At 54.0% G+C, this 56,599-nt stretch carries 57 protein-coding genes and 2 tRNA genes (1 of these 59 only partly in view); 38 read left to right on the top strand and 21 right to left on the bottom strand.

Annotation, left to right across the window (positions count from 1 at the left end; all coding sequences use genetic code 11):
• Window positions 1–45: 45 nt before the first annotated feature.
• The 7 genes from sspA (at window position 46) to nanK (ending at window position 6,244) form a co-directional block, all read left to right on the top strand.
• On the top strand, window positions 46–684 hold the full coding sequence (sspA, locus tag SIK69_RS11895) for a stringent starvation protein SspA (protein ID WP_319627429.1): 639 nt from the start codon (window positions 46–48) through the stop codon (window positions 682–684).
• A gap of 4 nt (window positions 685–688) precedes the next feature.
• Window positions 689–1,183, top strand: coding sequence for a ClpXP protease specificity-enhancing factor (gene sspB, locus SIK69_RS11890; protein WP_319627428.1), 495 nt, complete (start codon window positions 689–691; stop codon window positions 1,181–1,183).
• Window positions 1,184–1,298: 115 nt separating this feature from the next.
• Window positions 1,299–2,087, top strand: coding sequence for a transcriptional regulator NanR (gene nanR / locus SIK69_RS11885; protein WP_319627471.1), 789 nt, complete (start codon window positions 1,299–1,301; stop codon window positions 2,085–2,087).
• A gap of 136 nt (window positions 2,088–2,223) precedes the next feature.
• Complete coding sequence (gene nanA, locus SIK69_RS11880) at window positions 2,224–3,126, top strand: N-acetylneuraminate lyase (RefSeq protein ID WP_319627427.1); 903 nt, start codon at window positions 2,224–2,226, stop codon at window positions 3,124–3,126.
• A 71-nt stretch (window positions 3,127–3,197) separates the two neighbouring features.
• Window positions 3,198–4,682 carry an MFS transporter gene (locus SIK69_RS11875; RefSeq protein ID WP_319627426.1) on the top strand — a complete coding sequence of 495 codons (1,485 nt, stop codon included), beginning with the start codon at window positions 3,198–3,200 and terminating at the stop codon, window positions 4,680–4,682.
• A gap of 9 nt (window positions 4,683–4,691) precedes the next feature.
• A complete protein-coding gene (locus SIK69_RS11870; protein ID WP_319627425.1) occupies window positions 4,692–5,381 on the top strand; it encodes an N-acetylmannosamine-6-phosphate 2-epimerase in 690 nt (229 codons plus the stop codon).
• Window positions 5,378–6,244 (top strand): N-acetylmannosamine kinase, encoded by an 867-nt coding sequence (nanK, locus tag SIK69_RS11865; protein ID WP_319786152.1) that lies wholly within the window; start codon window positions 5,378–5,380, stop codon window positions 6,242–6,244. Before SIK69_RS11870 ends, nanK begins: the two co-directional genes overlap by 4 nt.
• Before the next feature lie 57 nt (window positions 6,245–6,301).
• Here the strand turns inward: nanK and SIK69_RS11860 are convergent, their stop codons facing one another.
• Both SIK69_RS11860 and gltB read right to left on the bottom strand, forming a co-directional pair.
• Entirely contained in the window at window positions 6,302–7,720 is a 1,419-nt protein-coding gene (locus SIK69_RS11860; RefSeq protein ID WP_319627423.1) for a glutamate synthase small subunit, read from the bottom strand.
• A 9-nt stretch (window positions 7,721–7,729) separates the two neighbouring features.
• On the bottom strand, window positions 7,730–12,190 hold the full coding sequence (gltB, locus tag SIK69_RS11855) for a glutamate synthase large subunit (protein WP_319786151.1): 4,461 nt from the start codon (window positions 12,188–12,190) through the stop codon (window positions 7,730–7,732).
• Between the two features lie 671 nt (window positions 12,191–12,861).
• Here gltB and mnmL point away from each other — a divergent pair.
• The 4 genes from mnmL (at window position 12,862) to mtgA (ending at window position 17,827) form a co-directional block, all read left to right on the top strand.
• On the top strand, window positions 12,862–13,791 hold the full coding sequence (gene mnmL, locus SIK69_RS11850; RefSeq protein WP_319786150.1) for a tRNA modification radical SAM protein MnmL/YtqA: 930 nt from the start codon (window positions 12,862–12,864) through the stop codon (window positions 13,789–13,791).
• Window positions 13,792–13,881: 90 nt separating this feature from the next.
• Window positions 13,882–16,212 (top strand): aerobic respiration two-component sensor histidine kinase ArcB, encoded by a 2,331-nt coding sequence (arcB, locus tag SIK69_RS11845; RefSeq protein ID WP_319786149.1) that lies wholly within the window; start codon window positions 13,882–13,884, stop codon window positions 16,210–16,212.
• Between the two features lie 239 nt (window positions 16,213–16,451).
• On the top strand, window positions 16,452–17,105 hold the full coding sequence (gene elbB, locus SIK69_RS11840) for an isoprenoid biosynthesis glyoxalase ElbB (RefSeq protein ID WP_319786148.1): 654 nt from the start codon (window positions 16,452–16,454) through the stop codon (window positions 17,103–17,105).
• Window positions 17,102–17,827, top strand: a complete 726-nt coding sequence (gene mtgA, locus SIK69_RS11835) for a monofunctional biosynthetic peptidoglycan transglycosylase (protein ID WP_319627418.1) — start codon at window positions 17,102–17,104, stop codon at window positions 17,825–17,827. The genes elbB and mtgA overlap by 4 nt, the downstream gene beginning before the upstream one ends.
• Window positions 17,828–17,867: 40 nt before the next feature.
• On the opposite strand, the gene npr is transcribed toward mtgA, so the two are convergent.
• Genes npr through SIK69_RS11780 form a run of 11 tightly spaced genes read right to left on the bottom strand, consistent with a single transcriptional unit; the run spans window position 17,868 to window position 25,767 of the window.
• Window positions 17,868–18,140, bottom strand: coding sequence for a PTS phosphocarrier protein NPr (gene npr, locus SIK69_RS11830; protein ID WP_319627417.1), 273 nt, complete (start codon window positions 18,138–18,140; stop codon window positions 17,868–17,870).
• A complete protein-coding gene (gene rapZ, locus SIK69_RS11825) occupies window positions 18,137–18,991 on the bottom strand; it encodes an RNase adapter RapZ (protein ID WP_312625375.1) in 855 nt (284 codons plus the stop codon). Before rapZ ends, npr begins: the two co-directional genes overlap by 4 nt.
• A 33-nt stretch (window positions 18,992–19,024) precedes the next feature.
• Window positions 19,025–19,516 (bottom strand): PTS IIA-like nitrogen regulatory protein PtsN, encoded by a 492-nt coding sequence (gene ptsN / locus SIK69_RS11820; protein WP_319627416.1) that lies wholly within the window; start codon window positions 19,514–19,516, stop codon window positions 19,025–19,027.
• 57 nt (window positions 19,517–19,573) lie between these two features.
• Window positions 19,574–19,861, bottom strand: coding sequence for a ribosome hibernation promoting factor (gene hpf, locus SIK69_RS11815; RefSeq protein ID WP_319627415.1), 288 nt, complete (start codon window positions 19,859–19,861; stop codon window positions 19,574–19,576).
• Window positions 19,862–19,883: 22 nt separating this feature from the next.
• Window positions 19,884–21,326 carry an RNA polymerase factor sigma-54 gene (rpoN, locus tag SIK69_RS11810; RefSeq protein WP_319627414.1) on the bottom strand — a complete coding sequence of 481 codons (1,443 nt, stop codon included), beginning with the start codon at window positions 21,324–21,326 and terminating at the stop codon, window positions 19,884–19,886.
• A 48-nt stretch (window positions 21,327–21,374) separates the two neighbouring features.
• Complete coding sequence (gene lptB, locus SIK69_RS11805; protein WP_319627413.1) at window positions 21,375–22,100, bottom strand: LPS export ABC transporter ATP-binding protein; 726 nt, start codon at window positions 22,098–22,100, stop codon at window positions 21,375–21,377.
• 6 nt (window positions 22,101–22,106) lie between these two features.
• The gene (gene lptA, locus SIK69_RS11800; protein WP_319627412.1) at window positions 22,107–22,667 is read right to left on the bottom strand and encodes a lipopolysaccharide ABC transporter substrate-binding protein LptA; all 561 of its coding nucleotides are present in this window, start codon (window positions 22,665–22,667) and stop codon (window positions 22,107–22,109) included.
• The gene (gene lptC, locus SIK69_RS11795) at window positions 22,648–23,211 is read right to left on the bottom strand and encodes an LPS export ABC transporter periplasmic protein LptC (RefSeq protein ID WP_319627411.1); all 564 of its coding nucleotides are present in this window, start codon (window positions 23,209–23,211) and stop codon (window positions 22,648–22,650) included. Before lptC ends, lptA begins: the two co-directional genes overlap by 20 nt.
• Window positions 23,208–23,774 carry a 3-deoxy-manno-octulosonate-8-phosphatase KdsC gene (kdsC, locus tag SIK69_RS11790; protein WP_319627410.1) on the bottom strand — a complete coding sequence of 189 codons (567 nt, stop codon included), beginning with the start codon at window positions 23,772–23,774 and terminating at the stop codon, window positions 23,208–23,210. Before kdsC ends, lptC begins: the two co-directional genes overlap by 4 nt.
• A gap of 14 nt (window positions 23,775–23,788) precedes the next feature.
• Window positions 23,789–24,775: an arabinose-5-phosphate isomerase KdsD gene (gene kdsD, locus SIK69_RS11785; RefSeq protein ID WP_319627409.1), complete on the bottom strand. Its 987-nt coding sequence runs from the start codon at window positions 24,773–24,775 to the stop codon at window positions 23,789–23,791.
• 14 nt (window positions 24,776–24,789) lie between these two features.
• Window positions 24,790–25,767, bottom strand: a complete 978-nt coding sequence (locus SIK69_RS11780; protein ID WP_319627408.1) for a calcium/sodium antiporter — start codon at window positions 25,765–25,767, stop codon at window positions 24,790–24,792.
• Between the two features lie 210 nt (window positions 25,768–25,977).
• Here SIK69_RS11780 and mlaF point away from each other — a divergent pair, with 210 nt between their 5' ends.
• The 7 genes from mlaF (at window position 25,978) to murA (ending at window position 30,770) form a co-directional block, all read left to right on the top strand.
• A complete protein-coding gene (gene mlaF / locus SIK69_RS11775) occupies window positions 25,978–26,790 on the top strand; it encodes a phospholipid ABC transporter ATP-binding protein MlaF (RefSeq protein WP_319627407.1) in 813 nt (270 codons plus the stop codon).
• Between the two features lie 7 nt (window positions 26,791–26,797).
• A complete protein-coding gene (mlaE, locus tag SIK69_RS11770) occupies window positions 26,798–27,580 on the top strand; it encodes a lipid asymmetry maintenance ABC transporter permease subunit MlaE (protein ID WP_319627406.1) in 783 nt (260 codons plus the stop codon).
• Between the two features lie 4 nt (window positions 27,581–27,584).
• Window positions 27,585–28,136 carry an outer membrane lipid asymmetry maintenance protein MlaD gene (gene mlaD / locus SIK69_RS11765; RefSeq protein WP_319627405.1) on the top strand — a complete coding sequence of 184 codons (552 nt, stop codon included), beginning with the start codon at window positions 27,585–27,587 and terminating at the stop codon, window positions 28,134–28,136.
• Window positions 28,137–28,154: 18 nt separating this feature from the next.
• Window positions 28,155–28,790 carry a phospholipid-binding protein MlaC gene (gene mlaC, locus SIK69_RS11760; protein WP_319627404.1) on the top strand — a complete coding sequence of 212 codons (636 nt, stop codon included), beginning with the start codon at window positions 28,155–28,157 and terminating at the stop codon, window positions 28,788–28,790.
• Window positions 28,790–29,080 (top strand): lipid asymmetry maintenance protein MlaB, encoded by a 291-nt coding sequence (gene mlaB, locus SIK69_RS11755; RefSeq protein ID WP_319627403.1) that lies wholly within the window; start codon window positions 28,790–28,792, stop codon window positions 29,078–29,080. The genes mlaC and mlaB overlap by 1 nt, the downstream gene beginning before the upstream one ends.
• Before the next feature lie 124 nt (window positions 29,081–29,204).
• Entirely contained in the window at window positions 29,205–29,459 is a 255-nt protein-coding gene (gene ibaG, locus SIK69_RS11750) for a BolA family iron metabolism protein IbaG (RefSeq protein ID WP_319627402.1), read from the top strand.
• 51 nt (window positions 29,460–29,510) lie between these two features.
• Window positions 29,511–30,770 carry a UDP-N-acetylglucosamine 1-carboxyvinyltransferase gene (gene murA, locus SIK69_RS11745; RefSeq protein WP_319627401.1) on the top strand — a complete coding sequence of 420 codons (1,260 nt, stop codon included), beginning with the start codon at window positions 29,511–29,513 and terminating at the stop codon, window positions 30,768–30,770.
• Window positions 30,771–30,827: 57 nt separating this feature from the next.
• On the opposite strand, the gene sfsB is transcribed toward murA, so the two are convergent.
• Entirely contained in the window at window positions 30,828–31,097 is a 270-nt protein-coding gene (gene sfsB, locus SIK69_RS11740; RefSeq protein WP_319627400.1) for a DNA-binding transcriptional regulator SfsB, read from the bottom strand.
• 186 nt (window positions 31,098–31,283) lie between these two features.
• The gene (gene ispB, locus SIK69_RS11735; protein WP_319627399.1) at window positions 31,284–32,255 is read right to left on the bottom strand and encodes an octaprenyl diphosphate synthase; all 972 of its coding nucleotides are present in this window, start codon (window positions 32,253–32,255) and stop codon (window positions 31,284–31,286) included.
• Between the two features lie 257 nt (window positions 32,256–32,512).
• Here ispB and rplU point away from each other — a divergent pair, with 257 nt between their 5' ends.
• The 4 genes from rplU to cgtA all read left to right on the top strand — a co-directional run bounded on the left by rplU (window position 32,513) and on the right by cgtA (window position 35,350).
• Complete coding sequence (gene rplU, locus SIK69_RS11730; RefSeq protein WP_106994824.1) at window positions 32,513–32,824, top strand: 50S ribosomal protein L21; 312 nt, start codon at window positions 32,513–32,515, stop codon at window positions 32,822–32,824.
• 19 nt (window positions 32,825–32,843) lie between these two features.
• A complete protein-coding gene (gene rpmA, locus SIK69_RS11725; RefSeq protein ID WP_007673187.1) occupies window positions 32,844–33,101 on the top strand; it encodes a 50S ribosomal protein L27 in 258 nt (85 codons plus the stop codon).
• Between the two features lie 94 nt (window positions 33,102–33,195).
• Window positions 33,196–34,161: a DMT family transporter gene (locus SIK69_RS11720; RefSeq protein WP_319627398.1), complete on the top strand. Its 966-nt coding sequence runs from the start codon at window positions 33,196–33,198 to the stop codon at window positions 34,159–34,161.
• A 16-nt stretch (window positions 34,162–34,177) separates the two neighbouring features.
• Window positions 34,178–35,350 carry an Obg family GTPase CgtA gene (gene cgtA, locus SIK69_RS11715; protein WP_319627397.1) on the top strand — a complete coding sequence of 391 codons (1,173 nt, stop codon included), beginning with the start codon at window positions 34,178–34,180 and terminating at the stop codon, window positions 35,348–35,350.
• A 49-nt stretch (window positions 35,351–35,399) separates the two neighbouring features.
• Here cgtA and dacB read toward each other — a convergent pair whose 3' ends face one another.
• Window positions 35,400–36,833 (bottom strand): serine-type D-Ala-D-Ala carboxypeptidase, encoded by a 1,434-nt coding sequence (gene dacB / locus SIK69_RS11710; RefSeq protein ID WP_319627396.1) that lies wholly within the window; start codon window positions 36,831–36,833, stop codon window positions 35,400–35,402.
• 248 nt (window positions 36,834–37,081) lie between these two features.
• On the opposite strand from dacB, the gene greA reads away from it, so the two are divergent.
• Window positions 37,082–37,558 (top strand): transcription elongation factor GreA, encoded by a 477-nt coding sequence (gene greA / locus SIK69_RS11705; RefSeq protein ID WP_319627395.1) that lies wholly within the window; start codon window positions 37,082–37,084, stop codon window positions 37,556–37,558.
• Between the two features lie 139 nt (window positions 37,559–37,697).
• On the opposite strand, the gene yhbY is transcribed toward greA, so the two are convergent.
• Complete coding sequence (gene yhbY, locus SIK69_RS11700) at window positions 37,698–37,991, bottom strand: ribosome assembly RNA-binding protein YhbY (protein ID WP_319627470.1); 294 nt, start codon at window positions 37,989–37,991, stop codon at window positions 37,698–37,700.
• Window positions 37,992–38,116: 125 nt separating this feature from the next.
• On the opposite strand from yhbY, the gene rlmE reads away from it, so the two are divergent.
• From rlmE to SIK69_RS11665, 7 genes are all read left to right on the top strand, one after another.
• Window positions 38,117–38,746 (top strand): 23S rRNA (uridine(2552)-2'-O)-methyltransferase RlmE, encoded by a 630-nt coding sequence (rlmE, locus tag SIK69_RS11695; RefSeq protein ID WP_319786147.1) that lies wholly within the window; start codon window positions 38,117–38,119, stop codon window positions 38,744–38,746.
• A gap of 114 nt (window positions 38,747–38,860) precedes the next feature.
• Window positions 38,861–40,795, top strand: a complete 1,935-nt coding sequence (gene ftsH / locus SIK69_RS11690; RefSeq protein ID WP_319627393.1) for an ATP-dependent zinc metalloprotease FtsH — start codon at window positions 38,861–38,863, stop codon at window positions 40,793–40,795.
• 101 nt (window positions 40,796–40,896) lie between these two features.
• A complete protein-coding gene (folP, locus tag SIK69_RS11685) occupies window positions 40,897–41,745 on the top strand; it encodes a dihydropteroate synthase (RefSeq protein ID WP_319627392.1) in 849 nt (282 codons plus the stop codon).
• Window positions 41,738–43,075: a phosphoglucosamine mutase gene (glmM, locus tag SIK69_RS11680; protein WP_319627391.1), complete on the top strand. Its 1,338-nt coding sequence runs from the start codon at window positions 41,738–41,740 to the stop codon at window positions 43,073–43,075. The genes folP and glmM overlap by 8 nt, the downstream gene beginning before the upstream one ends.
• Window positions 43,076–43,303: 228 nt before the next feature.
• Entirely contained in the window at window positions 43,304–43,633 is a 330-nt protein-coding gene (gene secG / locus SIK69_RS11675) for a preprotein translocase subunit SecG (RefSeq protein ID WP_319627390.1), read from the top strand.
• 9 nt (window positions 43,634–43,642) lie between these two features.
• Window positions 43,643–43,729, top strand: a tRNA-Leu gene (locus SIK69_RS11670).
• Window positions 43,730–43,890: 161 nt separating this feature from the next.
• Window positions 43,891–44,289 carry a KPN_03583 family lipoprotein gene (locus SIK69_RS11665; protein WP_319627389.1) on the top strand — a complete coding sequence of 133 codons (399 nt, stop codon included), beginning with the start codon at window positions 43,891–43,893 and terminating at the stop codon, window positions 44,287–44,289.
• A gap of 49 nt (window positions 44,290–44,338) precedes the next feature.
• Here SIK69_RS11665 and SIK69_RS11660 read toward each other — a convergent pair whose 3' ends face one another.
• The 4 genes from SIK69_RS11660 to argG form a co-directional block, all read right to left on the bottom strand.
• The gene (locus SIK69_RS11660) at window positions 44,339–44,890 is read right to left on the bottom strand and encodes a YfaZ family outer membrane protein (protein ID WP_319627388.1); all 552 of its coding nucleotides are present in this window, start codon (window positions 44,888–44,890) and stop codon (window positions 44,339–44,341) included.
• 79 nt (window positions 44,891–44,969) lie between these two features.
• Window positions 44,970–46,007, bottom strand: a complete 1,038-nt coding sequence (ompA, locus tag SIK69_RS11655) for a porin OmpA (RefSeq protein WP_319627387.1) — start codon at window positions 46,005–46,007, stop codon at window positions 44,970–44,972.
• Window positions 46,008–46,225: 218 nt separating this feature from the next.
• Window positions 46,226–46,855 (bottom strand): winged helix-turn-helix transcriptional regulator, encoded by a 630-nt coding sequence (locus SIK69_RS11650; protein WP_319627386.1) that lies wholly within the window; start codon window positions 46,853–46,855, stop codon window positions 46,226–46,228.
• A gap of 191 nt (window positions 46,856–47,046) precedes the next feature.
• Window positions 47,047–48,393 carry an argininosuccinate synthase gene (gene argG, locus SIK69_RS11645; protein WP_319627385.1) on the bottom strand — a complete coding sequence of 449 codons (1,347 nt, stop codon included), beginning with the start codon at window positions 48,391–48,393 and terminating at the stop codon, window positions 47,047–47,049.
• 333 nt (window positions 48,394–48,726) lie between these two features.
• Here argG and SIK69_RS11640 point away from each other — a divergent pair.
• From SIK69_RS11640 to pnp, 8 genes are all read left to right on the top strand, one after another.
• Window positions 48,727–48,803 (top strand) — tRNA-Met (locus SIK69_RS11640).
• Window positions 48,804–49,001: 198 nt separating this feature from the next.
• Window positions 49,002–49,454 (top strand): ribosome maturation factor RimP, encoded by a 453-nt coding sequence (rimP, locus tag SIK69_RS11635; RefSeq protein WP_319627384.1) that lies wholly within the window; start codon window positions 49,002–49,004, stop codon window positions 49,452–49,454.
• A 27-nt stretch (window positions 49,455–49,481) separates the two neighbouring features.
• Window positions 49,482–50,969 carry a transcription termination factor NusA gene (gene nusA / locus SIK69_RS11630; protein WP_319627383.1) on the top strand — a complete coding sequence of 496 codons (1,488 nt, stop codon included), beginning with the start codon at window positions 49,482–49,484 and terminating at the stop codon, window positions 50,967–50,969.
• 24 nt (window positions 50,970–50,993) lie between these two features.
• On the top strand, window positions 50,994–53,681 hold the full coding sequence (gene infB, locus SIK69_RS11625) for a translation initiation factor IF-2 (protein WP_319627382.1): 2,688 nt from the start codon (window positions 50,994–50,996) through the stop codon (window positions 53,679–53,681).
• A 150-nt stretch (window positions 53,682–53,831) separates the two neighbouring features.
• On the top strand, window positions 53,832–54,233 hold the full coding sequence (gene rbfA / locus SIK69_RS11620) for a 30S ribosome-binding factor RbfA (protein ID WP_319627381.1): 402 nt from the start codon (window positions 53,832–53,834) through the stop codon (window positions 54,231–54,233).
• A complete protein-coding gene (gene truB, locus SIK69_RS11615) occupies window positions 54,233–55,177 on the top strand; it encodes a tRNA pseudouridine(55) synthase TruB (RefSeq protein ID WP_319786146.1) in 945 nt (314 codons plus the stop codon). The genes rbfA and truB overlap by 1 nt, the downstream gene beginning before the upstream one ends.
• 146 nt (window positions 55,178–55,323) lie before the next feature.
• Window positions 55,324–55,593 (top strand): 30S ribosomal protein S15, encoded by a 270-nt coding sequence (gene rpsO / locus SIK69_RS11610; RefSeq protein ID WP_312625433.1) that lies wholly within the window; start codon window positions 55,324–55,326, stop codon window positions 55,591–55,593.
• Window positions 55,594–55,840: 247 nt separating this feature from the next.
• Window positions 55,841–56,599 carry the 5' portion of a polyribonucleotide nucleotidyltransferase gene (gene pnp / locus SIK69_RS11605; protein ID WP_319627379.1) on the top strand. The gene runs 1,377 nt beyond the window's last position, so only the first 759 of its 2,136 coding nucleotides appear in the window; its start codon is at window positions 55,841–55,843; the stop codon falls past the right edge of the window.

Genomic DNA, 56,599 nt, shown 5'->3' with positions numbered 1-56,599 from the left:
TGGCAGGTAGCAGTAAAAAAATTCTGAATATACCTGGAGGTTTTCATGGCTGTCGCTGCCAACAAACGTTCGGTAATGACGCTGTTTTCTGGTCCTACTGACATCTATAGCCATCAGGTCCGCATTGTGCTGGCCGAAAAAGGTGTCAGCTTTGAGATTGAGCACGTGGAAAAGGACAATCCACCTCAGGATCTGATTGACCTCAACCCGAATCAAAGCGTCCCGACACTGGTGGATCGCGAGCTGACCTTATGGGAATCTCGCATCATTATGGAATACCTGGATGAGCGTTTCCCTCATCCGCCGCTGATGCCGGTTTATCCGGTGGCTCGCGGTGAAAGCCGTCTGTACATGCAGCGTATCGAGAAAGACTGGTATACGCTGATGCATACCGTCCAGACCGGTTCTGCGGCGCAGGCTGATGCAGCCCGCAAACAGCTGCGTGAAGAACTGTTGGCCATTGCGCCAGTCTTCACTCAGAAGCCGTACTTCCTGAGCGATGAGTTCAGCCTGGTCGATTGCTATCTGGCACCGCTGCTGTGGCGTCTGCCGGTGATGGGCATCGAACTGGTCGGTGCTGGTTCCAAAGAGATGAAAGCGTATATGACTCGCGTCTTCGAACGTGATTCATTCCTCGCTTCCTTAACTGAACCCGAGCGTGAAATGCGCCTCGGTCGGGGCTAATTGAATGGATGTGTCTCAGCTGACACCTCGTCGTCCTTATCTGCTGCGGGCATTTTATGAATGGCTGCTGGATAACCAGCTGACTCCGCATTTGGTCGTGGACGTAACCTTGCCTGGCGTCCGTGTTCCGATGGAATACGCGCGTGACGGGCAAATCGTTCTGAACATTGCGCCGCGTGCGGTAGGCAATCTGGAGCTGTCGAACGACGACGTGCGTTTTAATGCGCGCTTCGGCGGGGTGCCGCGTCAGGTTGAAGTCCCTTTGGCTGCGGTGCTGGCTATCTACGCGCGTGAAAATGGCGCAGGTACCATGTTCGAACCTGAAGCGGCGTACGATGAAGACGTGACAAACGTCAACGACGACGCCGGTATCGGGGCTGAAAACGAAACCGTGATGTCGGTCATCGATGGCGATAAGCCTGACAGCGATGACGACAACAGTCCAGACGATACGCCGCCACCGCGCGGTGGCCGTCCGGCACTTCGCGTAGTGAAGTAATCCGTTATTCAACAGGCCCTTTCGGGCCTGTTTTGTTATCTGCCCTCGCTTTCGCCAGCCCCAAAATCCTGTGTTACTCTATGGATCCGTTGTCACTTACTGTCACCTGGCCCGAATAACCGCTATGAACGCATTTGAACCTCAGGAAGAAGAGACTTCAGAAACGATTGGCCGCAGCCTGGGCCGCCGTCCGCTGGCGCGCAAAAAGTTGTCGGAGATGGTGGAAGAAGAGCTGGAGCAGATGATCCGCCGCCGCGAATTTGCGGAAGGGGAACAGTTACCGTCCGAGCGTGAGCTGATGACGTTCTTTAACGTTGGTCGCCCCTCAGTGCGTGAAGCCCTGGCGGCGCTCAAGCGTAAAGGTCTGGTACAAATTAACAACGGCGAGCGCGCCCGCGTCTCACGTCCTTCTGCCGATACCATCATCAGCGAACTGTCCGGCATGGCGAAAGATTTCCTCGCTCATCCTGACGGCATCGCCCATTTCGAACAGCTGCGCCTGTTTTTTGAATCAAGCCTGGTGCGCTACGCCGCAGAAAATGCCAGTGATGAGCAAATCGAACGGCTAACCACAGCACTGGAAATCAACAGCCAGTCGCTGGATGATAACGCCTTGTTCATCCGTTCTGACGTGGATTTTCATCGCGTGTTAGCGGAGATCCCCGGCAATCCCATCTTCATGGCAATTCACGTCGCACTGCTGGACTGGCTGATTGCTGCCCGCCCTAAAGTGGCCGATAAAGAACTGTATCAGCACAACAGCGTCAGCTATCAGCAGCACATCGCTATCGTGGAGGCGATTCGTCGTCGTGAGCCTGAAGAAGCCGATCGTGCTCTGCAGACACACCTCAACAGCGTTTCCGCGACCTGGCACGCTTTCGGGCAAATCCAAAAGAAGAAATAACCGTTCGATCATAACGATCGTTTAGTGAAGCAGATCGCAAGATAAGCTTTCCGTATTTGGCTGATGCATAAATGAGCTGGTATAACAGGTATAAAGGTATATCGATAATGTTACATCACGCATCTGAGAGGTTTGTATGTCAGCCAATTTACGTGGGGTTATGGCCGCGCTGTTAACCCCGTTTACTCGTCAGCAGCAGCTGGATGAGCACAGCCTGCGCCGTCTGGTGCGCTTTAATATTGCGCAGGGGATAGACGGGCTTTATGTCGGGGGCTCTACCGGGGAGGCATTTGTCCAGTCCTCAGCAGAGCGCCAACGGGTGCTGGAGATCGTGGCAGAAGAGGCAAAAGGGCAGATAACGCTGATTGCCCACGTCGGCTGCGTCAGCACCGTCGAAAGTCAGGCCTTAGCGCAGGCGGCAAAAGGTTATGGTTATGATGCGGTATCGGCGGTGACGCCGTTCTACTACCCGTTCAGCTTCGATGAACATTGTGATCACTACCGGGCCATTATTGACGCTTCTGAAGGGTTGCCGATGGTGGTCTACAACATTCCGGCACTCAGCGGGGTGAAATTAAGTCTGGATCAGATCAACACCCTGGTGACGTTGCCGGGTGTCGGCGCGTTGAAACAGACCTCGGGCGATCTGTATCAAATGGAGCAGATCCGCCGGGCGCATCCGGATCTGGTGCTCTATAACGGTTACGACGAAATTTTTGCCTCCGGTCTGATGTCAGGTGCCGACGGTGGGATCGGCAGCACGTATAACATCATGGGCTGGCGCTATCAGAACATCGTCAGTGCGCTGAAGGCGGGCGATCTCCAACAGGCGCAGCGCCTGCAGAGCGAATGTAACAAGGTTATCGACCTGCTTATCCAGACTGGTGTTTTCCGTGGACTGAAAACGGTTCTGCACTATATGGACGTCGTGGATGTGCCACTGTGCCGGAAGCCTTTCGCCCCGGTCGATGAGAAATTCCTGCCCGCGCTGAAGGCGTTGGCCAGTGAGCTGCAGCAGGAGATGGCTCAGCAACGCTGATCTGTTGCCCGGTGATTCCGGGCAAAACCTAACGAAAACAGCGTGGGCATAGCCCAGCGCGGGAGAGTGACATGAGTATGACTACCCAAAGCATCCCGTGGTATCGCCATCTCGACCGGGCGCAGTGGCGGGCGTTTTCCGCCGCCTGGCTCGGTTATTTGCTGGATGGCTTCGATTTTGTGCTGATGGCGCTGGTACTCACCGAAGTGCAAAGCGAATTTGGCCTGACGACCGTTCAGGCTGCAAGCCTGATCTCTGCAGCCTTCATCTCCCGCTGGTTTGGCGGCCTGATGCTGGGCGCGATGGGCGATCGCTATGGGCGACGGTTGGCGATGGTCACCAGCATTGTATTGTTCTCGGTTGGCACGCTGGCCTGCGGTTTAGCGCCAGGGTTTACCACGCTGTTTATTGCCCGTCTGGTGATTGGGATGGGTATGGCGGGCGAATACGGCTCCAGCGCAACTTACGTGATTGAGAGCTGGCCGAAGCACATGCGCAACAAGGCCAGTGGCTTCTTGATCTCCGGCTTCTCCGTGGGGGCTGTGGTGGCCGCGCAGGTCTACAGTCTGGTGGTGCCCGTCTGGGGCTGGCGTGCGTTGTTTTTGCTCGGCATCTTCCCGATTGTCTTTGCCCTGTGGTTGCGTAAAAACATTCCAGAAGCGGAAGACTGGAAGCAAAAACATGCCGGGAAAGCACCGGTCCGCACAATGGTCGACATCCTGTATCGCGGTGATCATCGGGTTCTCAACATTTTCCTCACCATGGTGGCCGCGACCGCGCTTTGGTTCTGTTTCTCTGGCGAACTGCGTAACGCCGGGATGATCCTCGGCTTGGGTCTGCTTAGCGCCATCATTTTCGTCAGCTTTATGGTGCAAAGCAGCGGCAAGCGCTGGCCCACCGGAGTGATGTTGATGGTGGTGGTGCTGTTCGCGTTCCTGTACTCATGGCCGATTCAGGCGCTGCTGCCAACCTATCTGAAAACCGACCTGGCCTACGATCACTCCACCGTTGCCCGGGTTCTGTTCTTCAGCGGATTTGGCGCGGCGGTAGGCTGCTGTGTCGGCGGTTTCCTCGGCGATTGGCTCGGCACCCGCAAAGCCTATGTCTGGAGCCTGCTGGCTTCACAATTGCTGATTATTCCTGTGTTTGCGATCGGCGGCACCAACGTCTGGGTCCTTGGCCTGTTACTCTTTTTCCAGCAGATGTTAGGTCAGGGGATCTCCGGGATCTTACCGAAACTGATCGGGGGCTACTTCGATACCGATCAACGTGCAGCAGGTTTGGGCTTCACTTATAACGTCGGGGCGCTCGGCGGCGCGATAGCCCCGGTGATCGGCGCGCTGATCGCGCAAAAGCTGGATCTGGGCACCGCGCTGGGATCGCTTTCTTTCGGGCTGACGTTTGTGGTCATCCTGCTGATCGGCCTGGACATGCCCACTCGCGTTCAGCGCTGGATCCGTCCGGAAGCGCTACGTACGCATGATGCGATTGACGGAAAACCGTTCAGCGGGGCCGTGCCGCTACGTGGTGAAAAAAGCAGTCTGATTAAAAACTAGGGAGACAGAATGTCTGTACTTGAACAACTTGATGCGGCGATCCGCGCCAACGGCGGGCTGATCGTTTCCTGCCAGCCGGTGCCGGGGAGCCCGCTGGATAAACCTGACATTGTTGCCGCGATGGCGCTGGCGGCAGAGCAGGCGGGCGCAGTGGCGCTCCGGATTGAAGGAGTCGAAAACCTGAAGGCGACTTCTGCGCAGGTAACGATCCCGATCATTGGCATCATCAAGCGCGATTTACCCGACTCGCCAGTGCGGATCACGCCCTTTCTAGATGATGTGGATGCGCTTGCGGCGGCGGGGGCCAGCATTATTGCTTTTGATGGTACGGACAGGCCCCGGCCCGCATCGGTAAACGCATTGCTGGAGCGCATTCACGCTCACCACCTGCTGGCGATGGCAGACTGCTCCTGTGTTGAAGACGGATTATATTGTCATCGCGCTGGGGCAGAGATTATTGGTTCAACCCTGTCGGGCTACTTGGGTGGCCCGGTGCCAGCGGAACCTGACTTTGCGCTGGTCGCCGCGCTCAGCGAGGCAGGGTGTCGGGTGATTGCGGAAGGGCGTTATAACGCGCCGGAACTGGCCGCGCAGGCGATGCAGCATGGGGCGTGGGCGGTCACAGTGGGATCGGCAATCACCCGGCTGGAGCACATCTGCCAGTGGTATCGTGACGCGCTGCACGGGGCCGGGCAATGACCACTCTCGCGGTCGATATCGGCGGGACTAAACTCGCGGCGGCGATTATCGACGACGATTTTTGCCTGCTGGAGCGGCATGAATGCCCCACGCCCGCCAGCCAATCGCCGCAGGCGCTTACCGCCAGTCTGGAGGCATTGCTTTCGCCGCTGGCGACACGGGCACAGCGGGTAGCGGTGGCCTCAACCGGGATTATTCATCAGGGCGTGTTAACCGCCGTCAATCCGGCTAATCTCGGCGGGCTGGCGCAGTTTCCGCTACAGGAGACGGTGTCGCGCATCACCGGTTTGCCGTGTCTGGTGCTGAATGATGCCCAGGCAGCGGCCTGGGCGGAATATCAGGCGCTGAACGAGAGCATTGCGGAGATGGTGTTCATCACCGTGTCAACGGGCGTTGGCGGCGGGCTGGTCAGTCAGGGGCGGCTGTTGACGGGGGCTGGAGGACTGGCCGGGCATTTCGGCCATACGCTGGCGGATCCGGATGGGCCACGCTGTGGCTGTGGGCGCATCGGGTGTGTGGAGGCGATAGCGTCCGGACGTGGGATGGCCGCCGCCGCGCAGGGAGAGCTTTACGGTCTTGATGCTAAAGCCATCTTCGCCAGAGCGAAGGCGGGTGACGCGCAGGCGCAAGAGCTGGTACAGCGTTCCGCGCAGGTGCTGGCCAGGCTGATAGCGGATGTCAAAGCGGTGACCGACTGTCAGTGCGTGGTGATAGGCGGCAGCGTTGGGCTGGCAGAGGGTTATTTAGCGCAGGTGGCGGCGTTTTTGGCGCAGGAACCGAAAGCGTATCAGGTGCCGTTGAAACCTGCCCATTATCGCCACAATGCTGGACTGCTGGGTGCGGCGATGCAAGCTCTGCAATAAAAAAGCCCGGATGCTTGCGCACTCCGGGCTTTTCTCATTTGCCATTCACAGGGCGGATTACACTTCCAGGTAGTTCATAATACCGTCCGCCGCTTTACGACCTTCCGCAATCGCGGTGACCACCAGGTCGGAGCCACGCACGATGTCGCCACCTGCGAAGATTTTCGGGTTACTGGTCTGGAAGGCGTTTTCGCTGCCTTCCGGGGCGATGACGCGGCCCTGAGAGTCCAGCTCAACGCTGTGCTTGGCCAGCCATTCCATGCTGTGTGGACGGAAACCGAATGCCATCACCACCGCATCAGCAGGTACCACATGCTCGGAACCGGCCACGATTTCTGCCCGACGACGGCCTTTGGCATCCGGCGCACCCATTTCGGTGCGTGCCATTTTCACGCCGCAGACTTTACCGTTGGCATTCACTTCCACGCCCAGTGGCTGCACGTTGAACTGGAATTCCACGCCTTCTTCACGCGCATTTTTCACTTCGCGGCGTGAACCCGGCATGTTCTCTTCGTCACGACGATAGGCACAGGTGACGTGCGTCGCACCCTGACGAATCGAGGTCCGCACGCAGTCCATCGCGGTATCACCTCCGCCGAGAACCACCACGCGTTTACCTTCCATATTCACATACGGTTCTTCGGTCGTTTCGCCGTAGCCCATCATCTGTTTGGTATTGGCAATCAGGAACGGCAGTGCGTCAAACACGCCATTCGCATCCTCATTTTCCAGACCACCGCGCATCGACTGATAGGTGCCGACGCCGAGGAATACCGCGTCGTACTCGCTCAGCAGATCGTCGATTTGCACATCACGACCCACTTCGACGTTGAGTTTGAACTCAATGCCCATGTCGGTGAAGATTTCCCGGCGGCGGGTCATGACTTCTTTTTCAAGCTTGAAGGCCGGGATGCCGAAGGTCAGCAGGCCGCCGATTTCAGGGTGACGGTCAAAGACTACTGCTTTCACGCCGTTCCGGGTCAGCACGTCGGCACAGGCGAGGCCCGCCGGACCCGCGCCGATAATCGCCACGCGCTTACCGGTTTGCTTCACGCCGGTCATGTCCGGACGCCAGCCCATTTCGAAGGCTTTATCGTTGATATAGCGCTCGATATTGCCGATGGTCACCGCACCAAACTCGTCATTCAGCGTACAGGAACCTTCGCACAGACGGTCCTGAGGGCAGACGCGGCCGCACACTTCCGGCAGGGTGTTGGTCTGATGCGACAGTTCTGCCGCTTCAAAAATACGCCCTTCGTTGGCAAGCTTCAGCCAGTTCGGAATGTAGTTGTGTACCGGACACTTCCACTCACAGTACGGGTTGCCGCAGGACAGGCAGCGATCTGCCTGTGCTTTGGCCTGGCCTTCAGAGAAGGTCTCGTAGATCTCTACAAACTCAATTTTACGGATCTTCAGCGGTTTCTTCGGCGGATCAACGCGCTGCAGGTCGATAAACTGGTAAACATTCTGACTCATCGATTTTCCTTACTGCGCCTGCACGCGCAATTCAGCGGCGCTACGACTACGGTGACCCAACAGTGCTTTGACATCGCTGGACTTCGGTTTAACCAGAGCAAATTTCGCCGAGAACGCTGGCCAGTTGGCGAGGATCTCTTCGCCGCGCTGGGAGCCGGTCAACTGAACGTGTTCGGTGATAAGCCCACGCAGATGCTCTTCGTGGATAGCCAGAGAATCGACGTCCAGCACTTCTACCAGTTCCGGGTTCACGCGTTTGCGGAAATCGCCGTCTTCATCCAGCACGTAGGCGAAGCCGCCAGTCATGCCTGCGCCAAAGTTGACGCCGGTTTTACCGAGCACGCAGACGATGCCGCCGGTCATGTATTCGCAGCCGTTATCGCCAATGCCTTCCACCACGGTGATTGCCCCAGAGTTACGCACGCCGAAACGTTCACCCGCGCGGCCTGCGGCGTACAGACGACCCCCGGTCGCGCCGTACAGGCAGGTGTTACCGATGATGCTGGCTTCGTGACTGCGGAACGCAGACCCGACCGGAGGACGGATGGCCAGTAAACCGCCCGCCATGCCTTTGCCGACGTAGTCGTTGGCATCGCCGGTCAGGTGCAGTTCCACGCCGCCTGCGTTCCATACACCAAAGCTCTGGCCTGCGGTGCCGCTGAAGTGCGCTTTAATCGGGTCTGAAGCCAGACCCTGGTCGCCATGCGTCTGGGCGATGTAGCCCGACAGCGATGCGCCCACAGAGCGGTCGGTGTTGCGAATATCAAACCAGAACGTTTTGCTCTGCTTGTCATCGACACAGGCTTTCGCCTGCTGTAACAGCTGTGCGTTCAGCACCCCGTTATCAAACGGCGGGTTGGTCTCGGTGCAGTACAGCGCTTTGCCCGGGTGCGGCTCAGCGGTTTCCAGCAATTTCGACAGGTTCAGCTTCTGCTGCTTGGCGGTGAAACCGTCCAGCTCTTTGAGCAGGTCGGTGCGGCCAATCAGGTCGACCAGACGTTTCACGCCCAGTTCCGCCATCAGCTCACGTACTTCACGGGCGATAAACTCAAAGTAGTTGGTCACTTTGAACGGCAGGCCGTGGTAGTGATTCTTACGCAGTTTTTCGTCCTGTGTCGCCACGCCCGTTGCGCAGTTGTTCAGGTGGCAAATACGCAGGTATTTACAGCCCAGTGCCACCATCGGGCCGGTGCCGAAGCCAAAACTTTCCGCGCCGAGAATTGCGGCCTTGATGATGTCGAGCCCGGTTTTCAGACCGCCATCAACCTGCAGACGAATTTTATGACGCAGCCCGTTGGCAACCAGCGCCTGCTGGGTTTCCACCAGGCCAAGTTCCCACGGACAGCCCGCATATTTCACCGAGGAGAGCGGGCTTGCGCCAGTGCCGCCGTCATAACCGGCAATCGTAATCAGATCCGCATAGGCTTTTGCTACGCCGGTTGCGATGGTGCCCACACCCGGTTCGGAAACCAGCTTCACGGAGATCATCGCTTTCGGGTTGACCTGTTTCAGGTCGAAAATCAGCTGTGCCAGATCCTCGATAGAGTAAATATCGTGGTGCGGCGGCGGCGAAATCAGGGTTACACCCGGTACGGAATAACGCAGTTTGGCGATGTACGGCGTGACTTTATCACCCGGTAGCTGACCGCCTTCACCCGGCTTCGCGCCCTGAGCAACTTTAATCTGAATCACATCGGCGTTAACCAGATACGCAGGCGTGACGCCAAAACGACCGGAAGCAACCTGCTTGATGCGTGACACTTTATTGGTGCCGTAGCGCGCAGGATCTTCCCCGCCTTCGCCGGAGTTCGAATTCCCGCCGATGCTGTTCATCGCTTCGGCCAGCGCCTCGTGGGCTTCCGGGCTCAGCGCGCCGATAGACATCGCCGCGGTATCAAAGCGTTTGAACAGTTCGGTGGCCGGTTCAACCTCGTTGATGCTGATGGCGTCAGTGCCAGGATTCACCGCCAGCAGGTCACGCAGGGTGGCTGCCGGGCGTTCATTGACCAGCTTCGCATACTGCTGGTAATCGCTGTATTCGCCGCTCTGAACCGCCTGTTGCAGGGTGCGAACCACGTCCGGGTTGTAGGCGTGGTATTCGCCACCGTGAACGTATTTCAGCAGACCACCCTGATCGAGCGGCTTACGCGCCAGCCAGGCACGTTTGGAAAGGTTGAGCAGGTCCTGCTGGAAATCATCAAACCCGGCTCCGCCGATACGACTGACCACGCCCTGGAAGCACAGGCCGGACACGTCATCGTGCAGGCCGACGGCTTCAAACAGTTTCGAGCAGCGGTAAGAGGCGATGGTTGAAATGCCCATTTTGGACATGATTTTGTACAGGCCTTTGTTGATGCCGTTCCGGTAGTTCAGCATCACGTGGCGATAATCTTTTTCAATAGCCTTGCTGTCGACCAGTTTTGCCAGGGTTTCGTAGGCGAGGTACGGATAAACGGCCGTCGCGCCGAAGCCGAGCAGTACCGCAAAGTGATGCGGGTCGCGGGCGCTGGCGGTCTCAACGATGATGTTGGCATCGCAGCGAAGGCTCTTGTCGACCAGACGCGTCTGGATAGCACCCACCGCCATCGGGGCCGGAACGGGCAGACGATTTTTGGCGATGTTACGGTCAGACAGCACCAGTAGCACCGTGCCGTTACGCACCATTTGCTCTGCTTTATCACACAGCGCGTTAACGGTCTCTTCAAGCGTCGTCTCGGTCACGTCGAAGGTGATATCGAGCGTGTCCGCACGGTAGTGATCTTCTTTCAGCGTGGTCAGCTGTTTGAAATCAGAGTACAGCAGAATCGGTGATTTGAAGCTCAGGCGGTGCGCTTGACCTTCTGCCTCACAGAAGACGTTCATTTCACGCCCAATGCTGGTGGCGAGCGACATCACGTGCGCTTCACGCAGCGGATCGATTGGCGGGTTGGTTACCTGCGCAAACTGCTGGCGGAAATAGTCATAAATGATGCGCGGCTGGCTGGAGAGCACGGCAAACGGGGTATCGTCACCCATTGAGCCAACGGCTTCCTGGCCATTTTCACCCAGTACGCGGATCACGGAATCCAGCTCTTCTGCGCTGTAGTTAAACTGTTTCTGGTAGCTGGCGAGCATATCGTCGTCCAGCTCGCGGCTGCCCACTTCTTCGTCCGGTAAATCTTCAAACGGCACCAGGCGGCGAACGTTTTTCTCCATCCACTCTTTGTACGGATGACGGATTTTCAGGTCGTGGTCGGTTTCTGCGGAGTGCAGAATGCGGCCCGCGCGGGTGTCGATAACCATCAGCTCGCCAGGGCCGACACGGCCTTTTTCGACCACTTCGTCCGGCTGGTAATCCCAGATCCCGACTTCAGACGCGCAGGTGATGAGTTTGTCTTTGGTGATGACGTAGCGCGCCGGGCGCAGACCGTTACGGTCAAGGTTACAGGCGGCGTAGCGTCCATCGGACATCACGATGCCTGCCGGGCCGTCCCACGGCTCCATGTGCATGGAGTTAAAGTCGAAGAATGCGCGCAGGTCCGGGTCCATATCCGGGTTGTTCTGCCAGGCTGGCGGCACCAGCAAGCGCATAGCACGGACAATATCCATCCCGCCTGCCAACAGCAGCTCGAGCATGTTATCCATCGAACTTGAATCAGAGCCGGTTTCGTTCACGAACGGGGCGGCATCATGCAGGTCGGGGATCAGCGGAGTCTGGAACTTATAGGTACGCGCCCGCGCCCATTGGCGGTTACCGGTAATCGTGTTGATTTCGCCGTTATGCGCCAGATAGCGGAACGGCTGGGCCAGCGGCCAGCGCGGCACGGTGTTGGTGGAAAAGCGTTGGTGGAACAGGCAAATGGCCGATTCCAGACGCAGGTCCGCCAGGTCCAGGTAGAAGCGCGGCAAATCCGCCGGCATACACAGACCTTTATAAATATTGATAAGGTTCGACAGGCTACAAACGTAGAAGTCTTTGTCTTCTTGCAAACGTTTTTCGATACGGCGACGGGCGATAAACAGGCGACGTTCCATATCACGCGGACGCCAGCCAGCCGGGGCGTTAACAAAAATTTGTTCGATACGTGGCAGCGAGGAGAGGGCGATTTCACCGAGGACCCCTTCGTTGGTTGGCACATCGCGCCAGCCGACAATCGACAGGGTTTCACGCTGAAGTTCTTCTTCAACGACACGACGCGAAGCCGCAGCAAGCTCGGCGTCTTTATTCAGGAACAGCATGCCAACGGCGTAGTTTTTGGCTAAACGCCAGCCGCGCTCTTCGGCCACCAGGCGGAAGAAACGATCCGGTTTTTGCAGCAACAGGCCGCAGCCGTCGCCAGTTTTACCGTCAGCAAGGATCGCACCACGGTGCTGCATGCGGGCCAGTGCGTGAATTGCAGTACGCACTACCTTGTGGCTAGGTTCGCCTTCTATGTGGGCGATCAGGCCGAAACCACAGTTATCTCTCTCAAGAGATTTATCGTACAACATATCAGTGAACCTCCCCAGGCTCTACGGAGACCCCTATCTGACCGTTGCGCGCAGGCGCAGAAAGAGCAAGGCGGCGGGGCACAGGCCTCGCATTCGCCCTCTCAAAATCCTTTCGCATCGGTAAACAAGTATTGCGGACTTGCTTCAGAGGGAATCTCAATTACTGCATAAATATGATGAGCAGACGGCTCATCGAGAAAGCTTCCAGCGGATCCTCAAGTTATCGGGAATCCTCACACAGGTCAAATGGCAATCTTATTTATACAAAAATGTGCTACATGTGTATTAAGTGTTTGATATTCAACAATTTTAACCAGTTTTTATCCTGCATTTCGACCCACGATTACGGCTACTGAATGTGATCTCTCTCACTATATGAAAGCGTTATAATGGCGGATCTGTGCTGAATGGCTTTTTTATCGCAGAATTATATTCTGCCGCGGAGCGCTAATCCCCTTGATGACACTGTTTTTTATCTGCTACGGCAATAGTGAAAAATCAGGGGTCAACATAAGGAAAAGTAATCACCATCAGGCTGAATGAAATTGCAGTTATCTTGATTGGTTATGCAATAGATGTGAGGCCGCTGAGGCGTTTGATCCAGGTCATCGCCGACGGAGGCTAAAAATGGCAGGCTTTGCACCTCTTCGAAAGGCGCGGTCTATCAGATTATGCAGTTACAGAAATTAGTCAATATGTTTGGTGGGGATCTTAGCCGTCGTTATGGCGAAAAGGTTCATAAGCTGACGCTGCACGGCGGCTTTAGCTGCCCGAACCGCGACGGGACGATAGGACGCGGGGGCTGCACCTTCTGTAACGTGGCGTCATTTGCCGACGAGGCGCAGCAGCACCGCTCCATTGCCGAACAGCTGGCGCATCAAAAGCATCTGGTTAACCGGGCTAAACGGTATCTGGCGTATTTTCAGGCCTATACCAGCACCTTTGCCGAAGTGCAGGTGCTGCGTTCGATGTATCAGCAGGCAGTGAGTCAGGCGAATATCGTCGGCCTTTGCGTGGGCACCCGCCCGGATTGCGTGCCGGAGGCGGTGTTGGATTTGCTCAGTGAATATCACGCGCAGGGCTATGAGGTGTGGCTGGAGCTGGGCCTACAAAGCGCACAGGATAAAACCCTGCATCGCATTAATCGCGGCCACGATTTTGCCTGTTATCAGGCCACCACCCGACTGGCGCGTGAGCGCGGGCTGAAAGTCTGCACTCATCTGATCGTCGGCTTGCCAGGGGAAGGGCAGGCAGAGTGTCTGCAAACGCTGGATAAAGTGGTCGAGACCGGGGTGGACGGCATCAAGCTGCATCCGCTGCATATCGTCACCGGTAGCATCATGGCGAAAGCCTGGGAAGCAGGCAGACTGAACGGCATTGAACTGGATGAGTATACCGTCACCGCCGGGGAGATGATTCGCCATACCCCGCCTGAAGTGGTTTACCACCGGATCTCCGCCAGCGCGCGCCGCCCGACGCTGTTAGCCCCACTGTGGTGCGAAAACCGCTGGACCGGGATGGTGGAACTGGACCGTTATCTTAACGAGCATGGCGTACAAGGCTCCGCGATTGGCCAAAATTGGCTTCCCATAGGGCGCTAACCCCAACGATTGCCGCATTTTTTGCACAACCTTCAACGCGTTGCTCAGAATTGGGTATTATTGAGCGATGTTGTGGTGAAGGAAATCCCTATGAAGCAAATCCGAATGCTTGCCCAGTACTATGTCGATCTGATGATGAAGCTCGGCCTGGTGCGGTTCTCAATGCTGCTGGCGTTAGCGCTGGTGGTGCTGGCCATCGTGGTCCAGATGGCGGTGACGATGGTGCTGCACGGCCAGGTCGAAAGTATTGATGTTATTCGCTCGATCTTCTTTGGTCTGCTGATCACCCCGTGGGCGGTCTATTTTCTCTCGGTGGTCGTTGAGCAACTGGAAGAGTCGCGTCAGCGCCTTTCCAGACTGGTCGAAAAGCTGGAGGAGATGCGTGACCGCGATTTGAAGCTAAACGTGCAGCTGAAAGACAACATCGCGCAGCTCAACCAGGAAATCAGCGATCGTGAAAAAGCGGAAGCCGAGCGCCAGAGCACCCTGGAACAGCTGAAAATCGAGATGAAGGAGCGCGAGCAGACGCAAATTCAGCTCGAGCAACAATCTTCTTTCCTGCGCTCATTCCTCGATGCCTCGCCGGATCTGGTTTTTTACCGCAACGAAGATAAAGAGTTCTCCGGCTGTAATCGGGCGATGGAGTTGTTAACCGGCAAGAGCGAAAAGCAGCTGATTCACCTCAAGCCGCTGGATGTTTATTCCCCGGAAGCGGCGGCAAAAGTCCTCGAAACCGACGAGAAGGTGTTCCGTCATAACGTCTCTCTGACCTACGAGCAGTGGCTTGATTATCCGGATGGCCGCAAAGCCTGCTTCGAAATCCGGAAGGTGCCGTACTACGACCGCGTCGGTAAACGCCACGGCCTGATGGGCTTTGGCCGTGATATCACCGAACGTAAGCGCTACCAGGACGCTCTTGAGCGTGCCAGCCGTGACAAGACTACCTTTATTTCTACCATTAGCCACGAGCTGCGCACCCCGCTGAACGGCATCGTCGGCCTGAGCCGCATTCTGCTGGATACCGAACTGACCGGCGAGCAGGAAAAATACCTGAAAACTATTCATGTCTCAGCGGTGACGCTGGGTAATATCTTCAATGATATTATCGACATGGATAAAATGGAGCGCCGCAAGGTTCAACTGGATAACCAGCCTGTCGATTTCACCGGGTTTCTTGCCGATCTGGAAAACCTCTCGGGCCTGCAGGCACAGCAGAAAGGCCTGCGCTTCGTGATGGACCCCACGCTGCCGCTGCCGCATAAAGTGATCACCGACGGCACCCGTTTACGGCAGATCCTATGGAACCTGATCAGCAACGCGGTCAAGTTTACCCAGCAGGGTAACGTCACGGTTCGCGTACGTTTCGACGCGGGCGACATGCTGCACTTCGAGGTACAGGATTCCGGCATCGGCATTCCGCAGGAAGAGCAGGACAAGATTTTTGCCATGTACTATCAGGTGAAGGACAGCCAGGGCGGAAAACCGGCGACCGGCACCGGCATTGGCCTCGCGGTGTCGCGCCGTCTGGCGAAGAGCATGGGCGGCGACATTTCCGTCTCCAGCCAGCCGGGAAGCGGCTCAACCTTTACCCTGACGGTTCACGCACCTGCGGTGGCGGAAGAAGTGGAAGACACCCTGGCCGATGACGATATGCCGCTGCCCGCTCTGCACGTGCTGCTGGTGGAAGACATCGAGCTGAACGTGATTGTCGCCCGGTCGGTGTTAGAGAAGCTCGGCAACAGCGTCGACGTCGCCATGACCGGTAAAGCCGCGCTGGAAATGTTCTCGCCTTCCGAGTACGACCTGGTACTGCTGGATATTCAGCTGCCGGACATGACCGGGCTGGATATTTCCCGCGAGCTGAAACAGCGCTATCACGTGGACGAGCTGCCGCCGCTGGTGGCGCTGACCGCCAATGTGTTGAAAGACAAAAAAGAGTATCTGGATGCGGGAATGGACGATGTGCTGAGCAAGCCGCTCGCCGTTCCGGCATTGACCGCCATGATCCAAAAATTCTGGGACACCCCTGATGATGACGAGGAGAGCAGCGTGACGACGACCGACAGCAGTAAATCCAGCGCCGTGCTGGATACCGACATGCTTCAACAGTATATCGAACTGGTAGGACCGAAGTTGATTACCGACGGGCTGGCGGTGTTTGAAAAAATGATGCCGGGCTACCTGGCGGTGCTGGAGTCAAACCTGACCGCGCGCGACCAAAAAGGCATTGTTGAAGAAGGGCATAAAATCAAAGGGGCCGCGGGCTCGATTGGTTTACGGCATATTCAACAGCTGGGGCAACAGATTCAGTCTCCCGATCTTCCAGCGTGGTGGGATAACGTGGGTGAATGGATCGAAGAGATGAAAACCGAATGGCAGCAGGACGTTGCGACCCTGAAAGCGTGGGTGGCGAACCGATAAAAAATGACCCCGGTCAAGCCGGGGTGCGCGAATACTGCGCCAACACCAGGGAAAACGTGGCTGCGCCTTAATTGTTTTAACTGTGTTGAACAGACGCTGCCTGAGAATTCGGGCCGCACGCTCATTAAGATAGCAAAACTTAAATTATTTGTTACATGAATCAGTGAAATGTGTGAAGCACCGCGGTTAAATCAAAATAATTGATGGGCTTCAGGCAGTTGCAACAAAGGAAACGCGGTATGAAAAAAATTGGCGTAGTGCTCAGCGGCTGTGGTGTCTATGACGGCAGCGAAATTCATGAGGCGGTGATTACCCTGCTGGCGATTTCGCGCAGCGGTGCGCAGGCGGTCTGTTTTGCGCCGGATAAAAGCCAGTCTGATGTGATTAACCATCTGGCCGGAGAGCCGCAGGGCGGCGAGCGTAATGTGCTTATTGAAGCGGCACGTATTACTCGGGGCGAGATTCTGCCGCTGGCCAGCGCGCGGGCTGACGATCTTGATGCGTTGATTGTGCCCGGCGGTTTCGGCGCGGCGAAAAACCTGAGCAATTTCGCCTCGCAGGGCAGCGCCTGCACGGTTGATGCTGATTTAACTGCGCTGACGCAGGCACTGCATCAGGCGGGGAAACCGCTGGGGTTTATGTGCATCGCGCCTGCTATGCTGCCGAAGATTTTCGACTTCCCGCTGCGAATCACCATCGGGACCGATATCGATACCGCCGAAGTGCTGGAAGATATGGGGGCCGAGCATGTGCCCTGCCCGGTGGATGACATCGTGGTCGATGAAGACCATAAAGTGGTGACCACGCCTGCGTATATGCTGGCGCAGAATATTGCTGAAGCGGCGACTGGCATTGAAAAACTGGTGTCTCGCGTGCTGGTGCTTTGCGCATGAGTCAGCGTCGTTCACCAGTGGTCTGGCTAAAACGAATTTTGCTGCGGGTTGGGCTGGCGCTTGCCGTATTTTGGGGCGGCGGCATTGCACTATTCAGCGTGCTGCCGGTGCCTTTCTCTGCGGTGATGGTGGAGCGTCAGCTTGGCGCTCTCTTCAGCGGTGATTTCCATTATCTGGCGCATTCTGACTGGGTGAGTATGGATGAAATGACGCCGTGGATGGGGCTGGCGGTGATTGCCGCAGAGGATCAGAAATTCCCTGAACACTGGGGCTTTGATGTGTCGGCGATTGAAAAAGCGCTGGCTCATAACGAACGCAACGAACGCCGGATCCGCGGGGCGTCCACGCTGTCGCAGCAAACGGCGAAAAACCTGTTTCTGTGGGACGGTCGTAGCTGGCTGCGAAAAGGGCTGGAAGCGGGATTGACGGTGGGGATTGAAACCATCTGGAGTAAAAAACGCATTCTGACCGTTTACCTGAACATCGCCGAGTTTGGCGACGGGATTTTTGGCGTGGAAGCGGCGGCGCAGCACTATTTCCACAAACCGGCCAGCAAGCTGACGATGTCAGAAGCGGCGCTTTTGGCTGCGGTGTTGCCGAACCCGATTCGTTATCGCGCCGATGCGCCGTCCGGGTATGTCCGCAGTCGTCAGGCGTGGATCCTACGCCAGATGCGTCAGTTAGGTGGGGAAGGGTTTATGACGGGGAATCACTTGTATTAAGGGGAGCAGGCGGGTGCGCACAGCGCTACCCGCTTAAAGACTAATCTTCATCAAACCCGGCGTTAAACAGCGCTATTACCGCCGCCAGAGCTTCTTCTTCCTGTGGACCGCTGGCTTCGATTTCAATCTGTCGGCCTTTGGCGGAATCCAGCATCAGCAGCGCAATCACGCTGCTGGCCTCCGCTTCAGTGCCTTCGTCATTGCGCAGCCACACTTCAGCATCGTAATTCTGGACCAGTTCAAACAGCTTCATCGCCGGGCGGGCGTGCATCCCCAGCTTATTGGTGATTTCAACGGTGTGCTTTACGCTCATGTTTTACGTTTTTCCAGCGTCCGGTGACGAGACTGAACGTTTTTCCCGCGGGAGCGGAAATAGTCAGCCAGCTGTTCGGCAATATACACCGAACGATGTTTACCGCCGGTACAACCAATCGCGACCGTCAGATAGCTGCGATTGTTGGTTTCCAGCATAGGTAACCATAGCTCAAGATAGCTACGCGTCTGGTAGATAAAATTGTGAACTTCTGTGTGACGGTCGAGGAACGCAGCAACCGGTTTATCGAGGCCGGTCATCGGACGCAGCTTCGGATCCCAGTGCGGGTTCGGCAGGAAACGCACGTCAAAAACGTAATCGGCATCAATCGGGATCCCATGCTTAAAGCCAAAGGATTCGAACACCATCGTCAGCTCACGTTCACGCTTGCCGAGCAGGCGCGTACGCAGCATTTCAGCCAGTTCGTGCACCGACATTTCAGAAGTATCAACAATCAGGTCCGCACGAGAACGTAGCGGTTCAAGCAGATCGCTTTCCTGGTCGATAGCGCTTTCCAGCGACAGATTCTTACTGGAAAGAGGATGCAGACGGCGCGTATCGCTGTAACGACGGATCAGCGTATTGCGATCGGCGTCGAGGAACAATAGTTGCGGAGAGAAGCAGTCAGGCAGATTTTCCATTGCCTGCTCAAAAATCTCCGGCGATTCCGGCATGTTACGCACATCAATGCTGACCGCAGCCGAAATCTGCCGGTCAGCCAGGCTTTTCGCCAGTTCCGGCAGCAGCACCACCGGCAGGTTATCGACGCAATAAAAGCCCATATCTTCCAGCGCGCGCAGAGCCACAGACTTCCCTGAACCCGAGCGCCCGCTGACGATCATCAGTACCATCAGTCGTTTCTCCTTACGACAACCGACTTACCGTTAGGCATCTTCATCACCGCTATCGTCGCCGGTGATAATTTCATACAGCTCCTGATCGCTCTGCGCACCGCGTAGACGGCGGCAGATGGTTTTATCCGCCAGGCGTTTGGCGACCAGCGACAGCGTATGTAAATGCGTTTTGGTCTGGTCGGCTGGCACCAGTAGGGCGAACAGCAGGTCAACCGGCTGATTGTCTATTGCATCAAAGGCAATCGGGGTTTCGAGCTGCACGAATACGCCCACGGCGCGCGTGGTGTCCTCTTCCAGCTTGCCGTGAGGAATGGCAATACCGTTACCGATGCCGGTACTGCCCATCTTTTCACGGGTCAGGATCGCCTCAAAAACCACCTGTGGCGGGATGCTTAGCTGTTTGGCTGCCAGCTCGCTGATAATTTCCAGCGCACGTTTTTTACTCTGGCAGTGAACTGCACTGCGGGTACATTCCTGGTTAAGGACATTGCTCAGTTGCAGAGCGGAATCGTTGTTCATCATAATTTCACCTGCGTGTCGCCTGGCCCGAAGAGCCGGGTCAGGCGCACGGCCGGACAATTAGTGTTGTTTCAGTTTATCTTTATGTTTGGTCAGCTGTCTTGCCAGCTTATCGATAAGACCGTCTATTGCGGCATACATATCCTGCCCTTCCGCACTGGCATGAATTTCGCCCCCGTTAACATGCAGGGTGGCATCCGAGATATGAGTCACCTTTTCCACTTTTAACACAATATAGACCTGATTAATCCGTTCGAAAAACTGCTCGAGCTTGGCAAATTTGGTATTCACAAATTCACGCAGAGCGTCAGTGATTTCGACATTCTGTCCGGTGATATTGAGCTGCATAGTGTCTTCCTTATCGGTTGTGTCAGACCAGCTGTTTACGCTGGTTAGACGGCGGAATGGATAAAGACTCTCGGTACTTTGCAACGGTGCGGCGTGCCACCATGATACCCTGTTCGGACAGCATGGTGGTTAGCTTACTGTCACTCAGTGGTTTCGCGGGATTTTCCGCGGCAATTAACTTCTTCACCAGGGCACGAATCGCCGTCGACGAGGCTTCGCCACCGCCTTCAGTGTTCACGTGGCTGGAGAAGAAATACTTAAGCTCAAAAATGCCTCTTGGGCTGTGAAGATACTTTTGCGTTGTCACGCGCGAGATAGTCGATTCATGCATCTCAACGGCCTGGGCGATATCCGCCAGCACCATCGGCTTCATGAACTCTTCACCCTTTTCGAAAAACGCCTGCTGTTGTTCGACGATACAACGACTCACCCGGAGCAGCGTGTCATTGCGGCTTTCCAGGCTTTTGATCAGCCATTTCGCTTCCTGAAGATTACTGCGAATAAACTGGCTATCGGCATCGTTACGGGCGTTATTACACATCCCGGCGTAGTGCTGGTTGATTTGCAAACGCGGAATACTGTCGGAATTGAGTTCGACCATCCAGCGGCCGCTTACCTTGCGTACCAGCACGTCAGGAATGACGTATTCCGGTTCGCCGGTCTGGATAGACTGACCCGGACGCGGGTCCAGGGACTGTATCAGCGTCACCGCTTCTTTCAACACGTCTTCTTTCAGGCGTGTGACGCGCATCAGGCTGCGGAAATCGTGATTGGCCAGCAGAGAGAGATGATCGCTGATAATCGTTTTGGCTTCCGCCAGCCACGGTGTCTCTTTGCCGAACTGAGAAAGCTGGATCAGCAGGCAGTCGCGCAGATCTTTTGCCGCTACGCCAACAGGATCAAAGCGCTGGATACGTTTCAGAACCGCTTCAATTTCATCAAGATCGAGCTCTTCGTCGCCAATGCTTTCGAGGATCTCTTCCACTGAGGCGGTGAGATAGCCGGTGTCATCGACGGCGTTAACGATAGAGGTGGCAATGGCGCGATCGGTATCGGAGAACGGCGTCAGGCCAACCTGCCACATCAGATAGTCCTGAAGCGACTGGGTAGTTTCGCCCTGATAGATAGGCAGCTCGTCGTCCTGATAGTCAGTGCCTGTGCCAGACGGTGTGCCAGCGGTGTAAATTTCATCCCAGCTCGCGTCGAGCGGCAGCTCATCGGGCATCTCTTTCTGCTCGAGGGCATCGACGGTATCAAACGTCTCGTTGGCTTCGTTGTCAGGTTCTTCTTGTGAATCCACTTCCTCGTGAAGATCGGTTTGCTCAAGCAGGGGATTACTCTCCAGCGCTTGCTGAAGTTCCTGTTGCAGCTCGAGCGTTGAAAGCTGCAACAGGCGAATGGCCTGTTGCAGTTGCGGCGTCATGGCGAGCTGTTGACTGAGCCTTAATTGCAAACCTTGCTTCATAATCAGGGCAAATTTCTCCGGCCAGAAATGGTAATTATCTCTACCCTATCAGAGTCTGAAGTCTTCCCCAAGATACACACGCTTAACATGCTCGTCCTGAAGGATTTGTTCTGGCGTACCGTGAGCAATCAAATGCCCCTGGCTCACGATATAAGCGCGTTCACAGACCGCTAACGTTTCACGCACGTTATGGTCGGTAATCAGCACGCCAAGGCCGCTGTCGCGCAGATGCTCGATAATACGTTTGATGTCGATAACTGAAATGGGGTCAACGCCAGCAAAGGGTTCATCCAGTAGGATAAATTTAGGATTTGCTGCAAGCGCACGGGCGATTTCCACACGGCGACGTTCACCGCCGGAAAGCGCCTGGCCGAGGCTGTCGCGCAGATGCTCAATGTGGAACTCTTCCATCAGCTCGTTGGCGCGGTCGACACGCTGTTCGTTGCTGAGATCGTCCCGGATTTGCAGCACGGCCATCAGGTTATCAAACACGCTCAGGCGGCGGAAAATAGAGGCTTCCTGCGGCAGGTAGCCAATCCCGCGACGAGCGCGAGCGTGCAGCGGCAGCAGGCTGATATCGTCATCATCAATGATGATGTTACCCGCATCACGCGACACAATGCCGACGACCATATAGAAGGTGGTGGTTTTACCGGCCCCGTTCGGGCCCAGCAGACCGACGATTTCGCCGGAATTGACCGTCAGGCTAACGTCTTCTACGACCCGACGGCCCTTGTAGGCTTTCGCCAGATTCTTTGCAGTTAAAGTTGCCATAACGTCTTAGTTACTCTTTTTAGGCTGAGCCGGTGTGGTGGTTTTGCCGCTCTTATCCTGCAGCTGCGATGGCACCAGAACCGTGGTCACGCGCTTACCTTTTTCGCTAAACGCCTGCATTTTCTGCTCTTTCACCAGATAGGTGATTTTGTCACCTTTAATGTTGCTATCAACCTGTTCCAGGTAGGCATTGCCGGTCAGAACCACCAGATCGTTGGCGACTTCATAGTGCATCTTCGATGCATGGCCGTTTACCGGTTTGCCGTTATCCTGCATCTGGTAGAAGGTGGCCGGATTACCGTAGCCGTCCATCGTCTCTTTACCTTTAACGCCAGCCGGGCGGGTGACCACCACTTTGTCAGCATTAATTTTGATGGTGCCCTGCGTGACGATAACGTTGCCGGTGAACGTCGCGACGTTCCCCTGCATGTCGAGGGATTGCTGATCGGATTCAATGTGAATCGGCTGATCGGTATCGCCCGTCAACGCCAGCGCCGGGAGGCTGGCGGCCAGCAATGCGCTGGCAAGGGCAAGCTTAAAGCTGAATTTATTTGTTTTGAATTTCATAAGAGGTTCTCACCTTTTCAATCAGCTGAGCGTTTTTGCTGCGTAAGTTGCCGCGCATTTTGAGGCCGCTGGAATTAAATGTTGTACCGTACAACGTCACCAGATCGTCTGAACTTACGTCCTGAGTCACCAAATTGACAATGGCGTTATCCGTCGTGACTTTGCGAAGCTGAGAGTCTTCCGTCAGGGCGTTGATCTCAACGTGTCCGTAAAGATACAGCATACGGTCATTCGTCAGTTTGGCCTTATCGGCCTTAATAGACCACGTCGGGACTTTATTGACGTCGAAAGTGGTCAGGACAGGTCGGGTAAACCAGGTTATCGCCTGGTCAGAAAAATACTCGACGTGTTCAGCAATCAAATGATAGCTCAGCGCCCCTTCAGGGCTGTAGACCACGCTATCAGTATGTTCGCTTTTGTAAGTGGGTTCGTTATTGTTCGCAACCACCGGTGCAGGTGCGTCTTTATCTACTAAATTGAAGCCGATAAGCACCAGCGCCAGTAGCGAAAGCAGAATGATAACCCAACGTCTGGTTTTACTCATATCGATTGCCCTTTGGCTTCATCCAACTTGCCCTGAGCCAGCAGCAATAAATCGCACACTTCACGTACCGCACCGCGCCCACCGTCAATGCGGGTGACATAATCCGCGCGTGGGGGCAGCAGAGGATGGGCATCTGCTACGGCGACGCTCAGCCCGACTTCAGCCATGACTGGCCAGTCAATCAGATCGTCTCCAACGTAGGCGACTTCATCCGGCTGTAGGGAAAGGGTATCCAGCAGTTCGTTATAGGCGATAAGCTTGTCGGACTGTCCCTGCCACAGATGGGTAATGCCCAATGTTTTGCAACGGTCTTCTACCAGTTTAGCTTTTCGCCCGGTGATAATTGCAACTTCTATGCCTGATGTCAGCGCACAGCGAATACCGTAGCCATCGCGCACGTTGAAGGCTTTCAGCTCTTCGCCGTTGTTGCCCATGTAAATCAGCCCGTCGGACAGCACGCCGTCGACATCAAGGATGAGCAGGCGGATTTTCTCTGCCTTCTCCATCACCTGAGAGCTAACCGGTCCATAGCAGGTCGTTACCGACGCGCCAGCATTACTCATTGTTTTTTCCTTACTTACACTACGCCAGCGCGCAGCAGATCATGCATATGTATCACACCCAGCAGATGGTCGCCATCGGCAACCATTACGCAGGTGATATGACGGGACTGCATCAGGTTCAGCGCATCAACGGCCAGAATACCCGGACGGACACGAATGCCGCCCCGGGTCATCACGTCGGCGATACTGAGGTCACGCACATCAACGCCCATATCAAACACCCGACGTAAGTCGCCATCGGTGAAAATTCCTTCGATTTTCATCTGGTCATCACAGATAACGGTCATACCCAAATTTTTACGGGTGATTTCAAGGAGGGCATCGCGCAGGGAGGCGTCTTTACTGACGTGCGGTATTTCATCCCCAGTGTGCATGATATCGTTCACCCGCAGTAATAGCTTACGACCCAGCGCACCACCCGGGTGAGAGAGGGCAAAGTCCTGCGCGGTAAACCCACGGGCCTTCAGCAAGGCCACGGCGAGCGCATCGCCCATCACTAATGCGGCGGTGGTGCTCGACGTCGGTGCCAGGCCGAGCGGACAGGCTTCTTTTGGGACGCTGACGCACAGATGAATATCCGCCGCTTTCGCCATGTTGCTTTCTGGGCGGCTGGTCATGCAGATGAGCGGAACCTGCAGACGTTTCAACACCGGGATAAGCGCCATAATTTCATTGGATTCGCCGGAGTTTGACAGCGCAATCACCACGTCCTGCGGGGTGACCATGCCGAGGTCGCCGTGTGCGGCTTCACCAGGATGGACAAAGAAGGAGGGGGTGCCGGTACTGGCAAAGGTGGCCGCCATCTTCCGGCCTATGTGTCCGGATTTCCCCATTCCCATCACGACAACTTTACCGCCGCAGTAAGCCATTTTTTCGCAGGCAAGTGCGAAATCCTGGTTAATGTACTGATCGAGCTGGGCCAGACCTTCACGTTCAATCTCCAGCACCTCAAGGCCTGCCTGTTGAAAGTCAAAATCCGGCTGCAAATCTATTTGCGACATAATGTTATCCCGATTCACTCTGCGAAAAACGGCGTGCCCCACCAGAGGAACGCCAGCCAAACAAGAAAGCATCCGATCAGTAATGCCCCTGCGCCTTTGCCAATTTGCGGCTTACGACGCCAGCACAACACGGCAAAAATTACGCTGACCAGCACCATCACACCGTAATCACGGCTAAATGCCAGCGGGTTGAACGGCCCCGGCGCGACCAGCGCAGGGATGCCCATTACGATGGCAATATTGAAAATGTTAGAGCCGATGATATTGCCAATAGCGATATCATCCTCTCCTTTACGTGCGCCAGCGATTGCTGTTGCCAGTTCTGGCAGGCTGGTGCCAATGGCAATCACCGTCAGGCCGATCGTCAATTCGCTCATCGCGAAGTAGTTGGCCAGCACCGTGGCGTTATCCACCACCATGCGCGTCGCCATCGGCATAATAATCAGTGCGACCCCGAGCCACAAACAGGCTACGGGCAGCGAACCTTCACGCGGGAGCTCTGCTAATTGTTCGCGCGTCAGGCTGTCATTTCCTTGCCGTTCGGCCAGACGGGCGATTTTAACAATATAAAACAGCCATAGGACAGCCAGCGCGAACAGAAAGAGACCATCCATTCGGGTTAGCTGCCCATCATACAGCACAAAGCCCGCTAACAGGCTGACGACTAACATTAGCGGCAATTCGCGACGCAGGATATCGGAATGGGCGGTAAATGAGTGCAGCAGTGCGCCGAGGCCGAGGATCAGCAAAATATTGACGATGTTTGAGCCGATGGCGGTGCCGATAGCCAGATCGATTTGCCCGTGAAAAGACGCCGTGACGGAAACAATAATCTCCGGAAGCGATGTCCCGACGCTGACTACCGTCATGCCAATGATCAGCGGCGGAATGTTCATGCTGCGGCAAAGAATCGATGCGGCAAAGACCAGACGATCGGCACTGTAGACCACCAGAAGTAAACCAATTATTAACAGAGCCGTCGCTAAAAGCATCTAAAGTCCTTTCTTCAGGTATAATCGCCAGCCCCTTTGCACCCTTCGCAAGGTGAGGACGAATTCCTAATTTTGACTTTATGCGTTGAAAAAGTAAAACAAATGCCTGCTTTCGCTAACTGCGGCGGGTAAGATTCTGTAAAAATGATGGGTTAGGGGCGCAAGAACACGCCATGCTTAACCTGAAGAGGTTTTTCCAGGGATAAACCTATGAACCAGACACTGGATAATTTAGTCGATGTGCGCGGTGTGAGTTTTACGCGTGGCACCCGAAGTATCTTCGACAACATCTCGCTGTCGGTTCCGCGCGGTAAAATTACCGCCATCATGGGACCGTCAGGGATTGGCAAAACCACGCTACTGCGTTTGATCGGCGGGCAAATTCCGCCTGACAGCGGCGAGATCCTGTTCGACGGTGAAGATGTACCCACCATGACGCGCTCCCGGCTGTATGACGTGCGTAAACGCATGAGCATGCTGTTCCAGTCCGGTGCGTTATTTACTGATATGAACGTTTTTGACAACGTTGCGTATCCGCTGCGTGAACATACCCGCTTGCCCCCGCCGTTGCTGAAAAGCACGGTAATGATGAAGCTCGAAGCGGTAGGTTTGCGTGGGGCTGCTAAACTGATGCCTTCTGAACTCTCCGGCGGGATGGCGCGTCGTGCCGCACTGGCGCGCGCAATTGCCCTCGAGCCGGATTTAATCATGTTCGATGAGCCGTTTGTCGGGCAGGACCCGATTACCATGGGCGTGCTGGTGAAGCTGATTTCTGAGCTCAATAGCGCCCTGGGCGTCACCTGCGTCGTGGTCTCTCACGACGTGCCGGAAGTGCTGAGCATTGCCGATTACGCCTATATCGTGGCCGACAGGAAAATTGTCGCTCACGGTAGCGCACAGTCGTTGCAGGAAAACGGCGATCCGCGCGTGCGTCAGTTCCTGGATGGAATTGCCGATGGCCCGGTGCCGTTCCGTTTTCCTGCGGGCGATTATCAACACGATCTACTCGGAACAGGGAGTTAAGTTACTCATGCTGCTAAAAGCACTGGCTGCGCTCGGACATCGGGGGATTAAGACTCTCTCGACCTTCGGGCGCGCCGGGTTAATGTTGTTTAATGCTGTTGTTGGCAAGCCAGAGTTTCGTAAACATGCACCTTTATTAATCCGCCAGCTGTATAACGTCGGCGTCCTGTCGATGGTGATTATTCTGGTGTCGGGCGTGTTTATCGGGATGGTGCTGGGGCTGCAAGGCTATCTGGTTCTCACCACCTACAGTGCTGAAACCAGTCTCGGTATGCTGGTGGCGCTGTCGCTGCTGCGTGAACTCGGTCCGGTGGTCGCAGCCCTGCTGTTTGCCGGACGTGCGGGTTCTGCACTGACCGCCGAAATCGGTCTGATGCGTGCGACAGAGCAGCTGTCGAGCATGGAAATGATGGCCGTCGATCCGCTGCGTCGGGTGATTGCTCCACGCTTCTGGGCGGGCGTCATTTCACTGCCACTGCTGACCATCATTTTTGTTGCCGTCGGTATTTGGGGCGGATCGCTGGTTGGCGTGAGCTGGAAAGGTATTGATGCCGGCTTCTTCTGGTCAGCGATGCAAAACGCCGTCGACTGGCGAATGGACCTGGTGAACTGCGTGCTCAAAAGCGTGGTGTTTGCCATTACGGTGACCTGGATTGCATTGTTCAACGGTTATGATGCGATCCCCACTTCCGCAGGGATCAGCCGCGCAACGACCCGCACCGTGGTGCATTCGTCGCTGGCGGTACTGGGGCTGGATTTTGTGCTGACTGCACTGATGTTTGGGAATTGAGTTCATGCAAACGAAAAAAAGTGAAATTTGGGTAGGCGTGTTCTTGCTGGTGGCATTTTTGGCCGCGCTGTTTGTTTGCCTGAAAGCGGCAGATGTCACCTCTTTACGAACGGAGCCAACCTATCAGGTGTATGCCACCTTCGATAATATCGGCGGTCTGAAAGCACGATCTCCGGTCCGTATCGGCGGCGTCGTGGTAGGCCGTGTGGCTGACATTACGTTAGATCCGAAAACCTATTTGCCACGCGTGACGCTGGACATCGAAGAACAGTACAACCAAATTCCGGATACCAGTTCGCTGGCTATCCGTACTTCTGGTCTGCTGGGTGAGCAGTATCTGGCGCTCAACGTCGGTTTTGACGACCCGGAAATGGGCACCGCTATGCTGAAAGAGGGCAGTACTATCCAGGATACGAAGTCTGCGATGGTGCTGGAAGACCTGATTGGTCAGTTCCTCTATAACAGCAAAGGCAGTGACAATCAGAATTCCGGCGATGCGCAAAGCCCGGCGGCAGACCATACTGACGCTACGGCCCCTGCGGCAACGACGCACTAATTTCAGGAGAATTAACCCATGCTTAAACGCTTACTTATGGTTGCCATGCTGGTGATTGCCCCGTTGACGGCGGCCACCGCAGCCGATCAGTCGAATCCTTATAAACTGATGAATGAAGCGGCGCAGAAAACCTTTGACCGTCTGAAAAATGAGCAGCCGCAGATCCGCGCGAACCCGGATTATCTGCGCCAGATTGTGGATCAGGAGTTGATGCCGTATGTGCAGATTAAATATGCCGGCGCGCTGGTTTTAGGGCGTTATTACCGTGATGCCACTCCAGCTCAGCGCGAGGCGTACTTTGCCGCCTTCCATGAATACCTGAAACAGGCTTATGGTCAGGCGCTGGCGATGTACCACGGTCAGACTTACCAGATTGCCCCGGAAAAACCGCTTGGCGATGCCACTATTCTGCCGATTCGTGTCACTATCGTTGATCCTAACGGTCGCCCGCCGGTACGTCTCGATTTCCAGTGGCGTAAAAATACCCAGACCGGTAACTGGCAGGCGTTTGATATGATTGCCGAAGGCGTCAGCATGATCACCACCAAACAGAACGAGTGGAGTGACCTGCTGCGTACCAAAGGGATCGATGGCCTGACGGCCCAGTTGCAGAGTATCGCTAAGCAGCCGATTACGTTGGATCAGAAAAAATAATGGCAGACTCATTACGCTGGACGCGTGAAGGCGGGAGACTGTCATTACAGGGGGAGCTTGATCAGGATTTCCTGGTTCCCCTTTGGGAAGCGCGTGAAGAGGCAACTCAGGGCATCGACACTATCGATCTCACGGCGATCACCCGAGTGGATACCGCGGGTGTGGCGTTACTGATGCATCTGGTGGCACATATTCGCCAGCAGGGCGGTACGGTGAAGATTGAGGGTAAAAGTGAAAAGATGAATACCCTGGTGCAACTTTATAATCTCACGCCCGATCTGATCCCCTAACGTATTCAATGTATTACTCTTAAAAGCCTCAACGTTTTGTGCGTCGGGGCTTTTTGCTTGTTTAAGACCGCCTCACTTTCCTCTAAGATGTTGGGCTGTTTTCACTATCAGATGAAATTACCCCATGGAAAATCATGAAATTCAGACAGTGCTTATGAACGCACTCTCCCTTCAGGAAGTCCACGTCTCTGGCGATGGCAGTCACTTTCAGGTTATTGCCGTGGGCGAACTGTTTGAAGGAATGAGTCGGGTGAAGAAACAGCAGACCGTCTATGCCCCGCTGATGGAATACATTGCTGACAACCGCATTCATGCCCTGTCGATCAAAGCGCATACCCCGCAAGAGTGGGCACGCGATCGCAAACTCAACGGTTTTTAAGTAACGGGTGTCGCCCGTTACACAGGTGAATTTTAAAAGAGATTTGAACGAATGGATAAATTTCGTGTACAGGGGCCTTCACGTCTCCAGGGCGAAGTGAGCATCTCCGGTGCCAAAAATGCGGCACTGCCGATCCTTTTCGCTGCACTGCTGGCTGAAGAGCCGGTTGAAATTCAGAACGTACCGAAGCTGAAAGATATCGATACCACCATGAAGCTGCTGGGCCAGCTGGGAACCAAAGTTGAACGTAACGGTTCCGTGTGGATTGATGCCAGTGAGGTTAACGTCTTCTGTGCGCCGTACGAGTTGGTGAAAACCATGCGTGCGTCTATCTGGGCGCTCGGCCCGCTGGTGGCGCGTTTTGGTCAGGGTCAGGTTTCTCTGCCGGGTGGCTGTGCAATCGGCGCACGTCCGGTCGATCTGCATATTACCGGCCTGGAGCAGCTTGGGGCTGAGATCAAACTGGAAGAAGGCTACGTTAAAGCTTCTGTGAATGGCCGTCTGAAAGGCGCGCACATCGTAATGGACAAAGTGAGCGTCGGAGCCACGGTGACCATTATGAGTGCTGCCACGCTGGCAGAAGGTACCACCATTATCGAGAATGCTGCGCGCGAGCCAGAGATTGTCGATACTGCCAACTTCCTGAATACGCTGGGTGCGAAAATCAGCGGGCAGGGTAGCGATCGCATCACTATCGAAGGCGTTAAGCGTCTCGGTGGCGGCGTGTACAGCGTTCTGCCTGACCGTATCGAAACCGGTACCTTCCTCGTCGCAGCCGCCATCTCCGGGGGCAAAATCGTTTGTCGTGACGCGCAGCCTGATACGCTGGACGCGGTGCTGGCTAAACTGCGCGAAGCCGGGGCCGACATCGAAGTCGGTGAAGACTGGATTAGCCTTGATATGCACGGCAACCGCCCGAAAGCGGTAAACGTGCGTACAGCGCCGCATCCGGGATTCCCGACCGATATGCAGGCCCAGTTCACGCTGCTGAACCTGGTGGCAGAAGGCACTGGTGTGGTAACAGAGACGATTTTTGAAAACCGTTTCATGCACTTGCCTGAACTGATTCGTATGGGTGCTCACGCTGAAATCGAAAGCAATACCGCGATTTGTCACGGCGTTGAGAAACTGTCCGGGGCACAGGTGATGGCGACCGATCTGCGTGCGTCTGCAAGCCTGGTGCTGGCGGGGTGTATTGCCGAAGGGACGACGATTGTGGAGCGTATCTACCACATCGATCGTGGCTACGAGCGCATCGAAGATAAACTTCGTGCGCTGGGCGCAAGCATCGAGCGTATCAAAGGCGAGTAATATCGCCTCCTGCTAAGGCATCCCCTCGTCAGCGCGACGTGGGGGTGCTTCTCGGTTTTACTTCTCTTTCGGCTGTCTAATTTGCTGGGTTCTGTCGATGAACTCATGGGTGACGGGGTCATGGTAGCGTGACGGCCAGATAACCCACGGTTCGGTGCCTAATGCCGTCGCAATAATCAATTCTCCCTTCGGCCAGTCACGGTTGAGCGCATTCGCCAGCGTCGATGAGCTAAGTCCATTTCTGCGGGATTCAGCCGCCAATGACGTTCCTTTTTTACGCAATCCGGCAATGATATCTGCAGGATGCCAGTCGATAAGCTTATCCATACTTTCTCCCTGATGATAACCAAACCACCTTGACCAGTGGCGGAGTTACTATAGCGCTGAAAGCAGGTAAGTTCTAAAAAGTTCAAGTAAAGTGCGGCGATATTCGGATTAAATCAAGATCGCATAGGGGGCGGGAAGCGGTGGGATTTTTTATTAGAACTTTCCCGCGCAGAACGCGGGAAGAGATTAATGATCGCGCTGAACGGCAATATGGGCCAGCGCAATAAGCGCTTCACGCCATGGCGTATCAGGCAGGCATTGAAGAGCCTGAATGGCTTTGTCAGCTTCTTCTTCGGCGCGCTGGCGGGTCCACTCCAGCGATCCGCAATCTGCCATCGCTTGCAGAACGGGTTCCAGTAAATGACGACCGTTGCCTTCTTCGATAGCCTGACGAATCATGGCGTTCTGTTCAGGCGTTCCGTTGCGCATTGCGTGTAGCAGAGGCAGGGTAGGCTTGCCTTCGTTCAGGTCATCACCCACATTCTTACCGAGCGTTTCACCGTCCGCGCTGTAGTCGAGCAGGTCGTCAATCAGCTGGAAAGCGGTGCCAAGATAGCGACCGTAGTCCTGCAGACCTTTTTCCTGTTCTTCCGTACAGCCAGCCAGAAGGCCAGAGCACTGTGATGCCGCTTCAAACAGACGCGCCGTTTTGCTGTAGATAACGCGCATGTAGTTTTCTTCGGTGATGTTAGGGTCGTTCACGTTCATTAGCTGCAGGACTTCACCTTCAGCAATCACGTTCACGGCCTCGGACATCACCTCAAGAATTTTCAGCGATCCCAGGCTGGTCATCATCTGGAATGCGCGAGTATAGATAAAGTCCCCTACCAGCACGCTGGCAGCGTTTCCAAATGCGGCGTTGGCCGTTGCTTTGCCTCGGCGCATATCTGATTCATCCACGACGTCGTCGTGCAGCAGTGTCGCTGTGTGGATAAACTCAATAAGCGCTGCGATAGTGACGTGAGCGTTCCCCTGGTAGCCAACAGCGCGAGCTGCCAGTACCGCGATCATTGGACGAATGCGTTTCCCGCCTCCACTGACGATGTAATAGCCAAGTTGATTGATCAACTGGACGTCAGAGTTGAGTTGTTCAAGGATTGCCGCATTGACACCCGCCATATCTTGCGCGGTTAACTCATTGATTTTTTCTAAATTCATCGCAAAAGCCGGGCTTTATGTCCTGTTTACCGCTTATCCATAAGGGATAACGAAGAGTCTGGGTTACAATTGTAGCCCTGATTGTACTGAAAAAACGGCGCAGATAAACGTTACCGTGTGCGTTGTGGTTTTTTTCTGCATGTAGTGATGATCGCACTTGTCAAAGGCTCACCTTTTGCGTAATATTCGCGCCCTATTGTGAATATTTATAGCGCACTCTGAATCACACGAAGATGTGCGCGGAAGCGGAGTTTTATATGTACGCGGTTTTCCAAAGTGGTGGTAAACAACACCGAGTAAGCGAAGGTCAGACCGTTCGCCTGGAAAAGCTGGACATCGCAACTGGCGAAGCTGTTGAGTTCGCTGAAGTTCTGATGATCGCAAACGGTGAAGAAGTCAAAATCGGCGTTCCTTTCGTTGATGGCGGCGTAATCAAAGCTGAAGTTGTTGCTCACGGTCGTGGCGAGAAAATTAAAATCGTTAAGTTTCGTCGTCGTAAACACTATCGTAAGCAGCAGGGCCATCGTCAGTGGTTTACTGATGTGAAAATCACCGGCATCAGCGCCTAAGACCTGAGGAGTAGATTAAATGGCACATAAAAAGGCTGGCGGCTCAACTCGTAACGGTCGCGACTCAGAAGCTAAACGTCTGGGTGTAAAACGTTTCGGTGGCGAAACAGTTCTGGCAGGTAGCATCATCGTTCGTCAACGTGGTACCAAATTCCACGCTGGCAACAACGTTGGTTGTGGCCGTGACCACACTCTGTTTGCTAAAGCAGACGGTAAAGTGAAATTCGAAGTTAAAGGTCCGAACAACCGTAAGTACATCAGCATCGTTGCTGAGTAAGTTTTTCGGTCCGGTGACGGATGAAAGCCCCGCAACGTGTTGCGGGGCTTTTTACATTAGAAGTCCGGAAAATTTCGTACAGGGATAAACGGGCATGAAACAGCAGGCGGGCATTGGTATCCTTTTGGCGCTCACCACCGCAATATGTTGGGGTGCATTGCCAATTGCAATGAAGCAGGTGCTGGAGGTGATGGAGCCTCCGACTATCGTGTTTTACCGCTTTCTGATGGCAAGTATTGGCCTTGGGTCGATTCTCGCTATCAAAGGCAAGTTACCGCCGCTGCATCTATTCCGTAAACCACGCTGGCTGGTGCTACTCGCCATTGCCACCGGGGGCTTGTTCGGAAACTTTATTCTGTTCAGTTCGTCGCTGCAGTATTTGAGTCCTACCGCCTCACAGGTGATAGGACAACTGTCGCCCGTGGGTATGATGGTTGCCAGCGTCTTCATTCTGAAAGAGAAGATGCGCGGGACGCAGGTGATTGGCGCAATTATGCTGCTCTGCGGTCTGGTGATGTTTTTCAACACCAGTCTGATAGAGATTTTCACCCGCCTGACGGATTACACCTGGGGCGTCATTTTTGGCGTCGGAGCGGCAACCGTCTGGGTGAGTTATGGCGTCGCGCAAAAGGTATTATTGCGCCGTCTGGCCTCACCGCAGATCCTGTTTTTACTGTACACTTTATGTACATTAGCATTGCTGCCGTTGGCAAAGCCGGGTGTCATTACCCAGCTGAGCGACTGGCAATTGGCCTGCCTGATTTTCTGTGGACTAAACACCCTGGTGGGTTACGGTGCGTTGGCGGAAGCCATGGCGCGCTGGCAGGCGGCACAGGTGAGCGCGTTAATCACGCTGACTCCCCTGTTTACACTGTTATTTTCAGATTTATTATCAATGGCCTGGCCCGATTTCTTCGCCAGACCGATGTTGAACCTTTTAGGTTATCTCGGTGCGTTTGTCGTGGTTGCGGGCGCGATGTATTCCGCCATTGGTCATCGTCTATGGGGACGGTGGCGTAAGCGTGAAGCGGTTGTACCGCTACCCCGCTCAGGCGAATGATTTACGGAGAAGTAAAATGAAGTTTGTTGATGAAGCAACGATCCTGGTTGTGGCAGGGGATGGCGGCAATGGCTGCGTCAGCTTCCGTCGTGAAAAATATATTCCTCGTGGCGGCCCGGATGGCGGCGACGGCGGTGACGGCGGTGACGTCTGGCTGGAAGCCGACGAAAACCTTAACACCCTGATCGACTATCGCTTTGAAAAATCTTTCCGCGCTGAGCGTGGGCAGAATGGTCAGAGCCGTGACTGTACCGGTAAACGTGGTAAAGATGTGACGGTAAAAGTACCGGTCGGCACGCGTGTTATCGATCAGGGCACTGGCGAAACCATGGGCGACATGACTCAACATGGTCAGCGCCTGATGGTGGCGAAGGGCGGCTGGCATGGCCTGGGTAACACCCGTTTTAAATCATCCGTAAACCGTACTCCGCGTCAGAAGACGATGGGCACGCCGGGCGATAAGCGCGACCTGCAGCTGGAGCTGATGCTGTTGGCCGACGTCGGGATGCTGGGTATGCCGAATGCGGGTAAATCTACCTTCATCCGTGCTGTCTCCGCCGCTAAGCCGAAAGTGGCCGATTATCCGTTTACCACACTGGTGCCAAGCCTCGGCGTGGTGCGTATGGATAACGAGAAAAGCTTTGTTGTGGCCGATATCCCAGGGCTGATTGAAGGCGCAGCGGAAGGGGCTGGGCTGGGGATCCGTTTCCTGAAACACCTCGAGCGTTGCCGCGTTCTGCTGCATCTCATCGATATCGATCCGATCGACGGTTCTGATCCGGTTGAAAATGCCCGCATCATTATTGGCGAACTGGAAAAATACAGCGAGAAGCTGGCTGAAAAACCACGCTGGTTGGTCTTCAACAAGATTGACCTGATGGACAAAGCCGCTGCCGAAGAAAAAGCTAAAGCGATTGCTGAAGCCTTGGGTTGGGAAGATAAATTCTATCTGATCTCTGCCGCAAGCCAGCAGGGTGTGAAAGATCTTTGCTGGGACGTGATGACCTTCATCATCGAAAACCCGGTGGTGAAAGCCGAAGAAGAGAAGCAGCCTGAGAAAGTCGAGTTCATGTGGGATGACTACCATCGCCAGCAGCTTGAAGAAGCAGAAGTTGAGGACGATGAAGAGTGGGATGACGATTGGGATGAAGACGACGAAGAAGGTGTCGAGTTCATCTATAAGCACTAAGTCGCTGTTCTGCAGTTAAGAAAGGCTCCCATCGGGAGCCTTTTTCGTATCAGTTGTTCTGGTAAATATCTTTGTACAACCGGCTTTCGAAGCGCACCAACGGAATGCGGCGGTTGCGCTGATCGGCAGGCTCCACGGCATAGCCCGACAGATATTGCACAAAGGCCATACGCTGCCCGCTGGCCGTGGTAATAAAGCCTGCGAGGTTATACACCCCTTGTAACGAGCCGGTCTTCGCCGACACCTTCCCGTCAACACCAGCCTGATGCAGGCCAGCACGGTACTGCAGAGAGCCGTCATAGCCCGCCAGCGGTAACATTGAGATGAAGTTAAGTTCGGTATCGTGCTGCGCGATGTACTGCAACACCTGCATCATGGTGGCCGGTGCCAGCAGATTGTGACGCGACAGGCCGGAGCCATCGGCAATAATGGTGTTACCCAAATCGACACCCGCCTGCTGACGTAAAATCTGGCGCACGGCATCTGAACCCGCACGCCAGGTGCCGGGTACGCCAAAGCGTGCATGGCCAATGGTGCGGAACACCGTATCGGCAATCATGTTGTCCGATTTTTTCAGCATAATCTTCAGCAGATCGTGCAGGGGCGCTGACTGCTTGCTGGCGATCACCGTGCCCGGATCGTTGGTCAGTGTCTGGCGCAGCAAGGTACCGGAATAGGTGATCCCGGCCTGTTTCAGCTCGCTCTTAATGATCGCCCCGGCGTAACTGGCCCCATCCTGAATCGCAAACGCCAGCGGGAGGGGTTCTGAGCGCTGTGGCAGGCACCCAGTCAGGGTGTAGCGATTTAAATCGCCTGGCACCACGTCCAGCTCACAATACTGCGCTTCACCGGACCCCTTGGGCAGGGTTCGGACCTGACTAAACATGGTCACCGGGTAATATGATGCGACGCGAATAAACGCCAGATCGCCAGGTTTTGGCGCGCTGTAGAGTGAAATCGAGAAGCAGTTACGATCGATAATGGCAGCAGAAGGCGGGGCACTGAAGCATTGCGTCAAATCATTCCAAGGCCAGCCGGGCGCTTTGTCATGGCTCGCGAAAACTGAGGTATCAATCAGCACATTACCGTCGATTTGCTGCACGCCCGACTTCTTCAGAACGGCGATCATATTGCGAATATCCTGACGTTTTAGCGTCGGATCGCCGCCAAATCGTGCAATAAGGTCACCTTTTAGAATGCCATTATCAACGCTACCTTTACTTTCCAGTGTTGTGGTGAAGCGAAAATCGGGACCCAGCTGGAGTAACGCCGCGAGGGCGGTTATGACCTTTTGGGTACTGGCCGGCAAAGCCATCTGCTGGCTGTGATAATCAATCTCTGGTGCCTTGGCACCGATTTTCTGAACCATGAGGGCTAGATTCGCGCCAGCCGGGAGCTGAGTGACATACTCATCTACGTTCGCTGCCTGGACGCTAAAAGCTAAACTGCTGGTCAATCCGATGATAAATCTGGAAAATCGCATAATCTCGCGCTAACAACCTGGAATCAAACAGCCATACTACGGCGCATCGCCCTGTAAAGTAAACGGTGACCCATAGTGAACTTTCAGGGTAAAATACGCATCAAACAGAAAAATTGCCGCTGGCCTGGAAATTTTGTTCCGGGTCAGTTTTCTTTTTGCTTAACTTCTGGCTCTCTCATGGAGAACAGAGGGAAGTGCAGGTCTGCAGCGCTTGCTGTGCCTGAAGGAATGATGAAGAGGTATAACTCATGCAAGCTATTCCGATGACCTTACGTGGTGCTGAAAAACTGCGCGAAGAACTGGAGTACCTGAAATCCGTTCGTCGCCCTGAAATCATTGCGGCGATTGCCGATGCCCGTGAACATGGCGATCTGAAAGAGAATGCAGAATATCATGCCGCCCGCGAGCAGCAGGGTTTCTGCGAAGGCCGTATCAAGGATATCGAAGCGAAGCTGTCTAATGCTCAGGTTATCGACATCAGCAAAATGCCGAAGACGGGTCGGGTCATTTTTGGTGCCACCGTACAGGTGCTGAATCTGGATAACGACGAAGAGACAAGCTGGCGCATTGTGGGCGATGATGAGGCTGATTTTAAGCAGAATCTCATTTCTGTGAATTCACCTATCGCCCGTGGCCTGATCGGCAAAGAACAAGACGATGTGGTGACTATCCAAACGCCCGGCGGCGAAGTGGAATATGAAATCATCAAAGTGGATTATCTCTAATCCTGCTTGTTGACAGAATGTAAAGATAAGAAAAAGGCCGCATAGCGGCCTTTTATCAACGTTAAGAGCGTGGCATTTTGCTCACCTGCCCGCGAAACCCCTCGTTTTACACATCAAATGTGTTCAATTCAGGTTACTCTTAACGTGGCAGCGAGATTTTACGCTCTGCTGTTGGGCGATACAGAACAAGCATTTTACCGATGACCTGTACATTACAGGCGCCGGTTTCGCGAACGATAGCTTCCACGATAAGGACTTTAGTCTCGCGATCTTCCGAGGCGATTTTCACCTTGATGAGTTCGTGGTGCTGCAACGCTTGTTCAATCTCGGCCAGTACCCCTTCGGTCAAACCATTATTGCCAAGCATAACTACCGGCTTGAGCGGATGTGCCAGACCTTTCAGGTGCTGTTTTTGTTTAGTACTCAGATTCATCGTATATTTTTGCTTACGTTGGGATTGAAAACGGTTCATTCTACCGCCATCTCTCAACTATCGCCAAATCGGCCGTTAAAATTTATGCAGCCGACTATGATGGTCTGCCCCGATGGGAATGTTAAATGACAGGTAAAAAGCGTTCTGCCAGCTCAAGTCGTTGGCTCCAGGAACACTTTAGCGATAAATATGTTCTCCAGGCACAGAAAAAGGGGTTACGTTCCCGTGCCTGGTTTAAACTTGATGAAATACAGCAAAGTGACAAACTTTTTAAGCCGGGAATGACGGTAGTCGATCTCGGTGCAGCACCCGGCGGATGGTCACAATATGCGGTGACACAGATCGGGGGCGCAGGCCGCATCATCGCTTGCGATCTTTTACCGATGGATCCAATCGTTGGTGTGGACTTCCTTCAAGGCGATTTTCGTGATGAATTAGTCCTGAAAGCGTTACTTGAACGTGTAGGTGACAGTAAAGTCCAGGTTGTCATGTCCGATATGGCTCCAAACATGTGCGGAACACCAGCGGTGGATATTCCCCGTGCCATGTATCTGGTGGAGCTGGCGCTTGAGATGTGCCGAGATGTGTTGGCACCAGGCGGCAGTTTTTTAGTGAAGGTGTTTCAGGGCGAAGGTTTCGAGGAGTACCTTAAGGAAATTCGCTCCCTGTTTACGACAGTTAGAGTTCGTAAGCCGGGCTCTTCACGCGCACGTTCGCGTGAAGTGTACATTGTAGCGACCGGGCGAAAACCATAACCCGACCATTTTAAGCCTATGCCGGTACGGCGGCGGTATGAAATGTGTCGGATGTATAGTAACCTGACGCTGTTATTAACACAGTTGTAATAAGAGGTTAATCCCTTGAGTGACATGGCGAAAAACCTAATACTCTGGCTGGTCATCGCAGTCGTATTGATGTCAGTGTTCCAGAGCTTTGGGCCCAGCGAGTCAAATGGCCGTAAGGTGGATTACTCTACCTTCCTGCAAGAGGTCAATCAGGACCAGGTTCGCGAAGCGCGTATCAACGGACGTGAGATCAACGTTACCAAGAAAGATAGTAACCGTTACACGACTTATATTCCGGTTAACGATCCTAAGCTGCTTGATAACCTGCTGACCAAAAACGTGAAAGTCGTTGGTGAACCGCCTGAAGAACCAAGCCTGCTGGCTTCTATCTTCATTTCCTGGTTCCCGATGCTTCTGCTGATTGGGGTCTGGATCTTCTTCATGCGTCAGATGCAGGGCGGTGGTGGTAAAGGTGCCATGTCGTTTGGTAAGAGCAAAGCGCGCATGTTGACCGAAGACCAGATTAAAACCACGTTTGCTGACGTTGCAGGCTGCGACGAAGCGAAAGAAGAAGTGGCTGAACTGGTTGAATACCTGCGTGAGCCGAGCCGTTTCCAGAAGCTGGGCGGTAAAATACCAAAAGGCGTTCTGATGGTGGGCCCGCCGGGTACCGGTAAAACGCTGCTGGCGAAAGCTATCGCCGGTGAAGCGAAAGTGCCTTTCTTCACTATTTCCGGTTCTGACTTCGTGGAAATGTTCGTGGGTGTTGGTGCATCTCGTGTGCGTGACATGTTCGAGCAGGCCAAGAAAGCCGCACCGTGCATTATCTTCATCGATGAAATCGACGCCGTAGGCCGCCAACGTGGTGCAGGTCTGGGCGGTGGTCACGATGAACGTGAGCAGACGCTGAACCAGATGCTGGTCGAGATGGATGGCTTCGAAGGCAATGAAGGCATCATCGTGATTGCAGCAACCAACCGTCCAGACGTTCTTGACCCAGCGCTGCTGCGTCCAGGCCGTTTCGACCGTCAGGTTGTGGTCGGTCTGCCAGACGTTCGTGGTCGTGAGCAGATCCTTAAAGTGCACATGCGTCGCGTACCGCTGGCACCCGATATCGACGCGGCAATTATCGCGCGTGGTACACCTGGTTTCTCTGGTGCAGACCTGGCGAACCTCGTCAACGAAGCTGCTCTGTTCGCCGCTCGCGGTAACAAGCGGGTGGTGTCGATGGTTGAGTTCGAGAAAGCGAAAGATAAAATCATGATGGGTGCGGAACGTCGCTCCATGGTGATGACCGAAGCGCAGAAAGAGTCGACGGCTTACCATGAAGCCGGCCACGCGATTATCGGCCGCCTGGTACCGGAACACGATCCGGTGCATAAAGTGACGATTATTCCACGCGGTCGTGCATTGGGTGTGACCTTCTTCCTGCCAGAAGGCGATGCAATCAGCGCCAGCCGTCAGAAGCTGGAGAGTCAAATCTCTACGCTGTACGGCGGTCGTCTGGCTGAAGAAATCATCTACGGTGTGGAACATGTTTCTACCGGTGCGTCCAACGATATTAAAGTTGCGACTAACCTGGCGCGTAACATGGTCACCCAGTGGGGCTTCTCCGACAAACTCGGTCCGCTGCTGTATGCGGAAGAAGAGGGCGAAGTGTTCCTTGGTCGTTCGGTGGCTAAAGCCAAACATATGTCCGATGAAACGGCGCGTATCATCGACCAGGAAGTGAAGGCGCTTATCGAACGTAACTACGCTCGTGCCCGTCAAATCCTGAACGACAACCTGGACATCCTGCACTCGATGAAAGATGCGCTCATGAAATATGAGACCATCGATGCGCCGCAGATTGATGATCTGATGGCTCGCCGTGATGTTCGCCCGCCAGCGGGCTGGGAAGATCCAGGCGCGTCCAATAACTCTGATAGCAATGGCACCCCACGTGCTCCGCGTCCGGTCGATGAGCCGCGTACGCCGAACCCGGGCAACACCATGTCAGAGCAGTTGGGCGACAAATAAGTTATCCGTTGTTGATGACGCTGCGTTAACTGAAAACCCTGGGGCTGCTGCTCCGGGGTTTTTTTATTTTGCTAACTTTTTAACCATACCAGGGATTCTTCATGAAACTCTTCGCCCAGGGCACCACACTCGACCTCGCTTATCCGCACGTGATGGGCATCCTGAACGTCACCCCGGACTCTTTTTCGGACGGCGGGACGCACAACACGCTGGTTGAGGCGGTAAAACATGCCAATCTGATGATCAATGCCGGGGCCACTATTGTGGACGTTGGCGGCGAGTCGACGCGTCCGGGGGCGTCTGAAGTGAGCGTGGACGAAGAGCTTTCCCGCGTTATCCCGGTGATTGAAGCCATCGCCCAGCGCTTTGAGGTATGGATTTCGGTTGATACCTCTAAGCCTGAAGTTATTCGTGAGTCGGCGCGGGTCGGGGCGCATATCATTAATGACATTCGTTCCCTGACCGAGCCGGGCGCACTGGAGGCGGCAGCAGAAACGGGCTTGCCGGTCTGTCTGATGCACATGCAGGGCGAACCACGAAACATGCAGGACGCGCCTAAGTATGCCGACGTCTTTGCGGATGTGAATCGCTACTTTTATGAGCAAATTGCGCGCTGTGAAGCTGCGGGTATCACAAAAGACAAATTGTTGCTCGACCCGGGATTCGGTTTCGGTAAAAATCTCTCCCACAATTACGCACTCCTTGCACGTTTGTCAGAGTTTCATCATTTCGACCTGCCGCTGTTGGTGGGAATGTCGAGAAAAACGATGATTGGGCAGTTGCTGAATGTCGGGCCATCAGAACGTCTTAGTGGCAGTCTGGCCTGCGCAGTGATAGCAGCGATGCAGGGGGCACATATTATTCGCGTTCACGACGTGAAAGAGACAGTTGAGGCGATGCGTGTGGTCGAAGCCACCCTTGCTGCAAAGGAAAACAAACGCTATGAGTAACCGTAAATATTTTGGCACCGACGGCATTCGCGGTCGCGTGGGCGATAGCCCAATCACCCCTGATTTTGTGCTCAAGCTCGGTTTTGCAGCCGGTAAAGTGCTGGCTCGTCACGGCTCACGCAAAGTGATCATCGGTAAAGACACGCGTATTTCCGGGTACATGCTGGAATCAGCGCTTGAAGCGGGTCTGGCGGCAGCAGGACTTTCTGCATCCTTCACTGGACCAATGCCAACCCCGGCGGTGGCTTATCTGACCCGCACTTTCCGTGCTGAAGCTGGGATCGTGATTTCCGCATCCCATAACCCGTTCTACGACAATGGCATTAAATTCTTCTCCATCGAAGGCACCAAGCTGCCGGATGCGGTCGAGGAAGCTATCGAGGCGGAACTGGAAAAAGAGATAACCTGCGTTGATTCAGCGCAGCTCGGTAAAGCCAGCCGCATCGTTGATGCCGCAGGTCGCTATATCGAATTCTGTAAAGCGACGTTTCCGAATGAGTTAAACCTCAACGAGCTGAAAATTGTGGTCGACTGTGCGAACGGGGCGACTTACCACATTGCGCCGAATGTGTTCCGCGAACTCGGTGCAAAAGTGATTGCCATCGGCTGTGAGCCCAACGGTCTGAACATCAATGAAGAAGTTGGCGCTACTGACGTCCGCGCTCTGCAGGCACGTGTGCTGGCGGAAAAAGCACATCTGGGAATCGCGTTTGACGGCGACGGCGACCGCGTCATCATGGTTGACCATGAAGGCAATAAAGTCGACGGCGATCAGATCCTCTACATCATTGCGCGTGAAGGCCTGCGTCAGGGCCAGCTTCGCGGGGGAGCCGTTGGCACCCTGATGAGCAACATGGGTCTGGAAGTGGCGCTTAAACAGCTGGGTATTCCGTTCACCCGCGCGAAAGTGGGCGACCGCTACGTGCTGGAAGCGATGCAGGAAAAGGGCTGGCGTATTGGGGCTGAAAACTCCGGCCACGTTATCCTGCTCGACAAAACCACCACAGGGGACGGCATTGTGGCGGCATTGCAGGTAGTCGCGGCGATGGCTCGTAATCATATGACGCTACAGGACTTGTGCAGCGGTATGAAAATGTTCCCGCAGGTACTAGTGAACGTTCGCTATACCGATGGCGCAGAAAATCCACTGGAAAACGAAACGGTGAAAAGCATCACCGCCGAAGTGGAAGCGGCATTAGGCAATCGTGGGCGCGTGCTGTTGCGTAAATCAGGCACCGAGCCGCTGATTCGCGTCATGGTTGAAGGCGAGGATGATGCTCAGGTGACGGCGTTTGCCAACCGTATTGCCGACGCGGTGAAAGCGGTTTAATCGCCGCGTTAACTGTTTAAAAAGGCAGCTTTTGCTGCCTTTTTGCTAAACAGGATTTCCGTTTTTGCTGTTTTTTTCCGCACTTGATACAATGCATCAAAATTGCCCTTGCGAACCCCATTCGCTTTGGTTAGTATTCACACCCGCTTCAGTGGGAAACATTAAAAAGTCCCGCTTTATTGGTTGAAGCAATTGGTATGCGGTAGTACCGCAAGGAACAGGTTGATTATGTACGAAGCTCTTCTGGTCGTTTTCCTTCTTGTTGCGATTGGCCTCGTTGGTCTGATCATGCTGCAGCAAGGTAAAGGCGCTGATATGGGAGCCTCCTTCGGAGCAGGCGCATCCGCTACACTGTTTGGCTCAGGTGGTTCTGGTAATTTCATGACCCGCATGACAGCAGTTCTGGCAACGCTGTTCTTCGTCATCAGTCTGGTTCTGGGTAACATCAATACCAACAAGACCAGCAAAGGAAGCGAGTGGGATAACCTGACTGCACCGAAATCGGAGCAGACTCAGCCAGCAGCACCGGTCCAGCCGAGCAGCGATATCCCGCACTAAGTTTTCAGTACCGAGGTGGTGGAATTGGTAGACACGCTACCTTGAGGTGGTAGTGCCCTAACGGGCTTGTGGGTTCGAGTCCCATCCTCGGTACCAATATTCCAGAAAAGAGACGTCGAAAGACGTCTTTTTTTGTTTTTGTCCCTTAGGCTTTCCCATAGTTTTTTATTAAACAAAACTCTCCTGTTGGTTCCTGTTATTAATGGATAAAGTCGGCTTCGCCTATTTTTCCATCCTATCGCAGGAATGAAGCCACCGTGAAAATATCCAAAGTTGTGACCCTGACGGGAATACTCATGCTGACTGCATGCAGCAGTTCGTCATCCTTAACAACCGTCAATGAAATACGGGACATGCCGGTGCCTGTGGTCCATGCGCAAAATAATCCCACAGCCGACACCACCGCCGTGAATAATTGTTATAAAGAAAACGCCACGCGGCTGAGTGAACTGCAATACACGCTAAAAACGAATATGGGCGATGATGTTAAAACGTCTGAAGTTTTCGATACCAAGAGTGATGCTCACCGCGTCTTTACCGCATTATCAAAACTCGAGCAGATCTCTGCGATGAATGAAACCTATCGCAAAGAGGGGAATATTGCCGGATTGAAGGCCATTAATGAAATGCTGAAACCGCTGAAGGCCACGGCCTGAAGAAGGGCAGAAGAAGAGATTGCCGGTGGCCGGCAATCTCAGGAATGATTTAGAAGCTAAAGTTGAAGCCTGCATACGGCCCATCGGCCAGCGTGTTGTCACGGTGACCGTTTTTACCTGCCATATTAATATAGCGATAGCCCGCCTCTATGTTCATTGATTTCAGGACGCGCAGACGAACACCCGCATTCCCTTCGACGTAATCTTCCACACCGCTCGACATCGAATCGGGTGAATAGTAGTAGTCTCCAAATACGGTAATGAAGTCGCCGACTGGCACCTGCGCGCCGCCGCCAACCGCTACCGCATACCCTTCGTCACCGTCTTTCGGGTTCAGATACAGCGCTTTTCCGCCGAGGGTAAACAGGAACGGCCCTAACGGCATATTCCAGCCCATACCCAGGCCGGCAATGTCACCATCATCATCACTGTGACCCCAGTTACCATTGAACGTGAGGCCTGGTTCATTTGCCCCGAAACTGGCAGACAGGTTGGTAAATTCTTCGCCGGCCTCAGCATGGAGATTAACAGACGCGTTGGCTGCCGCGGCGGTACCGAGTGTTGCAATCAGAAGAGCTGCTTTTAGCTTAAACATACGCATGGGTTGATCCTTCAGACAAAAAAAGCCCGATGCGTGTGATCGGGCAAATGAATCAAGTGTTTGCTATCGCGAGTAAAGATTACTGACCGGAGATCTGCACAACGACACGGCGATCGGGAGACAGGCAGCTGATCAGCGCATTACCAGTCTGGTTGTCGCAGGTGTTGCCGGTCACAGATTCGCTCGCACCACGGCCTTCAGTCTGGATGTTAGCGGCTGGCATACCGTCAGCAACCAGCTGGTCAGCAACGGCCTGAGCACGACGTGCCGACAGTTCCTGGTTGTATTCAGCCTGTCCGGTACGGTCGCTGTAGCCGATTACGGTGGTGCTGTTATTTTTAGCAGACTGCATCTCCGGAGAGTTATACATCTGGTTGATGGCTGCTTTACCTTCTTCGGTCAGCGTGGCGGAATCATAACCGAACATCACATCAGACTTCAGGTTGAAGGTTTTCACTTCAGGAGCAACAACTGGGGCTGCTACCACGGCAGGTACAACGTCGTCGTGCTGGCCGAAGCGATACACAATACCTGCGGTAACAGAGTGGATGTCGGAGCTCAGACCGATCTGGTTAGAGTTACCCACGTTGGAGACCCACTGGTATTCCAGACGGCCAGCCCAGTTTTTGCTGAAGGCATACTCGGTACCTGCTGCGACCAGAGGACGGACGCCTGTTTCGAAGTTGTTTTTGCCAGCAACGTCGGTTTCAGCACGGTAACCCATTGCACCGAAGCGGCCATACAGGTCCCAGTCATCGGTCAACGCGTAGCTGGTTTTCAGAGACAGTTGCAGACCCTGGCTCTTCATTTTCGCGCCGTTAACGCCGTGGTTACCGTTGAATTGCGCATTACCGAGGTAGTCATAGCCACCTTCCACTGCCAACCAGTCGTTGATCTGGTAGCCGCCGAATACTCCGCCGCCCACATTGTCGTGGTCAACGTTGAAATCGTTGGAAGCATTCAGGCTTTCGTTGAAGTTTTTGTCACCGCTGACATCAGCGTAATGAGACCAACCGAATTTAGCACCACTGTACCAGGTACCAGCATCACCAGCAGCAAATGCGGTGGACACAGCGCACGCGTTTAAAACCATCAGAGCGACAAGCGTCTTTTTCATTTTGAACTTTGATCCTATATTGAAGTCGAAAACTCATTGAGTTCGCTGAATAACGTAGGTCGTTAAGATATAGGTGAATTTCAATAGTTGTTAATTCTAAAAAGTTTAAATTTAAATCTGGAGCGAAATTTAGGCGAGAGTTTGTCAGGGGGTTTTAATGTGTTTTTAAATGTAAATGTCTTCTGCGAATATTTCACTCGCAGAAGGTTGATTCAAAATTAGAATTTTTCTGGCAATGTTTCAATGTGCTGTAAATAACCGCCGCGGATAAACTGAATGTATTTTCCTTTCTTTAACGCCGACAGTACATTGAGAATACTACTGCGAGAGAGATGTGTTCTGTCCTGGATGTAATCGAGGATTGAAATTCTCATACGCATTTCTTCAGGCAGCAGGATCATTTCCATCAGGTGATTACGAATCACCGCATAGGTGCGCTGTTGTAAAACCAGGGCATCACGATAAGCCAGATATGCGGTATGGTATGCCAGCAAGGCTGTCACATCTTCCCAAAGATTCTCCTCCCTAAAAATACGGATGGCATCCTCAGCATCAATCCGGGATATGACTGACTCAATCTCGGTACGTAAAACATGGCCGCGCATGGGTTGCAGCATTTCGGCGAGACCAAATACATGCCCTTCATAGACCGTGATCATCAGTAAGCCATCGGAAGCTCGGAGCATGGAAATCTCGCCCTCCCTGAAAAGCCAGAGTTGCTGCTTGCCTTTGTAATGCCAGTTAATCTTTTTTCTGGCAATGGCATTGATGGGCGTGGCGTGGGGTTCGAGTGCGTCCAGAAGTCGATTAATTGCCTGCTGTGGACGAATTGGGGGCGATATGTGCATAGAGATCCTCATGATAAATGACGATTTCTGCCGTCAGAAATGATAGATGATATGTTAATGCACAATAGGGAAGAGCGACAGGTAAAATAGACTTAAAGATCGTCTATGGTTAAGAAAATGATGCGTGTTGGCAATGTTTTTCAAATGCAAAAATAATAAAGGCCGGAGATCCGGCCTATGGCGGGTAAAACTTATTTTTTGCTCAGGCTTTCCTGATTTTCAACCTGCGGCAATCCGTTTCCGCTTGAAGCAGACAGCAGGCCCGTTTTTGCGTAACCAATGAGTTTCTCACGGGTGTCGGTGATATCCAGGTTGCGCATGGTCAACTGACCGATACGATCGTCTGGTGAGAACACTGAATCGCCTTTCTCCATGGTCAGACGTTCTGCTTTGTAGGTCAGGTTGTCAGACACAGTATTGAGGATCGAATAGTCGTTGCCGCGACGCAGTTCCAGGGTTACTTCTCCGGTAATGGCGCTGGCGACCCAACGCTGTAAGCCATCACGCAGCATCAGTGCCTGAGAATCAAACCAGCGACCCTGATACAACAGACGGCCCAGCTGACGGCCATGGGCATGGTACTGCTCAATGGTGTCTTCGTTGTGGATCCCCGTTAGCAGGCGCTCATAGGCAATATGCAGCAGGGCCATACCCGGTGCTTCATAGATCCCGCGGCTTTTCGCTTCGATAATACGGTTTTCAATCTGATCGCTCATACCCAGACCGTGACGGCCACCGATACGATTGGCTTCCAGCATCATCTCGACATCGTCGCTAAAGGTTTTGCCATTCAGCGCCACCGGACGGCCTTGCTCGAAGCGGATGGTCACTTCTTCCGCCGGGATCTTGACGCTTTCGTCCCAGAATTTGACGCCCATAATCGGATTGACAATTTTGACGCTGGAGTTCAGGAATTCCAGATCTTTGGCTTCATGGGTTGCGCCAAGCATGTTGGAGTCGGTGGAATAGGCTTTTTCGACCGACATCTTGTAGTCGAAACCGCAGGCAATCATAAACTCAGACATTTCCAGACGACCACCAAGCTCGTCGATGAAGTCGGTATCCAGCCACGGTTTGTAAATTTTCAGCTCGGCGTTGGTCAGCAGGCCATAACGATAAAAACGTTCGATATCGTTACCTTTATAGGTGCTGCCGTCACCCCAGATGTTGACGCCGTCTTCTTTCATGGCGGCAACCAGCATGGTGCCAGTTACGGCGCGCCCGAGTGGGGTCGTGTTGAAATAGGTCAGACCGCCGGTGGTGTTGTGGAACGCACCGCACTGGATTGCGGCGATGCCCTCAGCAACCAGCTGCTTACGGCAATCAATAAGACGTGCATTTTCAGCGCCGTACTCCATTGCGCGGCGTGGGATAGCATCGTAGTCCTCTTCATCCGGCTGACCGAGGTTCGCGGTGTAGGCATAGGGTACAGCGCCTTTTTTTCGCATCCACAGCAGTGCGGCGCTGGTGTCCAGACCACCGGAGAAAGCGATACCAATACGTTGACCAGATGGAAGATGCTTGAGAATCGTCGTCATAAAGTAAAACCCTGCTTGCCAGACTGTGGTGAGGTAAGTGCTTTAGCGCTTACTGCATGTTTATGCAAAATAAGTGAGTTTTCATTTAATCATCTTTTTCCGGGAACAGGAAGTGATTCATGCGTTTTAGCGTAAAAAATCCCTGTGCAGGAAAGTAACAATATGCATAACAGCAGGTTTTTTATGCCATGGCAATTATGAAGATGAATGGGTTGACATAACCGATGAAATTTCAATATACTACAGGCCGGTTTTACGTCCCGTCCTCGGTACCAAATCCCAGCAGTATTTGCGTTTTTTACTCCGTTTGAGTAAAATATGCCACGTTTCAGGCGCGGGGTGGAGCAGCCTGGTAGCTCGTCGGGCTCATAACCCGAAGGTCGTCGGTTCAAATCCGGCCCCCGCAACCACTTTCCCTTTGAGTTTTTTTTCAAATATACTCTTCGTAATCGTCGCTGGATTTGAAAGAATTCTCACGGAAAGTACTCCAGACCGCATTTGCGGTTATAGGGTTCAGTTATCTAAAGCCCCGATTTATCGGGGTTTTTTGTTATCTGACTAAAGAATAACTGGGCTTTACGCCCTTTTTTTATGTCTTGGGGGTGGGCTTGTCCACATTAGAACAGAAATTAACAGAGATGCTTACGGCGCCGGTTGAGGCACTAGGCTTCGAGCTGGTCGGCATCGAATTCGTTCGCGGTCGCACATCTACGCTGCGCATCTATATTGATAGTGAGAATGGCATCAATGTTGATGATTGTGCTGATGTGAGCCACCAGGTCAGTGCCGTCATGGATGTCGAAGACCCCATTACCGTCGCTTACAACCTGGAAGTTTCCTCGCCAGGACTCGACCGTCCTATGTTCACCGCTGAACATTACACGCGTTTCCTCGGTGAAGAGGTCACGCTGGTCCTGCGCATGGCGGTTCAGAACCGTCGTAAGTGGCAGGGCGTTATCAAAGCGGTAGACGGTGAGATGATCACTGTTACAGTCGAAGGCAAAGATGAAGTGTTCGCGCTGAGTAACATCCAGAAGGCGAACCTGGTTCCCCACTTTTAACAGTCTGGATTGAGGTGAAAGGCCCCGATGAACAAAGAAATTTTGGCTGTTGTTGAAGCCGTTTCCAATGAAAAATCGCTGCCGCGCGAGAAGATTTTCGAAGCGTTGGAAAGTGCTCTGGCAACGGCTACAAAGAAAAAATACGAACAAGAAATCGACGTTCGCGTTAGCATCGACCGTAAAAGTGGTGACTTTGACACTTTCCGTCGTTGGGTAGTGGTCGAAGAAGTGACGATGCCGACCCGTGAAATCACGCTGGAAGCAGCTCGCTACGAAGATGAAAGCATGAACGTGGGCGATTTCGTTGAAGACCAGATTGAATCTGTGACCTTCGACCGTATCACCACTCAAACTGCGAAGCAGGTTATCGTACAGAAAGTCCGCGAAGCGGAACGTGCGATGGTTGTTGATCAGTTCCGTGAACACGAAGGTGAAATCATCACCGGCGTGGTGAAGAAAGTGAACCGCGACAACATCTCTCTGGATCTGGGCAGCAATGCTGAAGCCGTGATCCTGCGTGAAGATATGCTGCCGCGCGAAAACTTCCGTCCGGGCGATCGTATTCGTGGCGTACTTTATTCTGTACGTCCTGAAGCGCGCGGTGCGCAGTTGTTCGTCACCCGTTCTAAGCCTGAGATGCTGATCGAACTGTTCCGCATCGAAGTGCCGGAAATCGGTGAAGAAGTTATCGAAATTAAAGCCGCAGCCCGCGATCCGGGTTCCCGTGCGAAAATCGCGGTGAAAACCAACGACAAACGTATCGACCCGGTCGGTGCATGTGTCGGTATGCGTGGCGCGCGCGTTCAGGCTGTCTCGACAGAACTGGGCGGTGAGCGTATTGATATCGTACTGTGGGATGACAACCCGGCACAGTTCGTGATTAACGCGATGGCTCCGGCCGATGTGGCATCTATCGTTGTTGACGAAGACAAACATACGATGGATATCGCAGTAGAAGCGGGCAACCTGGCGCAGGCCATTGGTCGTAATGGACAGAACGTGCGTCTGGCGTCTCAGCTGAGCGGCTGGGATCTCAACGTGATGACCGTTGACGACCTGCAGGCTAAGCATCAGGCTGAAGCACACGCGGCTATCGATACCTTCACCAAATATCTCGATATTGATGAAGACTTCGCGACCGTGCTGGTAGAAGAAGGTTTCTCCAGCCTGGAAGAACTGGCCTACGTGCCAATGAAAGAACTGCTGGAAATTGACGGCCTGGATGAACAGACCGTTGAAGCACTTCGTGAACGTGCGAAAAACGCACTGACTACGCTGGCGCTGGCTCAGGAAGAAAGCCTCGGTGATAAAAAACCGGCTGACGATCTGCTGAACCTTGAAGGTCTCGATCGTGCAATGGCATTTAAGCTGGCTGCCCGCGGTGTTTGTACGCTGGAAGATCTCGCCGATCAGGGCATTGATGACCTGTCTGATATCGAAGGTTTAACCGACGAGAAAGCGGGTGAGCTCATCATGGCCGCACGTAATATTTGCTGGTTCGGCGACGAAGCGTAATAAACTGTAGCAGGAAGGAACAGCATGACAACAGATGTAACCGTAAAAACGCTGGCCGCAGAGATTCAGACTTCCGTGGACCGCCTGGTACAGCAATTCGCTGATGCAGGTATCCCGAAGCAAGCTGATGACTCTGTAACCGCACAAGAAAAACAGACTTTGTTAGCGCACCTGAACCGTGAACACGGTTCGACGCCAGACAAGCTGACGCTGCAGCGCAAAACTCGCAGTACTCTGAGCGTTCAGGGTACCGGCGGTAAAAGTAAATCGGTGCAGATTGAAGTCCGCAAAACGCGTACCTTTGTAAAACGTGACCCGCAGGAAGCTGAACGTCTGGCGGAAGAAGAAGCGAAGCGTGAAGCGGAAGAACAAGCCCGCCGTGAGGCTGAAGAAACAGCCAAGCGTGAGGCACAGGCAAAAGCTGAACGTGAGGCCGCAGAAAAAGCTAAACGTGAATCCGCTGATAAAGCGAAACGTGAAGTTGCGGAAAAAGACAAAGTGAGCAATCAACAGACAGACGATATGACAAAAACCGCCCAGGCTGAGAAAGCCCGCCGTGAAGCAGAAGCCGCAGAGCTGAAGCGTAAAGCGGAAGAAGAAGCGCGCCGCAAGCTCGAAGAAGAAGCCCGTCGCGTTGCGGAAGAAGCCCGCCGCATGGCCGAAGAAAACGAGAAAAACGGTGTGAATACCGCCGCTGAACCGACTGAAGACACCAGCGACTATCACGTGACCACCTCTCAGCATGCTCGTCAGGCTGAAGATGAAAACGATCGTGAAAGCGAAGGCGGTCGTAGCCGTGGTCGCAATACCAAAGCTGCGCGTCCTAAGAAAGCCAACAAACATGCTGAATCTAAAGCCGACCGCGAAGAAGCTCGTGCTTCCATTCGTGGCGGTAAAGGTGGCAAGCGTAAAGGTTCTTCCCTGCAGCAGGGCTTCCAGAAGCCAGCTCAGGCTGTTAACCGTGACGTTATCATCGGTGAGACCATCACCGTTGGCGATCTGGCAAACAAAATGGCCGTTAAAGGTTCTCAGGTCATCAAAGCAATGATGAAACTGGGCGCAATGGCGACCATCAACCAGGTCATCGACCAGGAAACCGCACAGCTGGTTGCCGAAGAGATGGGCCACAAAGTTATCCTGCGTCGTGAAAACGAGCTGGAAGAAGCAGTAATGAGCGACCGTGACACTGGCGCAGCGGCTGAACCGCGTGCACCGGTTGTGACCATCATGGGTCACGTTGACCACGGTAAAACCTCTCTGCTCGACTACATTCGTTCTACTAAAGTGGCATCCGGCGAAGCGGGTGGTATTACCCAGCATATCGGTGCTTACCACGTAGAAACTGACAACGGCATGATCACCTTCCTGGATACCCCGGGCCACGCCGCGTTTACCTCAATGCGTGCTCGTGGTGCGCAGGCGACGGATATCGTGGTACTGGTTGTTGCCGCAGACGATGGCGTGATGCCGCAGACTATCGAAGCTATCCAGCACGCGAAAGCGGCGCAGGTGCCAGTGGTCGTTGCAGTGAACAAAATCGATAAGATGGAAGCCGATCCGGATCGCGTGAAGCAGGAACTGTCCCAGTACGGCATCATGCCGGAAGAGTGGGGCGGCGAAAGCCAGTTCATCCACGTATCTGCGAAAGCCGGTACCGGTATTGATGAGCTGCTCGACGCTATTCTGCTGCAGGCTGAAGTTCTGGAGCTGAAAGCCGTCCGTAACGGTATGGCGAGCGGTGCAGTTATCGAATCCTTCCTGGATAAAGGACGTGGTCCGGTTGCAACCGTGCTGGTTCGTGAAGGTACCCTGAACAAGGGCGATATCGTCCTGTGTGGCTTCGAATACGGTCGCGTTCGTGCGATGCGTAACGAACTGGGTCAGGAAGTAATGGAAGCAGGTCCGTCCATTCCGGTTGAGATCCTCGGCCTGTCTGGTGTACCGGCTGCCGGTGACGAAGTTACGGTTGTTCGTGACGAGAAGAAAGCGCGTGAAGTTGCGCTGTATCGTCAGGGCAAATTCCGTGAAGTTAAGCTGGCTCGTCAGCAGAAATCTAAGCTGGAAAACATGTTCGCCAACATGACCGAAGGCGAAGTTCACGAAGTGAACGTCGTTCTGAAGGCCGACGTACAGGGTTCTGTAGAAGCAATCTCCGATTCTCTGCTGAAACTCTCTACCGACGAAGTGAAGGTGAAGATCATCGGTTCTGGCGTAGGTGGTATCACCGAAACCGACGCGACCCTGGCTGCTGCATCCAACGCGATTCTGGTTGGCTTCAACGTACGTGCTGACGCATCTGCGCGCCGTGTCATCGAAGCTGAAAGCCTGGATCTGCGTTACTACTCCGTCATCTATAACCTGATCGACGAAGTGAAAGCAGCGATGAGCGGCAAGCTGTCACCAGAACTGAAACAGCAGATCATCGGTCTGGCTGAAGTTCGTGACGTGTTCAAATCGCCTAAATTTGGTGCCATCGCAGGTTGTATGGTTACCGAGGGTGTGGTCAAACGTCACAACCCAATCCGCGTTCTGCGCGACAACGTGGTTATCTATGAAGGTGAGCTGGAATCCCTGCGCCGCTTCAAAGATGATGCCAACGAAGTCCGTAACGGTATGGAATGTGGTATCGGCGTTAAGAACTACAACGACGTCCGCGTCGGCGATATGATCGAAGTGTTCGAGATCATCGAGATTCAACGCAGCATCGACTAATCGTTGAAATGCCCGGTGGCACTGCGTTTACCGGGCCTACGGTTCAGTGGATTATGCGATCTCGTAGGCCGGGTTAGCGAAGCGCCACCCGGCAATCATTCTAAAAAGGGGCTTATGGCCCCTTTTTTGTCTTTATCTGGAGAATTTATTATGGCGAAAGAATTTGGTCGCCCACAGCGCGTATCCCAGGAGATGCAGAAAGAGATTGCTATCATCCTGCAGCGCGAAATTAAAGATCCGCGTTTGGGTCTGATGACTACCGTTTCCGGGGTTGAAGTCTCCCGTGACCTGGCCTACGCCAAAGTATTCGTCACCTTCCTGAACGACAAAGATGAAGCTGCTGTGAAAGCGGGCATCCGTGCGTTGCAGGATGCTTCCGGCTTTATCCGTACGCTGTTGGGCAAAGCCATGCGTCTGCGTATCGTGCCGGAACTCACCTTCTTCTACGATAACTCGCTGGTTGAGGGCATGCGTATGTCCAACCTCGTGACCAACGTGGTGAAGCATGACGAAGAACGTCGTGTGAACCCGGATGACAGCAAGGAGGACTGATGAGTCGTCCTCGTCGTCGTGGTCGCGATATTCACGGTGTGCTGCTGCTGGATAAGCCACAGGGCGCGTCCAGTAATGACGTACTGCAAAAGGTAAAGCGTCTCTATAACGCGAACCGCGCAGGGCATACCGGCGCGCTGGATCCGTTGGCGACAGGCATGTTGCCCGTCTGTCTCGGTGAAGCCACCAAATTTTCGCAGTATTTGCTCGATTCCGATAAACGCTATCGGGTGATTGCGAAGCTCGGCCAGCGTACCGATACGTCTGATGCCGATGGTCAGGTGGTGGAAGAGCGTCCAATGGCGTTTACCGCCACTGAACTGGCCGCCGCGCTGGAGAGTTTCCGCGGTGACACCCTGCAGGTGCCGTCGATGTACTCGGCGTTGAAATACCAGGGTAAGAAGCTGTACGAGTACGCTCGCCAGGGCATTGAAGTAACACGCGAAGCGCGTCCGATCACCGTCTACGAGCTGCTGTTCATTCGTCATGAAGGCGATGAGCTTGAGCTGGAAATTCACTGCTCGAAAGGCACCTACATCCGGACAATCATTGATGACCTCGGTGAGAAGTTGGGCTGTGGGGCGCATGTCATCATGCTACGTCGTCTGGCGGTAAGCCGCTATCCGGTCGAAAAAATGGTCACGCTGGAGCACTTACAGACGTTGGTTGCTCAGGCAGAAGCTCAGAATATTCCGGCGGCACAGCTGCTGGATCCGCTGTTGATGCCAATGGATAGCCCGGCGGCAGATTTCCCGCTGGTAAACCTGCCGCTAACCTCGTCGGTGTACTTTAAAAACGGTAATCCGGTGCGTTCAGCAGGTGTTCAGGTCACGGGCCTGGTGCGTGTGACCGAAGGCGATGAAGGCAAATTCATCGGTATGGGCGAGATTGATGACGAAGGCCGCGTTGCGCCGCGTCGTCTGGTCGTCGAGTATCCGCAATAATCGCCTGTCTTGCGATAACAGGTCGCTACAGGTAGAATATTGCCGCTTAACGTCCGAATAAAGGTTCGCCTGCTTGAGGCCGTTAATCCTGGGGTCGCTGAATTAGAGATCGGCACCCTTTTTACTTTTTAAATCTGGAGTTTAAAATGTCTCTAAGCGTTGAAGCTAAAGCAAAAATCGTTTCCGAGTTTGGTCGTGGTTCTAACGACAGCGGTTCTACCGAAGTTCAGGTTGCACTGCTGACTGCTCAGATCAACCACCTGCAGGGTCACTTCTCTGAGCACAAAAAAGATCACCACAGCCGTCGTGGTCTGCTGCGCATGGTTTCTCAGCGTCGTAAACTGCTCGACTACCTGAAACGTAAAGATGTAGCACGCTACACCGCGCTGATCGAGCGTCTGGGTCTGCGTCGCTAATTCTGGCGAGTTTCAGAAAGAGGGGCCTTTAGGGCCCCTTTTTTCAACCAGATGGCAGCAATTAACATGAAACTCATGTATTGTTTGTATTGCTGAAACAAATGATCTTCATTGCAGCGTTTCGCGCGGCTAATGAGAGACTTAACCGTAGGTTAGGATTGTCATTAGTCGCGAGGATGCAAGAGGATCGGTTCTCTAAACGGTACATCCAATGGTGTCCCGTTACTCATCAAGAAAGGATATTATTTTGCTGAATCCGATCGTTCGTAAATTCCAGTATGGCCAGCACACGGTCACTCTGGAAACCGGCATGATGGCACGTCAGGCGACGGCTGCTGTTATGGTTAGCATGGATGACACCGCGGTATTCGTTACCGTTGTAGGTCAGAAAAAAGCGAAACCAGGCCAGGACTTCTTCCCGCTGACCGTTAACTACCAGGAGCGTACTTACGCTGCCGGTAAAATCCCGGGTGGTTTCTTCCGTCGTGAAGGCCGTCCAAGCGAAGGCGAAACCCTGATCGCGCGTCTGATTGACCGCCCGGTTCGTCCGCTGTTCCCGGAAGGCTTCGTCAACGAAGTCCAGGTTATCGCGACCGTTGTGTCCGTAAACCCACAGGTTAACCCAGATATCGTGGCGATGATCGGTGCATCCGCAGCGCTGTCCCTGTCTGGTATTCCATTCAACGGCCCAATCGGTTCGGCTCGCGTCGGTTACATCAATGACCAGTACGTACTGAACCCAACCCAGGAAGAGCTGAAAACCAGCAAACTGGACCTGGTTGTTGCCGGTACCGAAGCTGCGGTCCTGATGGTTGAATCCGAAGCAGAACTGCTGAGCGAAGACCAGATGCTGGGCGCGGTGGTATTTGGCCACGAGCAGCAGCAGGTTGTTATCCAGAACATCAACGACCTGGTGAAAGAAGCCGGTAAACCACGTTGGGATTGGCAGCCAGAAGCCGTCAACGAAGCGCTGCACGCGCGCGTTGCTGAGCTGGCACAGTCTCGT

Origin of the sequence: Scandinavium lactucae, assembly GCF_033843265.1 — a bacterium.
In the GTDB taxonomy this organism is placed as follows: Bacteria; Pseudomonadota; Gammaproteobacteria; order Enterobacterales; family Enterobacteriaceae; genus Scandinavium; species Scandinavium lactucae.
Note: the sequence above shows the minus strand (reverse complement) of the source record. Positions and strands in the feature narration are given on the sequence as shown.

Bases quoted from the DNA above. Each gene is read 5' to 3' on its own strand.
- mtgA (WP_319627418.1), top strand. From the start codon at position 17,102: ATGAGTCAGCGTCGTTCACCAGTGGTCTGGCTAAAACGAATTTTGCTG.
- npr (WP_319627417.1), bottom strand. From the start codon at position 18,140: ATGAGCGTAAAGCACACCGTTGAAATCACCAATAAGCTGGGGATGCAC.
- SIK69_RS11875 (WP_319627426.1), top strand. From the start codon at position 3,198: ATGAGTATGACTACCCAAAGCATCCCGTGGTATCGCCATCTCGACCGG.
- ptsN (WP_319627416.1), bottom strand. From the start codon at position 19,516: ATGATGAACAACGATTCCGCTCTGCAACTGAGCAATGTCCTTAACCAG.
- mlaE (WP_319627406.1), top strand. From the start codon at position 26,798: ATGCTGCTAAAAGCACTGGCTGCGCTCGGACATCGGGGGATTAAGACT.
- rpoN (WP_319627414.1), bottom strand. From the start codon at position 21,326: ATGAAGCAAGGTTTGCAATTAAGGCTCAGTCAACAGCTCGCCATGACG.
- dacB (WP_319627396.1), bottom strand. From the start codon at position 36,833: ATGCGATTTTCCAGATTTATCATCGGATTGACCAGCAGTTTAGCTTTT.
- SIK69_RS11870 (WP_319627425.1), top strand. From the start codon at position 4,692: ATGTCTGTACTTGAACAACTTGATGCGGCGATCCGCGCCAACGGCGGG.
- greA (WP_319627395.1), top strand. From the start codon at position 37,082: ATGCAAGCTATTCCGATGACCTTACGTGGTGCTGAAAAACTGCGCGAA.
- ispB (WP_319627399.1), bottom strand. From the start codon at position 32,255: ATGAATTTAGAAAAAATCAATGAGTTAACCGCGCAAGATATGGCGGGT.
- rbfA (WP_319627381.1), top strand. From the start codon at position 53,832: ATGGCGAAAGAATTTGGTCGCCCACAGCGCGTATCCCAGGAGATGCAG.
- arcB (WP_319786149.1), top strand. From the start codon at position 13,882: ATGAAGCAAATCCGAATGCTTGCCCAGTACTATGTCGATCTGATGATG.
- mlaF (WP_319627407.1), top strand. From the start codon at position 25,978: ATGAACCAGACACTGGATAATTTAGTCGATGTGCGCGGTGTGAGTTTT.
- infB (WP_319627382.1), top strand. From the start codon at position 50,994: ATGACAACAGATGTAACCGTAAAAACGCTGGCCGCAGAGATTCAGACT.
- nanA (WP_319627427.1), top strand. From the start codon at position 2,224: ATGTCAGCCAATTTACGTGGGGTTATGGCCGCGCTGTTAACCCCGTTT.
- mnmL (WP_319786150.1), top strand. From the start codon at position 12,862: ATGCAGTTACAGAAATTAGTCAATATGTTTGGTGGGGATCTTAGCCGT.
- cgtA (WP_319627397.1), top strand. From the start codon at position 34,178: ATGAAGTTTGTTGATGAAGCAACGATCCTGGTTGTGGCAGGGGATGGC.
- mlaC (WP_319627404.1), top strand. From the start codon at position 28,155: ATGCTTAAACGCTTACTTATGGTTGCCATGCTGGTGATTGCCCCGTTG.
- sspA (WP_319627429.1), top strand. From the start codon at position 46: ATGGCTGTCGCTGCCAACAAACGTTCGGTAATGACGCTGTTTTCTGGT.
- hpf (WP_319627415.1), bottom strand. From the start codon at position 19,861: ATGCAGCTCAATATCACCGGACAGAATGTCGAAATCACTGACGCTCTG.
- rpmA (WP_007673187.1), top strand. From the start codon at position 32,844: ATGGCACATAAAAAGGCTGGCGGCTCAACTCGTAACGGTCGCGACTCA.
- murA (WP_319627401.1), top strand. From the start codon at position 29,511: ATGGATAAATTTCGTGTACAGGGGCCTTCACGTCTCCAGGGCGAAGTG.
- glmM (WP_319627391.1), top strand. From the start codon at position 41,738: ATGAGTAACCGTAAATATTTTGGCACCGACGGCATTCGCGGTCGCGTG.
- rplU (WP_106994824.1), top strand. From the start codon at position 32,513: ATGTACGCGGTTTTCCAAAGTGGTGGTAAACAACACCGAGTAAGCGAA.
- nanK (WP_319786152.1), top strand. From the start codon at position 5,378: ATGACCACTCTCGCGGTCGATATCGGCGGGACTAAACTCGCGGCGGCG.
- kdsD (WP_319627409.1), bottom strand. From the start codon at position 24,775: ATGTCGCAAATAGATTTGCAGCCGGATTTTGACTTTCAACAGGCAGGC.
- folP (WP_319627392.1), top strand. From the start codon at position 40,897: ATGAAACTCTTCGCCCAGGGCACCACACTCGACCTCGCTTATCCGCAC.
- lptC (WP_319627411.1), bottom strand. From the start codon at position 23,211: ATGAGTAAAACCAGACGTTGGGTTATCATTCTGCTTTCGCTACTGGCG.
- mlaB (WP_319627403.1), top strand. From the start codon at position 28,790: ATGGCAGACTCATTACGCTGGACGCGTGAAGGCGGGAGACTGTCATTA.
- gltB (WP_319786151.1), bottom strand. From the start codon at position 12,190: ATGTTGTACGATAAATCTCTTGAGAGAGATAACTGTGGTTTCGGCCTG.
- mlaD (WP_319627405.1), top strand. From the start codon at position 27,585: ATGCAAACGAAAAAAAGTGAAATTTGGGTAGGCGTGTTCTTGCTGGTG.
- lptB (WP_319627413.1), bottom strand. From the start codon at position 22,100: ATGGCAACTTTAACTGCAAAGAATCTGGCGAAAGCCTACAAGGGCCGT.
- ompA (WP_319627387.1), bottom strand. From the start codon at position 46,007: ATGAAAAAGACGCTTGTCGCTCTGATGGTTTTAAACGCGTGCGCTGTG.
- SIK69_RS11720 (WP_319627398.1), top strand. From the start codon at position 33,196: ATGAAACAGCAGGCGGGCATTGGTATCCTTTTGGCGCTCACCACCGCA.
- elbB (WP_319786148.1), top strand. From the start codon at position 16,452: ATGAAAAAAATTGGCGTAGTGCTCAGCGGCTGTGGTGTCTATGACGGC.
- secG (WP_319627390.1), top strand. From the start codon at position 43,304: ATGTACGAAGCTCTTCTGGTCGTTTTCCTTCTTGTTGCGATTGGCCTC.
- sspB (WP_319627428.1), top strand. From the start codon at position 689: ATGGATGTGTCTCAGCTGACACCTCGTCGTCCTTATCTGCTGCGGGCA.
- SIK69_RS11780 (WP_319627408.1), bottom strand. From the start codon at position 25,767: ATGCTTTTAGCGACGGCTCTGTTAATAATTGGTTTACTTCTGGTGGTC.
- nusA (WP_319627383.1), top strand. From the start codon at position 49,482: ATGAACAAAGAAATTTTGGCTGTTGTTGAAGCCGTTTCCAATGAAAAA.
- rapZ (WP_312625375.1), bottom strand. From the start codon at position 18,991: ATGGTACTGATGATCGTCAGCGGGCGCTCGGGTTCAGGGAAGTCTGTG.
- rlmE (WP_319786147.1), top strand. From the start codon at position 38,117: ATGACAGGTAAAAAGCGTTCTGCCAGCTCAAGTCGTTGGCTCCAGGAA.
- sfsB (WP_319627400.1), bottom strand. From the start codon at position 31,097: ATGGATAAGCTTATCGACTGGCATCCTGCAGATATCATTGCCGGATTG.
- lptA (WP_319627412.1), bottom strand. From the start codon at position 22,667: ATGAAATTCAAAACAAATAAATTCAGCTTTAAGCTTGCCCTTGCCAGC.
- truB (WP_319786146.1), top strand. From the start codon at position 54,233: ATGAGTCGTCCTCGTCGTCGTGGTCGCGATATTCACGGTGTGCTGCTG.
- ftsH (WP_319627393.1), top strand. From the start codon at position 38,861: ATGGCGAAAAACCTAATACTCTGGCTGGTCATCGCAGTCGTATTGATG.
- ibaG (WP_319627402.1), top strand. From the start codon at position 29,205: ATGGAAAATCATGAAATTCAGACAGTGCTTATGAACGCACTCTCCCTT.
- kdsC (WP_319627410.1), bottom strand. From the start codon at position 23,774: ATGAGTAATGCTGGCGCGTCGGTAACGACCTGCTATGGACCGGTTAGC.
- rpsO (WP_312625433.1), top strand. From the start codon at position 55,324: ATGTCTCTAAGCGTTGAAGCTAAAGCAAAAATCGTTTCCGAGTTTGGT.
- SIK69_RS11650 (WP_319627386.1), bottom strand. From the start codon at position 46,855: ATGCACATATCGCCCCCAATTCGTCCACAGCAGGCAATTAATCGACTT.
- yhbY (WP_319627470.1), bottom strand. From the start codon at position 37,991: ATGAATCTGAGTACTAAACAAAAACAGCACCTGAAAGGTCTGGCACAT.
- SIK69_RS11860 (WP_319627423.1), bottom strand. From the start codon at position 7,720: ATGAGTCAGAATGTTTACCAGTTTATCGACCTGCAGCGCGTTGATCCG.
- SIK69_RS11660 (WP_319627388.1), bottom strand. From the start codon at position 44,890: ATGCGTATGTTTAAGCTAAAAGCAGCTCTTCTGATTGCAACACTCGGT.
- argG (WP_319627385.1), bottom strand. From the start codon at position 48,393: ATGACGACGATTCTCAAGCATCTTCCATCTGGTCAACGTATTGGTATC.